This is a genomic window from Klebsiella sp. GB_Kp047, from assembly GCF_040065235.1.
Lineage (GTDB): Bacteria > Pseudomonadota > Gammaproteobacteria > Enterobacterales > Enterobacteriaceae > Klebsiella > Klebsiella quasipneumoniae.
Map to the genome: position 1 here is coordinate 115,344 of NZ_JBEAJG010000033.1, position 57,223 is coordinate 172,566.

Sequence of the window (57,223 nt, forward strand, 5' to 3'; positions counted from 1 at the left end):
AATGATGAGCTGTTTGTGCGCTATGGCCGCGGTATTCAGCCGACGGCGCGGGCCTATCAGCTCTTTGGCTCAGTGCGTCAGGCGCTGCAGCTGGTGCAAAACGAATTGCCAGGCTCCGGTTTTGAACCCTTGAGCAGTGAGCGTGTTTTCAATCTGTGCGTCTGTAGCCCGCTGGATAACATCCTGACGTCGGTAATTTTTAATAAAGTCGCCGAAATCGCGCCCAATATTCATTTAGTCTTTAAATCAGCGCTTAATCAAAATACGGAACATCAGTTACGTTATCAGGAAACGGAATTTGTGATCGGTTATGAAGAGTTTCGTCGTCCTGAATTTGCCTGTGTACCGCTATTCAAAGATGAAATGGTTCTGGTGGCTAGCCGCAACCATCCGCGTATCTCCGGACCGGTGATGGAGGCTGATATTTATCGCGAGGAGCATGCCGCGGTGGCTCTCGATCGGTATGCCTCATTCAGTCTGCCGTGGTATGACACCGCCGATAAACAAGCGCGCATCGCATATCAAGGTAATGCGATGGTCAGCGTATTAAACGTGGTGTCGCAAACGCAGATGGTGGCCATTGCGCCGCGCTGGCTGGCAAATGAGTTTGCCGATAAGTTAGCGCTGCAAATATTACCTCTGCCGCTGAAGGTGAATAGCCGGACCTGCTATCTCTCCTGGCACGAAGCGGCGGGTCGCGATAAAGGCCATCAGTGGATGGAAGAGCTGCTGGTGGATATTTGTCAGCGCTGAGCCGATGGCAATGATCATGAAAGGGGCTTCGGCTCCTTTTTTTATATGATTGAATTACAAGAATGCAGAATTTTATGCTGTTTACCCTTTCAGTTGCTCTCCGCCCGTTAACAAAAAATGGATCAATTCCTGCTATCGCGCCTTTTCTCCGAGTATTTACTATTCTCTTTTCTTATCTCTGAAGCATTCCACCATATTTTCCTCTCTCCGCTTGTTTTTCTTCTTATTCCACTTAGAAAGCCCCTGTCGTGGCGAATTGCCTGCCTGCTGGCGAGCAGTTATGGTAGTGGCATGCAGTCCATTCACCTCAGTGCGGAGGGGTACCCCTTCGCATCGTGCGAGCGCGCGGAAATTGAGTTCCGCTGTCGTAAAACAATAAGCCTGGAGGCAAACCATGGAGATGTTGTCAGGAGCCGAGATGGTCGTCCAATCGCTTGTCGATCAGGGCGTCAAGCAAGTATTCGGCTATCCCGGAGGCGCAGTCCTCGATATCTATGATGCGTTACATACCCTTGGCGGTATCGATCATGTGCTGGTTCGCCACGAGCAGGCGGCGGTGCATATGGCGGATGGTCTGGCGCGAGCGACCGGGGAGGTCGGTGTGGTGCTGGTGACCTCAGGGCCTGGGGCGACGAACGCCATCACCGGTATCGCGACGGCCTATATGGACTCTATCCCGCTGGTGATCCTCTCAGGGCAAGTGGCGACATCGCTTATCGGCTACGATGCCTTCCAGGAGTGCGACATGGTGGGGATTTCCCGCCCGGTGGTGAAGCACAGTTTCCTGGTGAAGCAGACCGAAGATATTCCCGGCGTGCTGAAGAAAGCCTTCTGGTTAGCGGCCAGCGGTCGCCCCGGGCCGGTGGTGGTCGATCTGCCGAAGGATATACTCAATCCGGCGAAGAAACTGCCGTACGTCTGGCCAGACGCGGTCAGCATGCGCTCGTATAACCCGACGACCAGCGGCCATAAAGGCCAGATTAAACGCGCCCTGCAGACCCTGGTGGCGGCGAGCAAGCCGGTCGTCTACGTCGGCGGCGGGGCGATCAATGCGCAATGCGAACCACAGCTGCGCGAACTGGTGGAAAAGCTGAAGCTGCCGGTGGCCTCCTCCCTGATGGGGCTGGGCGCTTTCCCGGCGACGCACTCGCAGGCGTTGGGGATGCTGGGCATGCACGGCACCTATGAAGCCAACATGACCATGCACCATTCAGACGTGATTTTTGCCGTCGGCGTTCGCTTTGACGATCGGACCACCAATAACCTGGCCAAATACTGTCCGAACGCGACTGTGCTGCATATTGATATCGATCCGACCTCAATCTCGAAAACCGTGCCGGCAGATGTGCCGATCGTCGGCGATGCCCGGCTGGTGCTGGAACAGATGCTGGAGCTGCTGGAACAGGAAGAGGCGCAGCAGCCGCTGGACGATATTCGCGACTGGTGGCTACAGATTGAGCAGTGGCGCGCCCGCCATTGTCTGCGCTACGACGACCAGAGCGATAAGATCAAACCGCAGGCGGTGATTGAAACGATCTGGCGACTGACCCAGGGCGATGCCTATGTCACTTCCGATGTGGGTCAGCACCAGATGTTCGCCGCCCTTTATTACCCCTTCGACAAACCGCGGCGCTGGATTAACTCCGGTGGTCTCGGCACCATGGGCTTTGGCCTACCGGCAGCGCTGGGGGTCAAAATGGCTCTGCCGGACGAAATGGTCGTCTGCGTGACCGGTGACGGCAGTATCCAGATGAATATTCAGGAACTTTCTACCGCGCTGCAATATGAACTGCCGGTCCTGGTGCTTAACCTCAACAACCGCTATCTGGGGATGGTGAAGCAGTGGCAGGATATGCTCTATTCCGGGCGCCACTCGCAGTCCTATATGGAGTCGCTGCCGGACTTTGTGCGTCTGGCGGAAGCCTATGGCCACGTTGGCATCCGCATCAGTGAGCCACAGGAACTGGAGACGAAGCTTGCTGAAGCCCTGGAGCAGGTGCGACAGCGCCGGCTGGTGTTTGTCGATGTCACCGTCGACGGCAGTGAGCATGTGTACCCCATGCAGATCCGCGGCGGCGGCATGGATGAAATGTGGTTGAGCAAAACGGAGAGGACCTGATTATGCGCCGGATATTATCGGTATTACTGGAAAACGAATCGGGCGCATTGTCCCGCGTTATCGGCCTCTTTTCCCAGCGCGGCTATAATATAGAAAGCCTGACTGTCGCGCCGACAGACGATCCGACCCTCTCCAGGATGACCATCCAGACCGTGGGCGATGAAAAAGCGATCGAGCAGATTGAAAAGCAACTGCACAAGCTGGTGGATGTCCTGCGGGTCAGCGAGCTGGGGCAGGGGGCTCATGTCGAACGTGAAATCATGCTGGTGAAGGTCCAGGCCAGCGGTTACGGCCGTGAAGAAGTGAAGCGCAACACCGAAATCTTTCGTGGACAGATTATCGACGTGACGCCTTCTATCTATACCGTCCAGCTCGCCGGCACCAGCGATAAGCTCGACGCCTTCCTGGCCTCGCTGCGCGATGTCGCTCGGATCGTGGAAGTGGCTCGCTCCGGCGTGGTCGGCCTGTCTCGCGGTGATAAAATCATGCGCTGAGGATCGGGAATTGATGCAAAAATAGCCCGGCAGCGACTGTCGGGCTTTTTTTTTGCGAAATCAGTAGGAACTGTAAGCGAAAGCGGTTGCTGCGCTAACTATTCTGCGTTTAGATGTTATAAAAAGGGTTCCATACCTGAATAATGGTTATGTTTGGCACTTCTTACCCAAGGGGCAATTGTGAAACTGGATGAAATCGCCCGGCTGGCCGGTGTTTCAAGAACCACCGCGAGCTATGTGATTAATGGCAAAGCGAAGCAGTACCGCGTAAGCGACAAGACGGTCGAAAAGGTGATGGCTGTCGTGCGAGAGCACAACTATCATCCGAATGCGGTCGCTGCTGGCCTGCGTGCAGGACGCACACGCTCTATCGGTCTGGTGATCCCGGATCTGGAAAACACCAGCTATACCCGCATTGCAAATTATCTGGAGCGGCAGGCGCGCCAGCGCGGCTATCAGCTGCTGATTGCCTGCTCGGAGGATCAGCCCGATAACGAAATGCGCTGTATCGAGCATCTGCTACAGCGCCAGGTGGACGCCATCATTGTTTCCACCTCGCTGCCGCCGGAGCACCCTTTCTACCAGCGCTGGGCTAACGATCCGTTTCCGATTGTCGCCCTCGACCGCGCCCTTGATCGCGAGCACTTCACCAGCGTCGTCGGCGCTGATCAGGATGACGCCGAGATGCTCGCCGCCGAGCTGCGGACTTTTCCAGGCGAAACGGTGCTTTATCTTGGCGCGCTGCCGGAACTGTCGGTGAGCTTCCTGCGCGAGCAAGGCTTCCGTAAAGCCTGGCAGGACGATCCGCGTGAGGTGCATTATCTCTATGCCAACAGCTATGAGCGAGAAGCGGCGGCCCAGCTGTTTGAAAAATGGCTTGAAACCCATCCGATGCCGCAGGCGCTGTTTACCACCTCTTTCCCGCTGCTGCAGGGCGTCATGGATGTGACGCTGCGCCGTGAGGGTAAACTGCCTTCCGAGCTGGCGATCGCCACCTTCGGCGATAATGAGCTGCTCGATTTCCTGCAGTGTCCGGTACTGGCCGTGGCCCAGCGCCATCGCGATGTTGCTGAGCGGGTGCTCGAGATCGTCCTCGCTAGCCTCGATGAACCGCGCAAGCCGAAACCAGGCCTCAGCCGTATTCGTCGTAATCTTTATCGCCGCGGCAGCCTGAATCGCCGTTAAGGGCGCAATATCGTCAGCATCCAGGATTATTCCTGGCAGGCCTGCCAGAGAGCGGGCCGCTGGCGATAAATCAGGCAACTGACGTCCAGAATGCAAAACTGAATATATTTCAGACAAATCCTTAAACTTCTTTACGCGTTATTTTGTTTTATTCCCTGGCAATCGTTTTGTGACTCAAAACAGGACACAAAAAATGATGGTGCAGGCTTTAATTGTATTATTTTGTTACATTCACCAGGTTAATTGCTGAATTAACACCCATTTTGTTCGCCACCACCGTTCTCCCCTGCCTTATCCCGCGCCTGGTCCACCCCTCAGGCAGCAACAGGTACTGTTAACGGCCGGCATAATGGCCTAAAATGCCGCTCGCGTCGCAAACTGACACTTTATATTTTCCCGCCGAAGATATTTTGTTGTTTATAACTGTTACGAGTTTGTTGGTTATTTTCTTACACGTATTCATAACGTTAATTTGCCTCGCCTGTTGATGATTTTTTCATCAGGGCTAATGTCGGCTGTAAATAATGGGTTTTTGAGCTCCGTTGGCATTCGTGCTGGCTTGACAAGCTTTTCCTCCGCTCCGTAAACTCCTTCTGGTGGGAATTTGTGGGATAAAGTGGCGAAAAGGGGTGAGGCTGGCATGTTCCGTGGAGCAACGTTAGTCAATCTCGACAGCAAAGGCCGCCTGGCTGTGCCAACGCGCTATCGCGATGGGCTGATCGAGGACGCTGCCGGTCAATTGGTATGCACCATTGACATTCATCACCCGTGCCTGCTGCTTTATCCATTGCCTGAATGGGAAGTCATCGAGCAGAAATTGTCGCGTTTATCGAGCATGAATCCCGTTGAGCGGCGCGTACAGCGTTTGCTTCTGGGTCATGCCAGCGAATGTCAGATGGATAATGCCGGTCGCTTGCTGATTGCGCCGGTGTTACGGCAGCATGCCGGGCTGACAAAAGAAGTGATGCTGGTCGGGCAGTTTAATAAATTTGAACTGTGGGACGAAACGACCTGGTATCAACGGGTCAAGGAAGATATCGACGCTGAGCAGTCCGCGACCGGTGAACTGTCGGAGCGCCTGCAGGATTTGTCTTTATAAAAATGATGGAAAATTTTAAACACACTACGGTACTTCTGGATGAAGCCGTCAACGGCCTCAATATTCGTCCAGACGGTATCTATATTGATGGTACCTTTGGTCGCGGCGGTCACTCGCGCCTGATCCTCTCCCGGCTGGGAGCGGAAGGACGCTTGCTGGCAATCGATCGCGATCCACAGGCGATTGCCGTCGCGCAAACCATCGATGATCCCCGCTTTTCCATCGTACATGGTCCATTTTCACAGCTTGCTGATTATGTCGGCGAGCGCAATCTTACCGGTAAGATCGACGGCATTCTGCTCGATCTCGGCGTCTCTTCCCCACAGCTTGACGATGCGGAACGCGGTTTTTCCTTTATGCGCGACGGACCGCTGGATATGCGCATGGATCCGACGCGCGGTCAGTCTGCGGCCGAATGGTTGCAGACCGCTGAAGAAGCGGATATCGCCTGGGTGATTAAAACCTTCGGCGAAGAGCGTTTCGGCAAACGGATCGCCCGCGCGATCGTCGAACGTAATCGCATTGCACCGATGACTCGCACCAAAGAGCTGGCGGAGGTCATCGCCGCGGCTATGCCGGTAAAAGATAAGCACAAACATCCCGCGACCCGTACCTTCCAGGCGGTGCGCATTTGGGTAAACAGTGAACTGGAGGAGATAGAGCAGGCGCTAAAAAGCTCGCTCAGCGTGCTGGCCCCAGGCGGGCGGCTGTCGATCATTAGTTTTCATTCGCTGGAAGATCGCATTGTAAAGCGCTTTATGCGCGAGCAAAGCCGCGGTCCGCAGGTTCCGGCGGGAATACCGATGACCGAATCGCAGCTCAAAAAACTGGGCGGCCGTGAGTTACGAGCACTAGGCAAGTTGATGCCGGGCGAAGAAGAGGTGGCAGAGAATCCACGCGCCCGTAGTTCAGTGCTGCGTATTGCAGAGAGGACGAACGCATGATCGGCAGAGTGACAGAGGCCTTAAGCAAGGTTAAAGGGTCGATTGGAAGCAACGAGCGCCATGCTTTGCCTGGCGTGATCGGGGACGACCTTCTGCGGTTTGGGAAACTGCCACTCTGCCTGTTCATTTGCATCATTATTACGGCGATTACCGTGGTCACCACCGCGCACCACACGCGCCTGCTGACCGCGCAGCGTGAACAACTGGTTCTGGAACGCGACGCCCTGGACATTGAATGGCGCAACCTGATCCTCGAAGAGAACGCGCTCGGCGATCACAGTCGGGTTGAGCGGATCGCGACCGAGAAGTTGCAGATGCAGCACGTCGATCCATCCCAAGAAAATATCGTTGTACAGAAATAAGGATTATTGCGACGGATGAAAGCAGCGCCAAAAACGCCTAAAGCAAAACGTCAGGAAGAACAGGCCAACTTTATCAGTTGGCGTTTTGCGTTGCTGTGCGGCTGTATTCTACTGGCGCTGGCTTTTCTGCTGGGGCGGGTTGCCTGGCTACAGGTAGTCAGCCCGGACATGCTGGTGCGCCAGGGCGATATGCGTTCTCTGCGCGTACAGGAAGTATCCACCGCGCGCGGGATGATTACCGACCGCTCCGGTCGTCCGCTTGCGGTCAGCGTGCCGGTGAAGGCTATCTGGGCCGATCCAAAAGAACTTCATGATGCCGGCGGGGTAACCCTGGATACGCGCTGGAAGGCGCTGGCGGATGCCCTCAATATGCCGCTGGATCAGCTGGCGACGCGCATCAATACCAATCCGCGGATGCGTTTCATCTATCTGGCGCGTCAGGTTAACCCTGACATGGCCGACTACATCAAAAAACTGAAGCTGCCGGGCATTCATCTGCGTGAAGAATCCCGTCGTTACTACCCTTCCGGGGAAGTGACCGCTCACCTCATCGGCTTTACCAACGTCGACAGCCAGGGGATTGAAGGGGTCGAAAAGAGCTTTGATAAATGGCTTACCGGCCAGCCGGGCGAGCGTATCGTGCGTAAAGACCGCTATGGCCGGGTAATTGAAGACATCTCTTCCACCGACAGCCAGGCGGCGCACAACCTGGCGCTGAGCATCGACGAGCGTCTGCAGGCGCTGGTCTATCGTGAGCTGAACAACGCCGTGGCCTTTAACAAAGCCGAGTCCGGCAGCGCGGTGTTAGTGGACGTGAACACCGGCGAAGTGCTGGCGATGGCCAACAGCCCGTCCTACAACCCAAACAACTTTGCCGGCACGGCGAAAGACACCATGCGTAACCGCGCCATCACCGACGTGTTCGAACCGGGTTCGACGGTGAAGCCGATGGTGGTGATGACGGCGCTGCAGCGCGGTATCGTCAACGAAAATACCGTGCTCAATACCGTGCCTTATCGAATTAACGGCCACGAAATTAAAGACGTGGCGCGCTACAGCGAATTGACCCTGACCGGGGTGCTACAGAAGTCGAGTAACGTCGGTGTTTCTAAGCTGGCGTTAGCGATGCCGTCCTCAGCGTTAGTAGATACTTACTCACGTTTTGGGCTTGGAAAGGCGACCAATTTGGGGTTGGTCGGAGAACGCAGTGGCTTATATCCTCAAAAACAACGGTGGTCTGACATAGAGAGGGCCACCTTTTCTTTCGGCTACGGGCTAATGGTAACCCCGTTACAGTTAGCGCGAGTCTACGCAACGATTGGCAGCTACGGCATCTATCGCCCGCTGTCGATTACCAAAGTTGATCCACCGGTTCCGGGCGAACGTGTCTTCCCGGAATCACTCGTTCGTACCGTCGTTCATATGATGGAAAGCGTGGCGCTGCCTGGCGGCGGCGGCGTGAAGGCGGCGATCAAAGGCTATCGCATCGCGATTAAAACCGGTACGGCGAAAAAAGTGGGGCCGGATGGCCGCTACATCAATAAATATATTGCTTACACCGCAGGCGTTGCGCCCGCCAGCCATCCGCGCTTTGCGCTGGTGGTGGTGATCAACGACCCGCAGGCAGGTAAATACTACGGTGGCGCCGTTTCCGCGCCGGTGTTCGGTGCCATCATGGGCGGCGTATTGCGCACCATGAACATCGAGCCGGATGCGCTGGCAACGGGCGAAAAAAGTGAATTTGTAATTAATCAAGGCGAGGGAACAGGTGGCAGATCGTAATTTGCGCGACCTTCTCGCTCCATGGGTGCCAAACGCACCGGAGCGCATTCTGCGAGAGATGACGCTGGACAGCCGGGTGGCTGCTTCCGGCGATCTCTTTATCGCGGTACAGGGTCATCAGGCGGACGGGCGTCGTTATATCCCGCAGGCGATAGCGCAAGGTGTGGCTGCCATTATTGCTGAAGCCCAGGGCGAAGCTAAAGACGGTGAGATCCGTGAAATGCACGGCGTGCCGGTTATCTACCTGAGCCAGCTTAACGAACGCTTATCGGCGCTGGCCGGGCGTTTTTATCATCAGCCGTCGCAGCAGCTGCGTCTGGTGGGCGTGACCGGTACCAACGGCAAAACCACCACCACCCAGCTTCTGGCGCAATGGGCGAAACTACTCGGCGAAACCAGCGCGGTGATGGGGACCGTCGGCAACGGCCTGCTGGATAAAGTGGTGCCGAGCGAAAACACCACCGGTTCTGCGGTCGATGTTCAGCACGTGCTTTCCGGCCTGGTCGAGCAGGGGGCAACCTTCGGCGCGATGGAAGTCTCTTCCCACGGGCTGGTGCAGCACCGCGTGGCGGCCCTGCAGTTTGCCGCCTCGGTATTTACCAACCTGAGCCGCGACCACCTCGACTACCATGGCGACATGGCGCACTACGAAGCGGCGAAATGGTTGCTGTACTCCACCCACCATTGCGGCCAGGCCATCGTCAACGCTGACGATGAAGTCGGTCGTCGCTGGCTGGCGAAGCTGCCGGACGCGGTGGCGGTGTCGATGGAAGATCATATCAATCCGAACTGCCACGGCCGCTGGCTGAAGGCCACCGCGGTCAACTATCACGACAGCGGCGCCACCATCCAGTTTGACTCCAGCTGGGGCAACGGTGAAATCGAAAGCCGCCTGATGGGCGCCTTTAACGTTAGCAACCTCCTGTTGGCGCTGGCCACGCTGCTGGCGCTGGGCTATCCGCTGGCCGATCTGCTGAAAACTGCGGCGCGTTTACAGCCGGTATGCGGCCGTATGGAAGTGTTCAGCGCGCCCGGTAAACCGGCGGTGGTGGTGGATTATGCCCATACCCCTGACGCACTGGAAAAAGCACTGCAGGCCGCGCGCCTGCACTGCAGCGGCAAGCTGTGGTGCGTCTTCGGCTGCGGCGGCGACCGTGACAAAGGCAAGCGTCCGCTGATGGGGGCGATTGCAGAAGAGTTCGCCGATATCGTGGTCGTCACTGACGACAACCCGCGTACCGAAGAACCGCGGGCGATTATCAACGATATTCTGGCCGGCATGCTCGATGCAGGTCATGCAAAAGTGATGGAAGGCCGTGCGGAAGCGGTGACCAACGCCGTGATGCAGGCGCAGGAGAACGACGTGGTGCTGGTGGCGGGTAAAGGCCATGAAGATTACCAGATCGTCGGTAACCGTCGTCTGGATTATTCCGACCGCGTCACCGTTGCGCGTCTGCTGGGAGCGGTAGCATGATTCGCTTTACGTTAAGCCAGCTCGCCGCGATCGCCCATGGCGAACGGCAGGGTAGCGATATCGCTATCGACGAGGTGACCACCGACACCCGTAAAGTCACAGCGGGCTGCCTGTTTGTGGCGCTAAAAGGCGAGCGTTTCGACGCCCATGATTTTGCCGAACAGGCGAAAGCGGCAGGCGCCGGCGCGCTGCTGGTGAGCCGTCCGCTGGCCTGCGATCTCCCGCAGGTGATCGTGAAAGATACCCGGCAGGCTTTCGGCGAGTTAGCCGCCTGGGTCCGTCAGCAGGTGCCGACCCGCGTCGTCGCCCTAACCGGCTCGTCAGGTAAAACCTCGGTCAAAGAGATGACCGCGGCGATCCTCAGCCAGTGCGGCAACACGCTGTATACCGCCGGCAACCTGAACAACGATATCGGCGTACCGATGACTCTGCTGCGTCTGACCAAAGAACATCAGTACGCGGTGATTGAGCTCGGCGCCAACCACCAGGGCGAAATCGCCTGGACCGTCAGCCTGACGCGTCCTGAAGCGGCTCTGGTCAACAACCTTGCCGCCGCGCACCTTGAAGGTTTCGGCTCGCTGGCGGGCGTGGCGAAGGCGAAGGGCGAAATCTATACCGGTCTGCCGGAAAACGGCATCGCCATTCTCAATGCCGACAACAACGACTGGCTGAACTGGCAGGCAGTGATTGGCGATCGCAAAGTGTGGCGCTTCTCACCGAATGCGGCCAACAGCGATTTCACTGCGACTAACGTGCAGATCACCAGCCACGGCACCGAATTTACGCTGCAGACTCCAACCGGTAACGTTGATGTACTGCTGCCGCTGCCGGGACGCCACAACATCGCTAACGCGCTGGCGGCGACCTCGCTGGCGATGGCGGTAGGCGCCGATCTGGCGGCGGTGAAAGCCGGTCTGGCGCAGCTGCAGGCCGTTCCGGGACGTCTGTTCCCGATCCGCCTGACCGAGAGCCAGCTGCTGCTGGATGACTCCTATAACGCTAACGTCGGTTCGATGACCGCGGCGGTGCAGGTCCTGTCAGAGATGCCCGGCTTCCAGACGATGGTGGTCGGCGATATGGCCGAACTTGGCGCGGAAAGCGCGGCTTGCCACCGTGAAGTCGGCGAAGCGGCGAAAGCGGCAGGGCTGGATCGCGTTCTCAGCGTCGGCGCCTTGAGCGCGGATATCAGCCGCGCCAGCGGCGTGGGCGAACATTTTAACGATAAAGCCGCCGTGGTGGCTCGCCTGCGCGAGCTGCTGGCTGAGCATAAGATAATGACCATTTTAGTGAAGGGTTCACGTAGTGCCGCCATGGAAGAGGTAGTACGCGCATTACAGGAGACTGGGACATGTTAGTATGGCTGGCCGAACATTTGGTCAAATATTATTCCGGCTTTAACGTCTTTTCGTATCTGACGTTTCGCGCCATCGTCAGCCTGCTGACCGCGCTGTTCATCTCTCTGTGGATGGGCCCGCGCATGATCGCCCGTCTGCAAAAACTCTCCTTCGGCCAGGTGGTTCGTAACGACGGTCCGGAGTCTCATTTCAGTAAGCGCGGTACCCCGACCATGGGGGGGATCATGATCCTCACCGCGATCACTGTGTCGGTGCTGCTGTGGGCTTACCCGTCCAACCCGTACGTCTGGTGCGTGCTGACGGTGCTGATCGGCTACGGCATCATCGGCTTCGTTGATGATTACCGTAAAGTGGTGCGCAAAGACACCAAAGGTCTGATCGCCCGCTGGAAGTACTTCTGGATGTCGGTGATTGCCCTTGGGGTAGCCTTTGCCCTGTATCTGGCGGGGAAAGACACCCCGGCGACCGAGCTGGTGGTGCCGTTCTTTAAAGACGTCATGCCGCAGCTGGGGCTGTTCTATATCCTGCTGGCCTACTTCGTGATCGTCGGCACTGGCAACGCGGTTAACCTGACCGACGGTCTCGACGGCCTGGCGATCATGCCCACCGTCTTCGTCGCGGCGGGTTTTGCGCTGGTGGCGTGGGCGACCGGTAACATGAATTTCGCCAACTACCTGCACATTCCTTATCTGCGCCACGCCGGCGAACTGGTGATCGTCTGTACGGCGATCGTCGGCGCGGGGCTAGGCTTTCTGTGGTTTAACACCTACCCGGCGCAGGTCTTTATGGGCGACGTCGGTTCGCTGGCGCTCGGTGGCGCGCTGGGTATTATCGCCGTGCTGCTGCGTCAGGAATTCCTGCTGGTGATTATGGGCGGCGTTTTCGTGGTGGAGACCCTGTCGGTGATCCTGCAGGTTGGCTCCTTTAAGCTGCGCGGTCAGCGTATCTTCCGCATGGCGCCGATCCACCACCACTATGAACTGAAAGGCTGGCCGGAGCCGCGCGTTATCGTGCGCTTCTGGATTATTTCGCTGATGCTGGTGCTGATTGGCCTGGCGACGCTGAAGGTACGTTAATCATGGCAGATTATCAGGGTAAAAAAGTCGTCATTATTGGGCTGGGCATGACCGGCCTGTCATGCGTGGACTTTTTCATGGCGCGCGGCGTAACCCCGCGCGTGATGGACACCCGCGTCGCGCCTCCTGGGCTGGATAAATTGCCTGAATCGGTCGAATGCCATGTCGGCGGCCTCAATGATACCTGGCTGCTGGCGGCGGATCTGATTGTCGCCAGTCCTGGCATCGCGCTGGCCCATCCTTCGTTGAGTGCGGCGGCAGATGCTGGCGTAGAGATCGTTGGCGATATCGAACTGTTCTGCCGCGAAGCGCAGGCGCCGATCATCGCCATTACCGGCTCGAATGGCAAAAGCACCGTCACCACCCTGGTGGGCGAGATGGCGAAAGCGGCCGGGATTAACGTCGGCGTGGGCGGCAATATCGGCCTGCCGGCGCTGATGCTGCTGGATACCGATCGTGAGCTGTATGTACTGGAGCTCTCCAGCTTCCAGCTGGAAACCACCTCCAGCCTGCAGGCGGTGGCGGCAACCATCCTCAACGTGACTGAGGACCATATGGACCGCTACCCGCTGGGGCTGCAGCAGTATCGCGCGGCGAAGCTGCGGATTTACGAGAATGCGAAGACCTGCGTGGTCAACGCGGACGATGCGCTCACCATGCCGGTACGCGGCGCGGACGATCGCTGCATCAGCTTTGGTATCGACGTCGGTGACTATCACCTTAACCGTCAGCAGGGCGAGACCTGGCTGCGCGTAAAAGGTGAGAAAGTCCTCAATGTGAAAGAGATGTCTATCACGGGTCAGCATAACTACAGCAACGCCCTGGCGGCGCTGGCGCTGGCCGATGCCGCGGGTCTGCCGCGTGCGAGCAGCCTGAAGGCGCTGACCACCTTTACTGGCCTGGCGCATCGCTTCCAGCTGGTGTTGGATCACAACGGCGTGCGCTGGATTAACGACTCGAAGGCAACCAACGTCGGCAGTACCGAGGCGGCGCTGAACGGCCTGCAGCTTGATGGCACGCTGTATCTGCTGCTGGGCGGCGACGGCAAGTCCGCTGATTTCACTCCGCTGAAGCGCTACCTTGGCGGCGATCGTATCCGTCTGTACTGCTTTGGTCGCGACGGCGCCGAGCTCGCCGAGCTGCGTCCTGAGGTGGCGGTACAAACTGAAACCATGGAGCAGGCGATGCGTCAGATAGCGCCCCTGGTGAAGGCGGGCGATATGGTTCTCCTGTCGCCAGCCTGCGCCAGCCTGGATCAGTTTAAGAACTTTGAACAACGGGGCGAGATGTTTGCCCGCCTGGCGAAGGAGTTAGGTTGATGCGTTTCTCTCTCCCACGCCTGAGAATGCCGCAGCTGAGCTTGCCTCGGTTGAGACTGCCGCGACTGCCGGGGATGTTTATCTTCGCCTGGCTGTTCGCCGCGCTGAAAGGCTGGGTGATGGGCTCGCGCCCAAAAGATAACGACAGTCTGGTGATGTATGACCGGATGCTGCTGTGGCTGACCTTCGGCCTGGCGGCGATCGGCTTTATTATGGTGACCTCGGCGTCAATGCCGGTGGGACAGCGCCTGGCGAACGATCCTTTCCTCTTCGCCAAGCGTGACGGCCTGTACATTGTGCTGGCCTTTGTCCTCGCGCTGGTGACGCTGCGCCTGCCGATGGATTTCTGGCAGCGCCACAGTACCGCGATGCTGATCGCCTCGATCGTCATGCTGCTGATCGTGCTGGTGGTGGGTAGCTCGGTAAACGGCGCATCGCGCTGGATCGCCCTCGGTCCGCTGCGCATCCAGCCGGCGGAGTTCACCAAGCTGTCGCTGTTCTGCTACATCGCCAACTATCTGGTGCGCAAAGCCGACGAAGTGCGCAACAATCTGCGCGGCTTCTTAAAACCGATGGGCGTGATTTTCGTGCTGGCGATCCTGCTGCTGGCGCAGCCTGACCTCGGTACGGTGGTGGTGCTGTTCGTCACCACGCTGGCGATGCTGTTCCTCGCCGGCGCCAAGCTGTGGCAGTTCATCGCTATTATCGGCATGGGCATCTCGGCGGTGGTCCTGTTGATCCTCGCCGAACCGTACCGTATTCGCCGCGTGACCTCCTTCTGGAACCCGTGGGAAGACCCGTTCGGCAGCGGCTATCAGCTGACCCAGTCGCTGATGGCCTTTGGCCGCGGCGAGATGTGGGGGCAGGGACTCGGCAACTCGGTGCAAAAACTGGAGTATTTGCCGGAAGCGCACACTGACTTTATCTTCGCCATCATCGGCGAAGAACTCGGTTATATCGGTGTGGTACTGGCGCTTTTAATGGTATTCTTCGTCGCTTTCCGCGCCATGTCGATTGGCCGAAAAGCGCTGGAGATCGATCATCGCTTCTCCGGCTTCCTCGCCTGTGCGATTGGTATCTGGTTTAGCTTCCAGGCGTTAGTTAACGTCGGGGCGGCGGCGGGGATGCTGCCGACGAAAGGTTTGACGCTGCCGCTGATCAGTTATGGTGGTTCCAGTCTGCTGATTATGTCGACGGCCATCATGTTGTTGTTGCGAATTGATTATGAAACGCGTCTGGAAAAAGCCCAGGCGTTTACACGGGGTGTTCGATGAGCGGTCAGGAAAAGCGGTTGATGGTGATGGCGGGCGGTACCGGCGGGCATGTGTTCCCGGGACTGGCGGTCGCGCACTATCTAATGGACCAGGGCTGGCAGGTTCGCTGGCTGGGTACCGCCGATCGTATGGAAGCGGATTTAGTGCCGAAAAACGGCATCGAGATTGATTTTATCCGTATCTCCGGCCTGCGTGGCAAAGGGATTAAAGCACAGCTGCTGGCGCCGGTGCGGATCTTCAACGCCTGGCGTCAGGCGCGGGCGATCATGAAGCGTTTCCAGCCGGACGTGGTGCTGGGCATGGGCGGCTATGTGTCCGGGCCTGGCGGCCTGGCGGCGTGGTCGCTGGGGATCCCGGTGGTCCTCCACGAACAAAACGGCATTGCCGGCCTGACCAACAAATGGCTGGCGAAGATTGCGAAGAAAGTGATGCAGGCGTTTCCCGGCGCCTTTCCGCATGCGGACGTCGTCGGGAATCCGGTGCGCACCGATGTGCTGGCGCTGCCGCTGCCGGGGCAGCGTCTGGTAGGCCGTCAGGGGCCGATTCGCGTGCTGGTGGTCGGTGGCTCTCAGGGCGCGCGCGTCCTGAACCAGACCATGCCGCAGGTGGCGGCGAAGCTCGGCGATACGGTGACCATCTGGCATCAGAGCGGTAAAGGCGGCCAGCAAACCGTACAGCAGGCCTATGCCGCCGCGGGGCAGCCGCAGCATAAAGTGACGGAATTTATTGATGATATGGCCGCGGCGTATGCCTGGGCAGATGTTGTGGTATGCCGTTCCGGCGCCCTGACGGTTAGCGAAATCGCGGCTGCGGGCTTACCGGCGCTGTTTGTACCGTTCCAGCACAAAGATCGTCAGCAGTACTGGAATGCGCTGCCGCTGGAGAAAGCCGGCGCGGCGAAAATTCTCGAACAGCCGGCGTTCACGGTTGAGGCGGTAGCCTCTACTCTGGCGAGCTGGGATCGGGAAACCTTGCTGGATATGGCGGAACGAGCGCGTGGCGCTTCGATTCCGGACGCTACCGAGCGGGTAGCAGAAGAGGTCAGCGCCGTAGCTTTGGCGCGCTAATTGCGGTGATTTTCACCGCCCGAATACAGAAGTTGATGGCGTAAAGAATGAATACACAAGATTTGGCAAAACTGCGTTCCATAGTGCCCGAGATGCGTCGCGTCCGGCACATTCACTTTGTCGGCATCGGCGGTGCCGGTATGGGCGGTATTGCCGAAGTGTTGGCTAACGAAGGTTATCAGATCAGCGGCTCCGACCTGGCGCCGAATCCGGTGACCCAGCAGCTGTCGCAGCTTGGCGCCACCATTTATTTCAACCATCGCCCGGAAAACGTGCGCGATGCCAGCGTGGTCGTAGTTTCCAGCGCGATTTCCGCCGATAACCCGGAAATCGTCGCCGCGCACGAGGCGCGTATCCCGGTGATCCGTCGTGCGGAAATGCTGGCGGAGCTGATGCGCTTCCGTCACGGGATCGCCATTGCCGGGACCCATGGCAAAACCACCACCACCGCGATGGTATCCAGTATTTACGCCGAAGCCGGGCTGGACCCGACTTTCGTCAACGGCGGGTTGGTGAAAGCGGCGGGCGTCCATGCGCGCCTCGGCCATAGCCGTTACCTGATTGCGGAAGCGGATGAGAGCGATGCATCGTTCCTGCACCTGCAGCCGATGGTGGCCATTGTTACCAACATCGAAGCCGACCACATGGACACCTACCATGGCGACTTCGAGAATCTGAAGCAGACCTTTATTAACTTCCTGCACAACCTGCCGTTCTACGGACGCGCGGTGATGTGTGTGGATGACCCGGTGATCCGAGAACTGCTGCCGCGCGTCGGCCGGCAGATCACCACCTACGGTTTTAGCGACGACGCCGACGTCCGCGTAGAAGACTACCGTCAGGTTGGAGCGCAGGGGCATTTCCGCCTGGTGCGTCAGGATAAAGAACTGCTGCAGGTGACGCTCAATGCCCCGGGACGCCATAACGCGCTGAACGCGGCGGCGGCGGTCGCCGTGGCGACGGAAGAGGGGATTGACGATCAGGCTATCCTGCGCGCGCTGGAAAGCTTCCAGGGTACCGGCCGTCGTTTCGACTTCCTTGGCGAATATTCGCTGACGGAAGTCAACGGCAAAGCGGGCAGCGCGATGCTGATCGATGACTATGGCCACCACCCGACGGAAGTCGACGCCACTATCAAAGCGGCGCGTGCCGGCTGGCCGGATAAAAATCTGGTCATGGTATTCCAGCCGCACCGTTATACCCGTACTCGCGATCTGTACGATGATTTCGCCAACGTGCTGACCCAGGTCGATGCGCTGCTGATGCTCGATGTCTACCCGGCAGGCGAAGCGCCGATCCCGGGTGCCGACAGCCGCTCGCTGTGCCGTACAATCCGTGGTCGCGGTAAAGTTGACCCGATTCTGGTGTCCGACCCGACGCAGGCCGCGGCGATGCTGGCGTCGGTGCTGACCGGCAACGATTTAGTGCTGGTGCAGGGGGCCGGAAACATTGGAAAAATCGCCCGTCACCTGGCTGAAATCAAACTGATCCCGCAAAAAACGGAGGAGGAGCGCCATGGCTGATAAAATCGCGGTGCTTTTCGGTGGAACCTCCGCTGAACGTGAAGTGTCGCTGAATTCAGGCGCCGCGGTGCTGGCCGGGCTGCGTGAAGCCGGGGTGGATGCCCATCCGGTTGACCCGCGCGATGTCGATATTACCCAGTTGAAAAAGCTGGGCTTTAAGAAAGCGTTTATTGCCCTCCACGGTCGCGGCGGGGAAGATGGCACGCTGCAGGGGGTGCTGGATCTGATCCAGCTGCCTTATACCGGCAGCGGCGTGATGGCTTCGGCGATTTCAATGGATAAACTGCGCAGCAAATGGCTGTGGCAGGGGGCCGGATTACCGGTCGCGCCGTGGGTGGCGCTGACCCGCGCCCAGTTTAGCGCCGGATTGTCTGCTGATGTCGAACAGCAGATTGCGGCGCTGGGTCTGCCGCTCATCATCAAGCCCAGCCGCGAAGGCTCCAGCGTTGGGATGTCGAAAGTCAGCGAAAGCTGTGATTTAGCGAGTGCACTGGCGTTGGCTTTTCAGCATGATGATGAAGTTTTAGTCGAAAAATGGCTCAGTGGGCCGGAATTTACCGTCGCCATCGTCGGTGAAGAAATTTTACCGTCAATACGTATCCAGACGGCTGGAACCTTCTATGATTATGAGGCGAAGTATCTCTCTGATGAGACGCAATATTTCTGCCCAGGATTGGAGGATCCAGCGCGTGAGTCAGCCATTCAAAGCTTGGTGCTTAAAGCCTGGAATGTTCTGGGTTGCAAAGGTTGGGGCCGTATTGACGTCATGCTGGACAGCGATGGCCAGTTTTATCTGCTGGAAGCGAATACTTCTCCGGGCATGACCAGCCATAGCCTTGTACCGATGGCGGCGCGTCAGGCAGGAATGAGCTTCTCCCAGCTTGTTGTACGAATTCTGGACCTGGCGGGGTGATATGTCGCAGGCTGCGCTGAATACGCGGAACCATGAAGAGGACGTTTCTTCTTCGCGTCGGAGTAATGGAACGCGGCTGGCAGGGATCGTTTTCCTGCTGGCGGTGCTGTTTACCGTGCTGGTCAGCGGGTGGATGGTTCTTGGCTGGATGGAGGACGCGCAGCGTTTACCGCTGTCGAAGATGGTGGTGACCGGCGAGCGTCACTATACGCGCAATGATGACATCCGCCAGGCGATCCTGGCGCTGGGTTCGCCGGGCACCTTTATGACTCAGGACGTGAACATCATTCAGAGTCAGATTGAACGTCTGCCGTGGATTAAGCAGGCGAGCGTCCGAAAGCAGTGGCCCGATGAATTGAAGATTCATCTGGTTGAATATGTGCCGATTGCGCGCTGGAATGATCAACATATGGTGGATGCAGAGGGAAATGCCTTCAGCGTGCCGGCGGATCGCACCAGCAAACAGAATTTACCGATGTTATACGGCCCGGAAGGCAGCGAGAACGAAGTGCTGCAAGGGTATCGTGACATGGGGCAGGTGCTGGCAAAGGATAAATTCACGTTGAAAGTGGCGGCGATGACCGCCCGTCGCTCCTGGCAGTTGACGCTTAATAATGACATTAAGCTCAACCTTGGTCGTGGCGACACCATGAAACGGCTTCAGCGCTTTATGGAACTCTACCCGGTTCTTCAGCAGCAGGCGCAGACCGACGGCAAACGGATTAGCTACGTTGATTTGCGTTATGACTCGGGTGCGGCAGTGGGCTGGGTACCTGCTCCCGCAGAGGAAACTAATCAACAACAGAATCAGGCACAGGCAGAACAACAATGATCAAGGCGACGGACAGAAAACTGGTAGTTGGACTGGAGATTGGCACCGCCAAGGTGGCCGCTTTAGTAGGGGAAGTTCTGCCCGACGGCATGATTAATATCATCGGCGTGGGCAGTTGCCCATCGCGTGGTATGGATAAAGGCGGTGTGAACGACCTCGAGTCGGTGGTGAAATGCGTACAGCGCGCCATCGACCAGGCCGAACTGATGGCGGATTGCCAGATTTCATCAGTTTATTTGGCTCTTTCGGGTAAACATATAAGCTGTCAGAATGAAATCGGGATGGTACCGATTTCGGAAGAAGAAGTGACGCTGGACGACGTCGAAAACGTGGTCCATACCGCGAAGTCGGTTCGCGTCCGCGATGAGCATCGCGTCCTGCACGTGATTCCGCAGGAATACGCCATTGACTACCAGGAAGGGATTAAAAACCCGGTTGGGCTGTCCGGCGTGCGCATGCAGGCGAAGGTGCATCTGATTACCTGCCATAACGATATGGCGAAAAACATTGTTAAAGCGGTGGAACGTTGTGGTCTGAAAGTTGACCAACTTATTTTCGCCGGTTTAGCGGCCAGTTATTCCGTATTAACAGAAGACGAACGTGAGCTGGGCGTCTGCGTGGTGGATATTGGTGGTGGTACAATGGATATCGCCGTCTATACCGGCGGCGCGCTGCGTCACACCAAAGTGATCCCGTACGCGGGCAACGTGGTGACCAGCGATATCGCCTATGCCTTCGGGACGCCGCCGAGCGACGCCGAAGCCATCAAGGTTCGTCACGGTTGCGCATTGGGTTCCATCGTCGGTAAAGACGAAAACGTCGAAGTACCGAGCGTAGGCGGACGGCCGCCGCGTAGCCTGCAGCGTCAGACGCTGGCTGAGGTGATTGAACCGCGCTATACCGAACTGCTTAATCTGGTCAATGAAGAGATCCTGCAGCTGCAGGAACAGCTCCGCCAGCAGGGGGTGAAACACCATCTGGCGGCGGGGATTGTGTTAACCGGCGGCGCGGCGCAAATTGAAGGTCTGGCGGCCTGTGCGCAGCGCGTGTTCCATACCCAGGTGCGCATTGGCGCGCCGCTGAACATCACCGGTTTAACGGACTATGCCCAGGAGCCGTATTATTCGACGGCGGTGGGGCTGCTGCACTACGGAAAAGAGTCACATCTGAGTGGTGAAGCGGAAGTCGAAAAACGCGTGACGGCGTCGGTGGGCTCGTGGATTAAGCGACTCAACAGCTGGCTGCGAAAAGAGTTTTAATTTTTTAAGAGAACGCAGACAATTAGCGTTCTCAGGCGACAGGCACAAGACGGAGAGAAACTATGTTTGAACCTATGGAACTGACCAACGACGCGGTGATTAAAGTCATCGGCGTCGGTGGCGGCGGCGGTAATGCCGTTGAACACATGGTGCGCGAGCGCATTGAGGGTGTTGAATTCTTCGCGGTGAACACCGATGCGCAGGCGCTGCGTAAAACGGCTGTTGGCCAGACTATCCAGATCGGTAGCGGTATTACCAAAGGTCTGGGCGCTGGCGCGAACCCGGAAGTCGGCCGTAATGCGGCGGACGAAGACCGTGAAGCGCTGCGTGCGGCCCTTGATGGCGCAGACATGGTGTTCATCGCGGCAGGCATGGGCGGCGGTACCGGTACCGGCGCGGCGCCTGTTGTTGCCGAAGTGGCTAAGGATCTGGGGATCCTCACCGTTGCGGTGGTCACTAAGCCGTTTAATTTTGAAGGTAAGAAGCGCATGGCGTTTGCTGAGCAGGGGATCACCGAGCTGTCCAAGCACGTTGACTCACTGATCACCATCCCAAACGACAAGCTGCTGAAAGTACTTGGCCGCGGTATTTCTCTGCTTGACGCGTTCGGCGCGGCAAACGACGTCCTCAAAGGCGCGGTGCAGGGTATCGCTGAACTGATCACCCGTCCGGGTCTGATGAACGTTGACTTCGCGGACGTCCGTACCGTGATGTCTGAAATGGGCTACGCGATGATGGGCTCCGGCGTGGCGAGCGGTGAAGACCGTGCGGAAGAAGCGGCTGAAATGGCCATCTCTTCTCCGCTGCTGGAAGATATCGACCTGTCCGGTGCGCGCGGCGTGCTGGTTAACATCACCGCGGGCTTCGACCTGCGTCTGGATGAGTTCGAAACCGTGGGTAACACTATCCGCGCATTTGCCTCGGATAACGCCACCGTGGTTATCGGTACCTCTCTGGACCCGGATATGAACGACGAACTGCGCGTCACCGTAGTGGCGACCGGTATCGGCATGGACAAGCGTCCGGAAATTACCCTGGTGACCAACAAACAGGTTCAGCAGCCGGTGATGGATCGCTACCAGCAGCACGGTATGTCCCCGCTGACGCAAGAGCAGAAGCCGGCGGCAAAAGTGGTGAACGACAATACGCCGCAAACCGCGAAAGAGCCGGATTATCTGGATATCCCAGCCTTCCTGCGTAAGCAAGCCGATTAAGAATCGACTGGAAGTTGGGCATCTGCGCTCTTTGTGCTAAACTGGCCTCCCGATAGTGGTGTACACTTCGGTTGGATAGGTAAATTGGCGAGATTATACGATGATCAAACAAAGGACTCTTAAACGTATCGTTCAGGCGACTGGTGTCGGTTTGCATACCGGCAAGAAAGTCACACTGACGTTACGCCCTGCGCCGGCAAATACCGGGGTCATCTATCGTCGCACCGACTTGAATCCACCGGTAGATTTTCCGGCTGATGCCAAATCTGTGCGTGATACCATGCTCTGTACTTGCCTGGTTAATGAGCATGACGTGCGGATTTCTACGGTTGAACACCTGAACGCCGCATTGGCTGGCCTGGGTATCGACAACATTATTGTTGAAGTCGATGCACCGGAAATCCCGATTATGGACGGCAGTGCGGCTCCGTTCGTTTATCTGTTGCTGGACGCCGGCATCGATGAACTGAACTGCGCCAAGAAATTTGTACGTATCAAAGAGACGGTTCGCGTCGAAGATGGCGACAAATGGGCTGAATTCAAACCGTACAATGGTTTTTCGCTGGACTTCACCATCGATTTTAACCATCCGGCGATTGATGCCAGCACCCAGCGCTATACGCTGAACTTCTCGGCCGATGCGTTCATGCGTCAGATTAGCCGTGCGCGTACCTTCGGTTTCATGCGCGATATCGAATATCTGCAGTCCCGTGGCCTGTGCCTGGGCGGCAGCTTCGATTGTGCCATCGTTGTTGACGATTATCGCGTACTGAACGAAGACGGTCTGCGCTTTGAAGACGAATTTGTTCGCCACAAAATGCTGGATGCGATCGGTGACCTGTTTATGTGTGGTCACAACATTATCGGCGCATTCACGGCGTACAAATCGGGTCACGCGTTGAACAACAAACTGCTGCAGGCTGTTCTGGCAAAACAGGAAGCCTGGGAGTATGTGACCTTCGAAGACGACGCAAAATTGCCAATGGCGTTCCGCGCACCGTCGATGGTTCTGGCGTAAGCCTGACCATTCAGTAAATTCGACTGGTAACCTGGTACTCTCTCCGACCAGGGAACCAGTCGTTTTTCTTTTATAGCCTCTTCCCGTTATTTTTCGCTGCGATCGCTGGGTAATAATTAGCGCGCGTTCGCTGCTTTATTAAGCGTTTTCCCCGGGCAACAGCCTTCATTCATGCTGCCTCAGCGCGCTATTAATGTTAGTATTTGAGCGCAAAATTATTTCTCCGGGTTGCTTTACCCCGTGGACATCAGGTTGTCCTGCGAAAAACGTCAATAAAGAGACAGCCTGAACGACGACGGGTATACCAAAGAAAGGTAATGAACGTGAGTGGATTGCTGACGCGCTGGCGACAGTTTGGCAGACGGTATTTTTGGCCGCATCTCCTGTTGGGGATGGTCGCGGCCAGCCTCGGCCTGCCTGCGCTTAGCAACGGCCATGAGACCGCGACGCCAGCAAAGGCGACCGCCAGCAACCACAACCCGAGTAAAGTTAATTTCTCCCAGCTGGCGCTGCTGGAGACGAATCGCCGGCCCAACTTTACCGTCGACTACTGGCATCAGCATGCCATTCGCACCGTTATTCGTCATCTCTCTTTCGCCATGGCGCCGCAGGCGTTGCCGGTGGCGGAAGAAGCGTCTCCGCTGCAGGCGCAGCATCTGGCGCTGCTCGACACGCTCAGCGCGCTGCTGACGCAGGACAGTACGCCGCCGGTAGTGATCCGCCAGGCGGCGTATATCCCTTCCTCATATTCTGCCTTCCGCGTCAGCGCCTGGATAAGCCAGGTAGCGGGGATCCGCGCAGGCCCTCAACGTCTCAGCTGAAAATAACCACGGACCATCCTATTTTTTGTGACTCCGCACCGCGGGGCGTTTGAGATTTTATTATGCTTATTAAAATGTTAACTAAGGTTTTCGGCAGCCGTAACGACCGTACGCTGCGTCGTATGCGCAAAGTCGTCAATATCATCAACGGTATGGAACCGGCGATGGAAAAACTCTCTGATGACGAGCTGAAAGCGAAAACCGCTGAATTCCGCGCGCGCCTGGAAAAAGGCGAAGTGCTGGAAAACCTGATCCCTGAAGCGTTCGCCGTCGTTCGCGAAGCCAGTAAGCGTGTGTTCGGCATGCGCCACTTCGACGTCCAGCTGCTGGGCGGTATGGTGCTTAACGATCGCTGCATCGCCGAGATGCGTACCGGTGAAGGTAAAACCCTGACCGCGACCCTGCCGGCCTACCTCAATGCGCTGACCGGCAAAGGCGTTCACGTGGTGACCGTCAACGACTATCTGGCGCAGCGTGACGCCGAAAATAACCGCCCGCTGTTTGAATTCCTGGGCATGACGGTTGGCATCAACATGTCCGGCCTGCCGGCGCCGGCGAAGCGTGAAGCCTACGCTGCCGATATCACCTATGGCACCAACAACGAATACGGCTTCGACTACCTGCGCGACAACATGGCCTTCAGCCCGGAAGAGCGCGTTCAGCGTAAACTGCACTATGCGCTGGTGGATGAGGTGGACTCCATCCTGATCGATGAGGCGCGTACGCCGCTGATCATTTCCGGCCCGGCGGAAGACAGCTCTGAAATGTACCGTAAGGTCAACAAGATCATTCCGCACCTGATCCGTCAGGAAAAAGAAGATTCGGACACCTTCACCGGCGAAGGCCACTTCTCGGTGGATGAAAAAGCGCGTCAGGTTAACCTGACCGAACGTGGTCTGGTGCTGATTGAAGAGCTGCTGGTACAGGAAGGCATTATGGATGAAGGTGAGTCCCTGTACTCCCCGACCAACATTATGCTGATGCACCACGTCACCGCCGCGCTGCGCGCCCATGCGCTGTTCACCCGCGACGTTGACTACATTGTTAAAGATGGCGAAGTTATTATAGTCGATGAGCACACTGGTCGTACAATGCAGGGCCGCCGCTGGTCCGATGGTCTGCACCAGGCCGTTGAGGCCAAAGAGGGCGTGGAGATCCAGAACGAGAACCAGACTCTGGCCTCTATCACCTTCCAGAACTATTTCCGTCTGTATGAGAAACTGGCGGGGATGACCGGTACCGCCGATACCGAAGCCTTTGAATTCAGCTCTATCTATAAGCTGGATACCGTGGTCGTGCCGACCAACCGTCCGATGATCCGTAAAGACATGGCGGATCTGGTCTATATGACCGAAGCGGAAAAAATTCAGGCGATTATCGAAGATATCAAAACCCGTACCGCAGCCGGTCAGCCGGTGTTAGTGGGAACAATCTCGATCGAGAAATCGGAAGTGGTTTCCCGTGAGCTGACCAAAGCCGGCATTAAGCACAACGTTCTGAACGCCAAGTTCCATGCCAGCGAAGCGGATATCGTCGCTCAGGCAGGCTATCCTTCCGCGGTGACCATCGCTACCAACATGGCGGGCCGTGGTACCGATATTATGCTCGGCGGTAGCTGGCAGGCGGAAGTCGCGGCGCTGGAAAATCCAACGCCTGAGCAGATTGAAAAAATCAAAGCCGACTGGCAGGTGCGCCACGATGCGGTACTGGCCGCAGGCGGCCTGCACATTATCGGTACCGAGCGTCATGAATCACGCCGTATCGATAACCAGCTGCGCGGCCGTGCCGGTCGTCAGGGGGATGCCGGTTCTTCCCGCTTCTACCTGTCGATGGAAGACGCCCTGATGCGTATCTTCGCCTCCGATCGCGTTTCCGGCATGATGCGTAAACTGGGGATGAAACCCGGCGAAGCCATTGAGCACCCGTGGGTCACCAAGGCTATCGCCAACGCGCAGCGTAAAGTCGAGAGCCGTAACTTCGATATTCGTAAGCAGTTGCTGGAATATGATGATGTGGCCAACGACCAGCGCCGGGCGATTTACACCCAGCGTAACGAACTGCTGGACGTGTCTGACGTCAGCGAAACCATCAACAGCATCCGCGAAGACGTGTTTAAGGCGACTATCGATGCCCATATTCCGCCGCAGTCGCTGGAGGAGATGTGGGATATCGAAGGCCTGCAGGAGCGTCTGAAAAACGACTTCGACCTCGACCTGCCAATCAAAGAGTGGCTGGATAAAGAGCCGGAGCTGCATGAAGAGACCCTGCGCGAACGTATTCTGCAGAGCGCGGTAGAGACCTACCAGCGTAAAGAAGAAGTGGTCGGCGCTGAAATGATGCGCCACTTCGAGAAAGGCGTGATGCTCCAGACTCTGGATTCACTGTGGAAAGAACATCTGGCGGCGATGGACTACCTGCGCCAGGGTATCCACCTGCGCGGCTATGCGCAGAAAGATCCGAAGCAGGAGTACAAGCGCGAATCGTTCTCTATGTTTGCCGCGATGCTGGAGTCACTGAAGTATGAAGTGATCAGCACCCTGAGCAAAGTGCAGGTGCGGATGCCGGAAGAAGTCGAGGCGATGGAGCAGCAACGTCGTGAAGAGGCCGAGCGCCTGGCGCAGATGCAGCAGCTCAGCCATCAGAGCGATGATGAAGCCGCTGCACAGGATCTGGCGGCACAAACCGGCGAACGTAAAGTGGGGCGTAACGATCCGTGCCCGTGCGGTTCCGGTAAAAAATACAAACAGTGCCATGGCCGTCTGAGCTAAGGGCTGATAAAAAAACAAAGGCGCAGAGTTCTGCGCCTTTTTTATGGAGCTGATTCAATGAAAAAACTGCAAATCGCCGTAGGGATAATTCGCAATCCAGAAGGCGACATCTTTATTACCCAGCGCGCCGCCGATGCCCATATGGCGAATAAGCTGGAGTTCCCGGGCGGGAAGATTGAATCTGATGAAACGCCGGAGCAGGCGTTGATCCGCGAGCTGCAGGAAGAGGTGGGAATTACGGCCACTACCTTTTCACTATTTGATAAGCTGGAGTATCACTTCCCCGATCGCCACATTACGCTGTGGTTTTTCCTCGTGGAAAGCTGGGAAGGCGAGCCCTGGGGTAAAGAGGGGCAGCCGGGACAGTGGATGACGCGGCAGGCGCTGGATCCGGAAGCGTTTCCCCCGGCGAATGAACCGGTTATCCGCAAACTTATCGCCCAGGGCTGAACCCCAGGTTGGGAGGCTAACCCAACTGGCGTTGGGTTAGCGTGCCGTCAAATCAGGGCTGCTGCTCGCTCCAGTCATCGCTATCGGAGAGATCGCCCGCGCTGGGGATGCGCTTCTCCTCTGCTGCCCATTCTCCCAAATCGATCAGCTGGCAGCGCTTGCTGCAGAACGGACGATAGGGGTTTTGTTCGCCCCAAACCACATTTTTGCCGCAGGTCGGACAATTGACGATAGTCTCTTCTGACATGTTATCTCCTTAACAGCAGGCCAGTTCAAAATCAAAGCGCTCCGGCACGATCCCATACTCACTGTCCAGCGGCAGGAAGCGGATGGCGAAACGGCTCTTATGGCCGGAGATCTGCGGATAAAGCTGGTGGGCCAGATCGAGACGCAGGCGCAGCAGATCGGCATCTTCGCCATTGTCCTGATAAAAGCCATTGAGGCTGGTCTGTTTGCGAAACTGCCCGGAGTTACGGATCAGATCGAGGATCAGGCTCAGGGACTGGACCAAAGGATCGAGGCTGGCAAGCCAGCTGGCCACCTGCTCGTCACGATGCGCCTGTGGCATATGGAGCCAGATATGCAGGGTCGGTAAATCGAAGCTGCAGCAGCCGCCAGGGATACTCAGGCGCTGGCGCACTAGCGCAATCAGGCGATCTTCACGCAGAAACTGACCAATGCGCGGCGCGGCCATCAGGGTGCTGGAAGACTGCTTGAGCTGCTGGCGCAGCGCGTTAATGCGCTCCTGATCGACTCCCGGCACTTCTGCCCAGGACTGGAGCTTACGCTGCTGGCGCTCCAGCTCTTTGACCAGATCGGTACGCACCTCGCCGCGCTCCAGGACATCCAGCAGATCGCCGGCGTTACGGAAAAAATGGAGCGCATCGGCATGGCTGGCAATCATCGGATGGAAAGCCATTTGCTGGATCAGAAATTCGATGCGCAGCCAGGTGCGCATTTTCTCATTAAGAGGATGTTCAAACAGAACGGGGGTATGCATTACGAGTTTTCCTGTGAGGCGGCCTGCAATGCCAGCGTTAAGTACTTTTCGTGCAGGCGGGCAACATCCGATGCCACTGCATCCGGAGTGCCAGTGTTTTCAATAACATCGTCCGCGATGGCCAGGCGCTGCTCGCGCGTGGCCTGGGCGGCAAGAATATGTTCAGCATGTTCGCGGCTGACCTTATCGCGCAGCATGGTGCGTTCGATTTGCGTCTCTTTTGGCACATCGACGACCAGTACGCGATCGGCCTGGCTGGACAGGCGGTTTTCGACCAGCAAAGGTACGACCCAGAGGAGATAAGGGGAGGTGGCGGCCTGCATCTGGCGGCGCGTTTCCTGCTGAATCAGCGGATGCAACAGCGCGTTGAGCCAGGCTTTTTCCTCCACCTGAGCAAAAATTTTTTCCCGCAGCAGACGGCGGTTTAGCGTGCCGTCGGGGGCAATCATCTGTGGCCCGAAGTGGTCAGCAATGGCCTGGAGCGCCGGGGTGCCAGGTTCGACCACCTGGCGGGCGATAACATCGGCATCGATAACCTTAATCCCGAGCTGCGCGAAGGCGTCGGCGACCGTACTTTTACCGCTGCCAATCCCGCCTGTTAACGCGACTGTGTACCCCATATCTTCTGACCCTGAAACGGATTGCTCGTATTTTTGGTATTCAGACAGCGAGGACGGGCAGTATGCCGGAGAGGCGACAGCGATCTTGTCGTGATGGCACCGTGCCAGCCGGGAGCGCCGTCCGCTATTCTGTTTCTTTTAATCAAGCAAATCAAATGGTTAAAAATAATGCGCTGGCGGGTGGAGATATAAGCGCTTTTTTCTCCATTCACCAGGTAAATTTATACGATTGTAGCGTAAAAAAAGTGAAAATCGCAGTCTTGCGCGGGCCTGATTCGTGCGTATGATAACGTCACTGGAGTTGTGCTCTCACATTAATGCCATTAACCCCAGGAATTCGCACATGCGTATTGAAGAAGATCTGAAGCTTGGTTTCAAAGACGTTCTTATCCGCCCGAAACGCTCTACCCTCAAAAGCCGTTCTGATGTTGAGCTGGAACGTGAATTCACCTTTAAACATTCAGGCCTGACCTGGTCCGGTGTGCCGATTATTGCGGCTAACATGGACACCGTCGGCACCTTCAGCATGGCGAAAGCGCTGGCCACTTTTGGCATTCTGACGGCAGTACACAAGCACTACACCGCGGAAGAATGGCAGGCGTTTGTCCAGAGCGTATCCGCAGACGTTCTCAAGCATGTGATGGTTTCCACCGGTACTTCCGATGCGGATTTTGATAAAACGCAACAGATCATCTCTCAGAACCCACAGTTGAACTTTGTGTGCATTGACGTCGCCAATGGCTACTCTGAACACTTCGTCCAGTTTGTGGCGAAGGCGCGCGAAGCCTGGCCGCAAAAAACCATTATTGCCGGGAACGTGGTCACCGGTGAAATGTGTGAAGAGCTAATCCTCTCCGGCGCCGATATCGTCAAAGTTGGCATTGGCCCGGGCTCCGTCTGCACCACCCGCGTCAAAACCGGTGTCGGCTACCCGCAGCTCTCCGCCGTGATCGAGTGTGCTGATGCCGCACATGGCCTTGGCGGCCAGATCATCAGCGACGGCGGTTGCACCATGCCGGGCGATGTGGCGAAAGCCTTCGGCGGCGGCGCTGATTTCGTGATGCTCGGCGGTATGCTGGCGGGCCACGAAGAGAGCGGCGGTACTGTGGTTGAAGAGAACGGTGAAAAATTCATGCTGTTTTACGGTATGAGCTCCGAATCGGCGATGACCCGCCATGTGGGCGGTGTCGCGAAATACCGCGCGGCGGAAGGGAAAACCGTTAAGCTGCCGCTGCGTGGCCCGGTGGACAATACCGCGCGCGACATTCTCGGCGGCCTGCGCTCTGCCTGCACCTACGTTGGCGCCTCGCGACTGAAAGAGCTGACCAAACGCACCACCTTTATCCGCGTTCAGGAACAAGAGAACCGGGTATTCAATAGCCTGTAACCGGCTGCGCTGGCGCCTGCGCGGTGCCAGCGTTGCTTATCCTCCCGCCCCGCCAATGGCATCGCCCAGATGAAAAACGGGCAAATACATCGCCACCACCAGGAGCCCGACCAGCGAGCCGGTTATCACCAGCATCAGGGGTTCCAGATGCGCAGCCAGACTGTCGGCTCGCTGATGGGTCTGCTCACGATGATGATGCGCCAGGTTTTCCAGCATCTGATCCAGTGCCCCCGCGCTTTCCCCCGTGCGGATGAGCTGCAGACACAGCGGTGTAAAACCGCCGCAGCGGCTTAACGCCTGCCAGATCGGATCCCCCTGAACGATCAGCGCGCGGGCCTGCGCCAGGCGCTGGCGCCACAGCGGGCACGACAGGGTCTCTTCAACGCTTTGCAGCCCCTGTAGAAAGCTGATACCGGCACTTTGGGTTAACGCCAGAACGGTGAATATCAGGCTCAGCTGTTGGCCGCCGATCAGGGGGCCGATGAGAGGGAGCGCGTTAAGCAGTTGCTGGCGACGCAGCAGCCAGTCGGCGCGCTGCCGGACCAGCTGGTTGAGCAGCAGCGGGCTCAGCAGAAAGGCCAGCAGTAACGGCCAGCCGCGGTTCAGCATGTCCCCTGCCGCAATAACCATTCGCGTTAATAACGGCAGCGGCGTATTGAACGTCTGGTAGATGGCAGTGAATTCAGGAAGGACAAAATAGAGCATCCCCAGCACCACCAGCAGCGCCAGTGTGAGCACGATCAGCGGGTAGCGCAGCGCCTTCTTGACCTTGCCGGCGAGCCGCTGCTGCTCCTGCTGCTGGTTGGCCAGCTGCTGGCAGCAAATATCGAGCTTGCCCGTCAGTTCGCCAGTGCTAATCATCGCCAGATACAGTGGCGGAAAAGCCTGCGGCCACTGCGCCAGTGCGGCAGAGAAAGTCACGCCCTGGGCCAGTTCGCGGCCCAGCGCCTCAAGCAGCGCCTGCCACTGCCCATGCGGTTGCTGCTGCGCCAGAAGCGATAACCCTTCCGCCAACGGTAGCCCGGCCTGCAGCAGGGTTGCCAACTGGCGGATGGTTTCGCTGCTGTAGCGCGGGTGCCACAGGCTTTGCTTCACCGTACAGCGGCGTATAGCCAGCGGCAGGATGCGCTGCTGCTGGAGGTGATGCAGCACCTCCGGACGACTGGCTTGCCATAGCATCCCCTGACAAGGAGCGCCTTGCGCATCGACGCCTCGCCAGCGCCAGAGACGCTTAGTCGCCATGGGGGATCCCCAGCACCCGCACCACCTCTTCGAGGCTGGTCAAGCCCTGTTCGATAGCCTGACATCCGCTTTCGAAGAGCGTCATCATGCCCGCGGCTCGCGCCAGAGATTCGATCTCAATGGCGTTGAGCCCCTGGACTATCCCCTGACGTAGCCCCGGAGTGACAGGCAAGACCTCGAACAGCGCCAGCCTGCCGTGATACCCGTGATAACAGTGTTCGCAGCCCGCGGCCTGCCAGCGCGGCAGCGAGCGGGGCCACAGACTGTGCGGCAGGTCGGCGGCACTGCCGGCATTGCGCCGGCAGTGGGGGCACAGCTTGCGAACCAGACGCTGGGCGATAACCAGCGAGAGCGCAGAGGAGATCATCCAGCGGGCGATGCCCATTTGCTGCAGGCGGGTAAGGGTTTCGCTGGTGGAATTGGTGTGCAGAGTAGAGAGCACCAGATGACCCGTTTGGGCGGCTTTCAGCGCGATTTCAGCGGTTTCGGCATCGCGGATTTCACCCACCATCACAATATCCGGGTCCTGACGTAACAGGGCGCGCAGTACGCTGTGAAAGGTCAGCCCGGCGCGCGGGTTGATTTGCGTCTGGTTCATCCCGGCGATGGGGATCTCCAGAGGATCCTCGACGCTACAGATGTTCACTTGCTCCCGGTTTCGCGCCTGCAGGGCGCTGTAGAGGGTTACCGTTTTCCCGCTTCCGGTTGGGCCAGTGACCAGCAGCAGCCCCTGCGGCTGATTCAGCGCCTGGCGGAAGGCCGCCAGCTGAGAGGATGAGAGGCCGAGCGCCTCCAGATCCAGCGCCTGGTCAACCTGATGCAGAAGGCGCAGGACAATTTTCTCGCCATAGCGGCAGGGCAGAGTGGCGATGCGAAAGGAGAGCTGCCGTCCGGCGAGGTTCAGCGCGAACTGACCATCCTGCGGCAAACGATGCTCGGCGATATCGAGACTGGCCATCACTTTGAGTCGTGCGATAACCGGCGCGGCCAGCTCGGGCGCCAGCAGCGGCAGGGCGTGTAGCACGCCATCGACACGCAGGCGGATCCGTAAGTGCGTTTCCGTGGGTTCGATATGAATATCGGAGGCCCGCTGACGCAGGGCCTGCTCGAGGATCTGATTGACCCGTTCGGCGATGTTTTCCGGGCCTGCATTTTGCGCCAGCAGCGCCTGCTTTTCCTGGACTTGCAGGCGCTTATCCATCTGCTCCTGGCTCCAGCATTCAATATCGATCCGTTTTTGCGTCGCGAAACGTAGCGCCTCCATTAGCTCCGTCGGCGGGGTATCGACCACCGCAATGGATATCGTCTGCTCATCGCTGTGCAGCAGCAGGGCGTGATGGCGACGACAGAGAGGGATCAGCTGTTCTGTTTTCATGTTGTCGCCCTCACTTCACGCGGAAGACGTCTTCGCAGGCCTGCTGAAGCGCGCTGTTGTCGGTGATAGTGCAGACCCGCTGCCAGCCGGTGACGCCCTCGGCGTTATCCCAGGTCGGGGTTAGGGTGACGCCCAGTCCGTTGAGACTTTCCTGGCCGGTGAGGGTAACGACCCCTTTTGCCACGCTCATGGCGGAGAGGTAGCGCGTGGTGGTTGGCGAGGGGATGCCATTGCTGCCGCCGTCGCATGTCGTCAGGCCGCCATGATCGAGCGCGCAAAGTTCAATTGCCGTCCGGTAGGGGACAAAGGTCTGCAGCAGATCGGTGAGGGCGGCTTTACGCAGGTAGTTCTGGTAGGCCGGGATGCCGATGGCGCTGAGAATGGCGATGATGCCGATGACCACCATCAGTTCAATCAGGGTAAAACCTCGTTGTTTATCCATAAGTCGCTCCTTGTTGTGACAGAAGCACTGTGACGGGATTCAGGGGGACAGGCGAGGAGACGAAAACGATCCGGGAAACCGGGTTCCAGGGTTTTTAGCGGGATTGCATGGTGAGCAAGAGCGGCTGCGAGTCGGGTCGCAAATTCAGGCCTTCACGCCGGAAACGTGAAGGCCCAATCTTCAGCGAAAACGCATCGACAGGTCGAGCGCCTGCACATGTTTGGTCAGGGCCCCGACGGAGATATAGTCGACCCCGGTGTCGGCAAATTCGCGGATGGTGTCAAAGGTGACGTTGCCGGAGACCTCGAGCGCCGCCTGGCCAGCGGTGATTTTCACCGCCTCGCGCATCAGGTCGGTGGTGAAGTTATCGAGCATAATGATATCGGCCCCGGCTTTTAACGCCTGCTCCAGCTCATCCAGCGTTTCCACTTCCACTTCCACCGGCACATCAGGATGCAGCCAGAACGCCTTTTCCACCGCCTGACGGATCGAGCCGGAGGCGATGATGTGGTTTTCTTTAATCAGGAAAGCGTCGAACAGCCCAAGGCGGTGGTTGGCGCCGCCGCCGCAGAGAACCGCGTATTTCAAAGCGGTTCGCAGCCCTGGCAGCGTTTTGCGCGTATCCAGGAGTTGGGTTTTGGTGCCCGCCAGCAGGTCGACATAGCGGCGGACAACGCTGGCGACGCCGGAGAGGGTTTGCACAAAGTTCAGCGCCGTACGTTCGCCAGTGAGCAGAATGCGCGATGGGCCTTCCAGCTCGAACAGGGGTTGATCGGCTTTGACCGCATCGCCATCGGCGACGTGCCAGGTGATATTCACGTCGTCACCGGCGAGCTGAATGAAGACCTCTTCCACCCAGCGTTTACCACAGAAGACGCCATCTTCGCGGGTAATGACCACCGCATGGGAGCGTGCATCCTGCGGCAATAATTGTGCGCTAATATCGTTGCTGGCGTCGACTTCGCCGCCCAAATCTTCCCGCAGGGAGTGTGCGACAGCATCGGTAATATCGAGATTAATACGTTCCAGCAGCACGTCACGGCGGCGGTCGGGGTTGTAACGACGAGGCGACATGATAAAGCTCCAGATAGATAAGATTCAGAAGTGGGAAACATGCTAACCTGAACGACGTTTCAGTACCATACACACTTCATCCTTTGGGCCGGCGTGTGGCCCGGAAGCATGAGTTCGCGAAAGGAGATCCCGCATGCAGTTGAACGAGGGATGGCTGGTCGGCGCGCGGCGGGTTCCCTCGCCGCACCATGACTGCCGTCCGGATGAAGAGGCCCCTTCCTTATTGGTGGTGCATAATATCAGCCTGCCGCCAGGTGAATTTGGTGGTCCATGGATTGACGCGCTGTTCACCGGCACCCTGGATCCTCACGCGCATCCTTTCTTTGCCGAGATCGCTCATCTGCGCGTTTCGGCGCATTGTCTGATTCGCCGTGATGGTGAAATCGTGCAGTATGTGCCTTTCGATAAGCGTGCATGGCATGCGGGTGTCTCCAGCTATCAGGGGCGTGAACGCTGCAATGACTTTTCCATCGGTATAGAGCTGGAAGGCACGGATACCCTGGCGTATACCGATGCGCAGTACCAGCAGCTGGCGGCGGTGACGGATCTGCTTATCACGATTTATCCTGCCATCGCCGCAAACATCATGGGCCATAGCGATATCGCGCCCGTGCGCAAGACGGACCCGGGACCGGCCTTTGACTGGAAAAAATTTCGTGCGCTGCTCAGCGCGCCGTCCGAAAAGGAGACCTCATGACGCTGTTTACTACGTTGCTGGTGCTTATCGCTGAACGCCTGTTTAAACTGGGCGAACACTGGCAGCTTGATCATCGGCTGGAGGTGGCGTTCCGCCGGATAAAACATTTCTCGTTGCCGGGAACGCTGCTGATGACCCTGGTCGCCGTCGCGGTGGTCTACATTATTCAGCGCTTGCTGCAGGGGCAGCTGTTCAACGTACCGCTGCTGGTGTTCTGGATTTTGCTAGGCCTGCTGTGCATCGGCGCCGGTAAGGTTCGGCTGCACTATCATGCCTATCTGAAAGCGGCGTCGCGCAATGACAGCCGCGCCTGCGATGCGATGGCCAGCGAGCTGACGTTGATACACGGCGTCCCCCCGGGCTGTGATGAGCGCGAGTACCTTAGCGAACTGCAAAATGCGCTGCTATGGATTAACTATCGTTACTACCTGGCGCCACTCTTCTGGTTTGTGGTCGGTGGGGCGTGGGGGCCGCTGACGCTTATCGCCTATAGCGTCCTGCGTGCCTGGCAGACGTGGCTGGCGCGCTACCAGACGCCGCATCATCGTTTGCAGTCCGGAATCGATGGTATCCTGCATATTGTGGACTGGCTGCCGGTGCGTCTGGTGGGGGTTGTCTATGCTCTGGTGGGGCATGGAGAGAAAGCGCTCCCGGCGTGGTTTGCATCGTTAGGCGACCGCCATTCGTCGCAGTATCAGGTATTGACCCGCCTGGCGCAGTATTCCCTGGCTCGTGAACCGCACGTGGATAAAGTTGAGACCCCGAAGGCCGCGGTGTCGATGGCCAAGAAAACCTCGCTGGTGGTGGTGGTGATCATGGCGCTGCTGACGATTTACGGCACCCTGGTGTAACGGCCTGCGCTCGTACTCTACCTGCCACGATACCCTCACATCTGGGGCGTTAATTGCCGGATGGCGTTGCGCTTATCCGGCCTGGAGACCCACACTGCACAGGCCCGACAAGCAACAGCGGCGCCGGGTTCTATATCAGACGCCGTACCTGGCATGTTGCCGGGCGGTGGTTTCGCCTGACCCGGCCTGGAGAATCCGCGCCAGCGGGACGCATACCGAACCGCTACAGCGTATCCGCCGGTGGGATGCCGAAGTCGGGCATGCCGTCCTCTCTCCAGCTGACGAGTTTTAGCCGGGTATGACGATTGGGGTCATACAGCGGGTCGCCTTCAATCTCGGTGTAATTCCGCGCGTGGTAGACCAGCACATCTTCCCCCGCCGGCGTTTGGGTAAAACTATTATGGCCCGGGCCATACTGGCGGTTTTCATAGCTGGTCCGGAACACCGGCTGCGGGGCTTTATGCCAGTTTGCCGGCTGCAGCGGATCGGCCTGCCGGTCAATCCAGAGCAACCCCATGCAGTAGTTTTCGTCGGTGGCGCTGGCGGAATAGCTGATGAACAGCTTATCGCCATGCACCAGCACCGCGGGTCCTTCATTGACCTTAAATCCCCGACACTCCCAGTCGAACTCCGGCTTGCTCAGCATGACCGGCTCGCCTTTTAGCGTCCACGGGTTGGCCATTTCAGCGAGATACAGGTTTGAGTTGCCCTCGATATGCGGCGATTTTTGCGCCCACAGGTACCAGCGTTTGCCCTGATGGATAAAGGTGGTGGCATCGAGGGCGAAGGTATCGAAAGGGGTGACCACCTGGCCTTTTTCCTGCCAGCGGCCGGTCAGCGGATCGTTGTCGGCGCACTCGATAACGAACATACGATGCTGGAACATGCCCAGCGCATCCAGATCGTGGGTATGGGTGGCGGCAAAATAGATATACCACTTGCCGTCTATCTCATGTAGCTCCGGCGCCCAAATCAGCTGGCTCATCGGCCCGCTTTGCGGTGCGCGCCAGACCACTACCGGCTCCGCATCGCGTAATCCTTCAAGGGTCGCCGCGCGCCGGATCTCCAGCCGGTCGTATTCCGGCACCGAGGCAATAAAGTAGTAGTGATTAAGGTGGCGCAGAATAAAGGGATCTGCGCGCTGTTCAATAAAGGGGTTGGGCCAGTTGTTCATCAGGCTTTCCTTACGTGTTCACTGGTTTTCAGTTCCTGGTATTCATTCAGCTCGCTGTAGTTGCTGCGGCGCTTCTCTAAATCGCTCTGGATCTGGCGCATCAGGATGCGGTCAACTTTCAGCAGGCGCACCACGCCGGCGGTGATCAGGTAGCCAACGCCGGGGATAACCGAGAACAGCAGCACGATGCCGTTGAGGGCGGAGGCGCTTTGCGCTTTGGCGCCAGCGTCGTAGCCGTACCATGACAACAGGAATCCGACCATCGCCCCGGCGACCGCCAGGCCGACTTTGAGGAAGAACAGATTGCCGGAGAAGCTAATGCCGGTGATGCGCTTGCCGGTTTTCCACTCGCCGTAGTCGTCAACATCGGACATCAGCGACCAGTGCAGCGGGGAGGGAATCTGATGCAGGATGTTGAGCAGGAAGTAGAGCACCATAATCAGCGTGGTGGCGTGCGGATTAAAGAAATAGAAGGCGCAGGAGAAGATCGCCAGCACGATATTGGTCCAGAAGAAGACCTGCAGTTTGCACCAGCGGTCGGTGAGGACTTTTGCCAGCATGCTGCCAATCATCATCCCGACCACGCCGAGGCTGATAAACAGAGTGGCAAAATGGGTGCTTTGCCCCATTACCCAGGTGACGTAGTACATGGTGGCGGCCATGCGGATAAAGCCCGGACAGACGTTGCACAGCGTGAGCAACAGGATGCGTACCCACTGGTCATTTTTCCACACATCTTTGAGATCTTTTTTCAGTTCATCATTGGTCTGTACCGCCGGGTGGATGCGTTCGCGTACGGTAGCGAAGCAGAACAGGAACATACACATGCCGATGAAGGCCAGCACGGTCATCGCCATCTGATAGCCCTTCGCTTTATCGGCGCCGCCGAACCAGTCGGCCATTGGCAGCAGCGTTAATGACAGCAACAGCGTGGCGATACCCACCATCACGAAACGATAAGACTGGCAGGCAACGCGCTCTTTCGGATCGGCGGTCATCACCGTTCCCAGCGAGCAGTAGGGGATGTTAATCGCGGTATAGGTAATCGACAGCAGAAAGTAGGTGACAAACGCATAGATGACTTTGCTGTTATAGGTCCACTCAGGAGTGGTGAACATCAGGACGCTGAACAGGGCGTAGGGGAAAGCAATCCACAGCAGCCATGGACGAAAGCGGCCATATTTACTGCGGGTGCGGTCGGCGAGGGCGCCCATGATCGGGTCGGTCACCGCATCGATGACGCGCACCGACAGCAGCAGTACGCCCACCAGCGCCGGCGCCAGACCGAAAATATCGGTATAAAAATAGTTAACAAACAGCATGATGGCGCCAAAGATGATATTGCATCCGGCATCCCCCATCCCATAACCAATCTTTTCTTTTATTGAAAGTCTATTGTCTGCCATGTGCGGTCTCTCCGTTGCAGTATGGAGAGAATTATTGGCTGCTATCGAGAGAATTACGTTGCAGGAACGCGTTGACGATATGGATAAAAAAGCTATGGAGGGGAAAGTGTGAAGCAGATAACAATGCTCTGCGCCCGTCATTCAGGGAGGGGGCGCAGAGCAAAGAGAATTATTGATGAGATGTATTATTGTGCTTTTATGGTGGCGGCGGCTTTCTGTTTAAACAGATAGCCCACGCCCAGCACGGCGATCCATACCGGGATCAGCCAAACGGAAATCGCCATCCCCGGGGTCATCAGCATAATTACCAGCACCGCGGCCATAAACAGCAGGCACACCCAGTTACCCAGCGGGTAGAAGAGGGCGGGGAAGCGAGTGGTGACCCCCTGCTGCTGTTTGGCGCGACGGAATTTGATATGCGCGAGGCTGATCATCGCCCAGTTGATCACCAGGGCGGAGACTACCAGCGCCATCAGCAGGCCAAATGCGGATTCCGGCGCCAGGTAGTTGATCAGCACACACAGGGCGGTGACCACGGCGGAGACGAGAATGGTATTCACCGGCACGCCGCGTTTGTCGACGCTGAGCAGCGCTTTCGGTGCGTTCCCCTGCTGGGCAAGACCGAACAGCATACGGCTGTTGCAGTAGACGCAGCTGTTATACACCGACAGGGCCGCCGTCAGCACCACTACGTTGAGGGCGTTTGCCACCAGCGTATCGCCAAGCTCATGGAAAATCAGGACGAACGGACTGGTGTCCGCAGTCACACGCGTCCACGGCAGCAGCGAGAGCAGGACCGCCAGCGAGCCAACATAGAAGATCAGGATACGGTAGATAACCTGGTTAGTGGCTTTCGGGATGCTTTGCTCCGGGTTATCCGCTTCCGCCGCGGTGATACCCACCAGCTCCAGACCGCCGAAGGAGAACATGATGATCGCCATCATCATTACCAGTCCGGTAAAGCCGTGCGGCAGGAACCCGCCTTGATCCCAGAGGTTACGTACTGTCGCCTGCGGGCCGCCGTTACCGCTGAACAGCAGCCAGCCGCCGAACAAAATCATCGCCACAACGGCGACCACTTTGATAATGGCAAACCAGAACTCCATTTCCCCGAACACTTTCACGTTGGTCAGGTTAATGGCGTTGATGGCGATGAAGAAGACCGCCGCTGAGGCCCAGGTTGGGATTTCCGGCCACCAGAACTGGATATATTTGCCGACGGCAGTGAGTTCCGCCATGGCCACCAGGACATACAGCACCCAGTAGTTCCAGCCGGAGGCGAAGCCGGCAAAGCCGCCCCAGTATTTATAAGCAAAGTGGCTAAACGAACCGGCTACCGGCTCTTCCACCACCATTTCGCCCAGCTGACGCATGATCAGAAAGGCGATAAAACCGGCAATCGCGTAACCAAGAATGATACCCGGGCCGGCGGACTGAATGACGGACGCGCTCCCCAGAAACAGGCCGGTGCCGATAGCCCCGCCCAGCGCGATGAGCTGGATGTGGCGGTTTTTCAGGCCGCGCTTCAGCCGATCGCCGTGCTGTTGACCTTCCATATGAAACCTCGTGTGTGATTATTTTTTGTGTACGTCATCCGTCAGGTTGCTGCTTCACTGCTGTCCCTGCCAGAAAGCATAGCCAGCGAAAATTTGGGCGAAGTGGCCCACTTTTTACCTGAGTGATGGCGCGCACATATTGTTGTGTTTGTGTATTTAGCGACTTCCGTTTCTGTATTGTTTTGTTTACGGAAGGCGGTGCGGTAATTCAGAAAAAGGCCTTTCGTCTCAGGGAGAATAGTGGTAAGCGCGTTTGAATGCACCTGCTTTATGAAGGGATGATGACCATGTGTCTAAAAAGACATCAATAGACACATTCTGTATTATTCCGATGCATTGCTTCTTTGTGATTATTTATTCAATTGTATTGTCTTTGTATTCATTTATTGGGTCGTTGAATCGGTTCAGATAGCGTAATTTTTCGTTTCCATTAAGTTAATGCTACCTCTTTATGAGTAAACGTAACATTTGTGCAAGGTTACATTTCTGAAATGTTATTTCTGTAAGGTTGTTAAAATGTCCGTCGTTTACTGATTTCAATCAAAACCTGTATGGACAGAAGGTGAATACTTTGTTACTTTAGCGCTACGAACTTTAAATTGGTAAGACCAATTTACTCCGGGCTAATGGCAGAGACAGGGAATATGGCCTACAGCAAAATCCGCCAACCAAAATTATCCGATGTGATAGAGCAGCAGCTGGAGTTTCTGATCCTTGAGGGGACCTTGCGCCCCGGTGAAAAACTCCCGCCTGAACGCGAACTGGCTAAACAGTTCGACGTTTCCCGCCCCTCGCTGCGTGAGGCGATTCAACGCCTCGAAGCCAAGGGCCTGTTGCTTCGTCGTCAGGGAGGTGGAACGTTTGTTCAGAGCCGCCTGTGGCAGAGCTTCAGCGATCCGCTGGTCGAGCTGCTGTCCGATCACCCTGAATCCCAATTCGATCTGCTTGAGACCCGTCACGCGCTGGAAGGCATTGCGGCTTATTACGCGGCGCTGCGCAGCAATGATGAAGATCGCGACCGTATCCGCGAGCTGCATCAGGCTATTGAGCGGGCTCAGCAGTCGGGCGATCTGGACGCTGAGTCCGGCGCCGTCGTCCAGTACCAAATCGCCGTCACCGAGGCGGCACACAATGTGGTTTTGCTTCATCTGCTAAGGTGTATGGAGCCGATGCTGGCGCAAAACGTGCGTCAGAACTTTGAATTGCTGTATGCCCGCCGGGAAATGCTCCCGTTGGTCAGCAACCATCGCACTCGCATTTTCGAGGCGATAATGGCCGGGGAGCCGGAGCAGGCGCGTGAGGCGTCGCACCGTCACCTGGCGTTCATTGAGGAAATTTTGCTGGACCGTAGCCGTGAGCAGAGTCGTAGAGAACGCTCGCTGCGTCGTTTACAGCAACGAAAGGACGAGAACTCCGGTTCTTAAGCGCCATTTTTAGAGCGCGGCAACTAAACGCAGAACCTGTCTTATTGAATTTTTGGTTGTTCAACGGTGAAGAACGAAGAGTTCAATGGGACAGGTTCCAGATTAATCAACGATTAGATAGATAAGGAATACCCCCCATGTCAGAACGTTTACCAAATGACGTGGATCCGATCGAAACTCGCGACTGGCTACAGGCGATCGAATCGGTCATCCGTGAAGAAGGTGTTGAGCGCGCTCAGTATCTTATTGACCAACTCCTTTCTGAAGCCCGCAAAGGCGGGGTGAAAGTGGCTGCTGGCGCATCGACCGGCGGTTACGTCAACACTATTGCCGTTGAAGATGAGCCGGAATATCCGGGTAATCTGGATCTGGAACGTCGTATCCGTTCTGCGATCCGCTGGAACGCCATCATGACCGTTCTGCGCGCATCGAAAAAAGATCTCGAACTGGGCGGCCACATGGCTTCTTTCCAGTCTTCCGCAACCTTCTACGAAGTGTGCTTTAACCACTTCTTCCGCGCACGCAATGAGCAGGATGGCGGCGACCTGGTGTACTTCCAGGGTCACATCTCTCCGGGCGTTTATGCGCGTGCGTTCCTGGAAGGTCGTCTGACTGAAGAGCAGATGAACAACTTCCGTCAGGAAGTTCACGGTAAAGGTCTGTCCTCTTATCCGCACCCGAAACTGATGCCGGAATTCTGGCAGTTCCCGACCGTTTCTATGGGCCTGGGCCCAATCGGGGCGATTTATCAGGCTAAATTCCTGAAATACCTGGAACACCGTGGTCTGAAAGACACCTCCAAACAAACCGTTTACGCGTTCCTGGGCGACGGTGAGATGGACGAGCCGGAATCTAAAGGCGCGATCACCATCGCCACCCGTGAGAAGCTCGACAACCTGGTGTTCGTTATCAACTGTAACCTGCAGCGTCTTGACGGCCCGGTCACCGGTAACGGCAAAATCATTAACGAACTGGAAGGCATCTTCGCGGGCGCTGGCTGGAACGTTATCAAGGTTATCTGGGGCGGTCGTTGGGATGAGCTGCTGCGTAAAGACACCAGCGGTAAGCTGATTCAGCTGATGGAAGAAACCGTTGACGGCGATTACCAGACCTTCAAATCCAAAGACGGCGCTTATGTGCGCGAGCACTTCTTCGGTAAATATCCGGAGACCGCTGCGCTGGTTGCCGACTGGACTGACGAGCAGATTTGGGCCCTGAACCGCGGTGGCCACGATCCGAAGAAAGTTTATGCTGCTCTGAAAAAAGCGCAGGAAACCAAAGGCAAAGCGACCGTTATCCTCGCCCATACCATCAAAGGTTACGGCATGGGTGACACTGCTGAAGGTAAGAACATCGCTCACCAGGTTAAGAAAATGAACATGGACGGCGTTCGCTACGTCCGCGATCGTTTCAACGTGCCGGTTGCCGATGCCGATCTGGAAAAACTGCCGTACGTCACCTTCCCGGAAGGTTCCGAAGAGCACACCTATCTGCACGCTCAGCGTCAGAAACTGCACGGCTATCTGCCGAGCCGTCAGCCGAACTTCACTGAGAAGCTGGAGCTGCCGACGCTGGAAGATTTCCGCCCGCTGCTGGAAGAGCAGAATAAAGAGATCTCTACCACTATCGCGTTCGTTCGTGCCCTGAACGTGATGCTGAAGAACAAATCCATCAAAGACCGCCTCGTGCCGATCATCGCCGACGAAGCGCGTACTTTCGGTATGGAAGGTCTGTTCCGTCAGATCGGTATCTACAGCCCGAACGGCCAGCAGTACACCCCGCAGGACCGTGAGCAGGTTGCATACTACAAAGAAGACGAGAAAGGTCAGATCCTGCAGGAAGGGATCAACGAGCTGGGCGCAGGCGCATCCTGGCTGGCTGCGGCGACCTCTTACAGCACCAACAACCTGCCGATGATCCCGTTCTACATCTACTACTCGATGTTCGGGTTCCAGCGTATCGGCGACCTGTGCTGGCAGGCAGGCGACCAGCAGGCTCGCGGCTTCCTGATCGGGGGTACTTCCGGTCGTACGACGCTGAACGGCGAAGGTCTGCAGCACGAAGATGGCCACAGCCATATTCAGTCTCTGACTATCCCGAACTGTATCTCTTACGATCCGTCCTACGCCTACGAAGTGGCGGTCATCATGCATGACGGCCTGGAGCGTATGTACGGTGAGAAACAAGAGAACGTTTACTACTACATCACTACCCTGAACGAAAACTACCACATGCCGGCCATGCCGGAAGGCGCCGAGGAAGGTATCCGCAAAGGTATCTACAAACTCGAAACCATCGAAGGTAGCAAAGGTAAAGTTCAGCTGCTGGGCTCCGGTTCTATCCTGCGTCACGTCCGTGAAGCAGCGCAGATCCTGGCGAAAGACTACGGCGTGGGCTCTGACGTGTACAGCGTCACCTCCTTCACCGAACTGGCGCGTGATGGCCAGGATTGCGAACGCTGGAACATGCTGCACCCGCTGGAAACCCCGCGCGTGCCGTACATCGCTCAGGTGATGAACGACGCTCCGGCAGTGGCATCCACTGACTATATGAAACTGTTCGCCGAGCAGGTTCGTACCTACGTACCGGCTGACGATTACCGCGTACTGGGTACCGATGGCTTCGGTCGTTCCGACAGCCGTGAAAACCTGCGTCACCACTTCGAAGTCGATGCTTCCTATGTGGTCGTTGCAGCGCTGGGCGAACTGGCTAAACGTGGTGAAATCGATAAGAAAGTGGTTGCGGACGCAATTACCAAATTCAACATCGATGCAGAAAAAGTTAACCCGCGTCTGGCGTAAGAGGTAAAAGAATAATGGCTATCGAAATCAAAGTACCGGACATCGGGGCTGATGAAGTTGAAATCACCGAGATTCTGGTCAAAGTGGGCGACAAAGTTGAAGCTGAACAGTCGCTGATCACCGTAGAAGGCGATAAAGCCTCTATGGAAGTCCCGTCTCCGCAGGCTGGCGTCGTGAAAGAGATTAAAGTCTCCGTCGGCGATAAAACCGAGACTGGCAAACTGATTATGATTTTCGATTCCGCCGAGGGTGCAGCAGCCGCTGCACCTGCGCAGGAAGAGAAGAAAGAAGCCGCTCCGGCCGCCGCTGCTCCAGCAGCTGCCGCGGCAGAGAAAGAAGTGAACGTGCCGGACATCGGCGGTGACGAAGTTGAAGTCACTGAAATTCTGGTGAAAGTGGGCGATACCGTTGCGGCTGAGCAGTCTCTGATCACCGTCGAAGGCGATAAAGCCTCGATGGAAGTGCCGGCGCCGTTCGCGGGTACCGTGAAAGAGATCAAGATCAACACCGGCGATAAAGTGTCCACCGGCTCCCTGATCATGATCTTCGAAGTGGCGGGCGCTGCGCCTGCTGCCGCACCTGCTCAGGCTGCTGCTCCGGCGGCGGCTGCTCCAGCTGCGGCTGGCGGTGCGAAAGACGTTAACGTACCGGACATCGGCGGCGACGAAGTTGAAGTGACCGAAGTGATGGTAAAAGTCGGCGATAAAGTGGCTGCTGAGCAGTCCCTGATCACCGTCGAAGGCGACAAAGCGTCTATGGAAGTGCCGGCGCCGTTCGCGGGCACCGTCAAAGAGATCAAAATCAGCACCGGCGATAAAGTCAAAACCGGCTCCCTGATCATGGTCTTCGAAGTGGAAGGCGCTGCGCCTGCCGCCGCACCGGCTCAGGCGGCTGCGCCGGCACCGGCTGCAGCTCCGGCTCAGGCCGCTAAGCCTGCCGCGGCACCGGCTGCGAAAGCGGAAGGTAAAACCGAATTCGCTGAAAACGACGCTTACGTCCACGCCACTCCGCTGATTCGCCGTCTGGCGCGCGAGTTCGGCGTTAACCTGGCGAAAGTGAAAGGCACCGGCCGTAAAGGTCGTATCCTGCGCGAAGACGTTCAGGCTTACGTGAAAGACGCTGTTAAGCGTGCTGAATCCGCACCGGCGGCTGCCGCTGGCGGCGGTATCCCGGGCATGCTGCCATGGCCGAAGGTTGACTTCAGCAAGTTCGGCGAAATCGAAGAAGTGGAGCTGGGCCGTATCCAGAAAATTTCTGGTGCCAACCTGAGCCGTAACTGGGTCATGATCCCGCACGTTACGCACTTCGATAAAACCGATATCACCGATCTGGAAGCGTTCCGTAAGCAGCAGAACGCCGAAGCTGAGAAGCGTAAACTGGACGTGAAATTCACCCCGGTTGTCTTCATCATGAAAGCCGTGGCCGCTGCGCTTGAGCAGATGCCGCGCTTCAACAGCTCGCTCTCCGAAGATGGTCAGCGTCTGACGCTGAAGAAATACATCAACATCGGTGTGGCGGTAGATACCCCGAACGGTCTGGTGGTTCCGGTCTTTAAAGACGTGAACAAGAAGAGCATCACCGAGCTGTCTCGTGAACTGACCACCATCTCGAAGAAAGCGCGCGATGGCAAACTGACGGCGGGCGAAATGCAGGGCGGTTGCTTCACCATCTCCAGCATCGGCGGCCTGGGTACCACCCACTTCGCGCCGATTGTTAATGCGCCGGAAGTGGCCATCCTCGGCGTGTCTAAGTCCGCGATGGAGCCGGTATGGAATGGTAAAGAGTTCGTGCCGCGTCTGATGCTGCCGATCTCTCTGTCCTTCGACCACCGCGTCATCGACGGTGCTGATGGTGCCCGCTTCATTACCATCATCAACAACACCCTGAGCGACATTCGCCGCCTGGTGATGTAATTGAAAAAGCCGGCCTGACGGCCGGCTTTTTTCTGATAACCTCAGGCTGTTTGGGATTATCAGCAACAAAGGACAAAATCGTTTGCCGTTTGTTGTTTAAAAATTGTTAACAATTTTGTAAAATACACGCGGATAGAACGTCCCGGTGGACTTGGGCGTAAAAATAATAGCGTCAGACCCGCCGGATATAAATTACAGAGGTCATGATGAGTACTGAAATCAAAACTCAGGTCGTGGTACTTGGGGCAGGTCCTGCAGGCTACTCTGCAGCCTTCCGTTGCGCTGATTTAGGTCTGGAAACCGTCATCGTAGAACGTTACAGCACCCTCGGTGGGGTGTGCCTGAACGTGGGTTGTATCCCTTCTAAAGCGCTGCTGCACGTGGCAAAAGTTATCGAAGAAGCGAAAGCGCTGGCCGAACACGGCATCGTTTTCGGCGAACCGAAAACTGACATTGACAAGATCCGCACCTGGAAAGAAAAAGTCATCACTCAGCTGACCGGTGGTCTGGCTGGCATGGCCAAAGGGCGTAAAGTGAAGGTGGTTAACGGTCTGGGTAAATTCACCGGCGCTAACACCCTGGAAGTGGAAGGCGAAAACGGCAAAACCGTGATCAACTTCGACAACGCCATCATCGCGGCGGGCTCCCGTCCGATTCAACTGCCATTTATTCCGCATGAAGATCCGCGCGTATGGGACTCCACCGACGCCCTGGAGCTGAAATCTGTGCCGAAACGCATGCTGGTCATGGGCGGCGGTATCATCGGTCTGGAAATGGGTACCGTATACCATGCGCTGGGTTCAGAGATCGACGTGGTTGAAATGTTCGACCAGGTCATCCCGGCTGCCGATAAAGATGTGGTGAAAGTCTTCACCAAACGCATCAGCAAGAAATTCAACCTGATGCTGGAAACCAAAGTGACTGCCGTTGAAGCAAAAGAAGACGGTATTTATGTTTCCATGGAAGGCAAAAAAGCGCCGGCGGAAGCACAGCGTTACGACGCCGTGCTGGTGGCTATCGGCCGCGTACCGAACGGTAAAAACCTCGACGCAGGCAAAGCGGGCGTGGAAGTTGACGATCGTGGCTTCATCCGCGTTGACAAACAAATGCGCACCAACGTGCCGCACATCTTTGCTATCGGCGATATCGTCGGTCAGCCGATGCTGGCGCACAAAGGCGTCCACGAAGGTCACGTTGCCGCAGAAGTTATCTCCGGCCTGAAGCACTACTTCGATCCGAAAGTGATCCCATCGATCGCCTACACCGAGCCAGAAGTGGCATGGGTGGGTCTGACCGAGAAAGAAGCGAAAGAGAAAGGCATCAGCTACGAAACCGCCACCTTCCCGTGGGCTGCTTCCGGCCGTGCTATCGCTTCCGACTGCGCAGACGGCATGACCAAACTGATCTTCGACAAAGAGACCCACCGTGTTATCGGTGGCGCGATTGTCGGCACCAACGGCGGCGAGCTGCTGGGTGAGATCGGCCTGGCTATCGAGATGGGCTGTGACGCTGAAGACATCGCGCTGACTATCCACGCTCACCCGACTCTGCACGAGTCTGTTGGCCTGGCGGCAGAAGTTTTCGAAGGCAGCATCACCGACCTGCCGAACGCCAAAGCGAAGAAAAAGTAACTTTTTCTTTCAGGCAAAAAGCATAAGCGGCTCCCGGAGCCGCTTTTTTTATGCCTGATGTTTAGAACTATGTCGCTATTCATAAACCGCTACACCTCATACATACTTTGTAAATAGTCACTATGTAAACTTATAGGTAGTTAACGATATCAATGAGGTGTGTGATGAAACGCTTTTTAACCACAGCGCTGGTCGCAGCAGCGTGCTTATCCGGTGTCGCCTGCGCGGCTGACGCCACGATTCCGTGGGCGGATAACAGCGGTGGTACGGAAACGACCCATATTGCGGCGATGGGCCAGGATCTGAATGCTCAGCATCAGCAAGTGACCAAGACCAGTGAAGGAGTATGGGCGGCGAATTCCGGCAGCATCAGCGCTGACGAATCGGCATTGTCCAGTACGAAACCAGCCATTGCCGGCGATCCGTCGCTGATGCCCCACCAGGGCTAAGTGAATGAAAACGCCCGGTTGCGTGTACGTAACCGGGCGTTTTTTATGGGTTGACCACCTGCCAGCCGGCGTCAGCGTCGGGGGCAAAGCGCGTTATCGCCTGGGCCTTTGCCGCGCTCTCTTCACCGAGATTGGCCTGATAAACGGTATCGTGCTGATCGATCATAAAGCTCATCACGCCGGTTTCCCCCCACGCCACCGGCCACGCCAGCAAGGCGACGCTCTGCTCATCTCTACCGGTGATAATGCGGAAGCGGTAGCCATGGTAGCCGCTGCCGGGAACCGTCGGGCTAAAGGCTGGCCCAAGCGGACTTGGCGCTTCGCCCGGCGAGGTGGGCCAGTACAGACCATCTTTTTTGCCTTCGCTACTGATGATTTTCTGCGCCCAGCGGTGGTTCAGTTGATAGTAATCCTGCTGGGCGTCAACGTAGGCATGCATGGCGGCTATCGCCGACAGTTCATTACGGCCGATAGCGCGGGTGAGGATCTCTTCTTCACCAGCGGCCATATCAAAGCGCCAGCCCTGGGATGCTTTGACGATGGGGACTGGCAGCCGCCATGCTTCGCTACCGACGTCGAGCCAGGCTTTTTCACCCTGCTGCACAATCACATGTTTCACCTGCCAGTCGCGCTGGAAGCGGTCGACGGCAGTGGGGTCGATCCCGTCGGGGGGTAAAAAATGCTGCCAGTTATCGCCAAGTACTTCACTCAGCGCCGCATCATTTTGCTGGCCGATCGCCTCGGCCAGCGCGCTTGCGGCCTGCTCGGGGGTGGCATACTGCTGCTGGGCGAAGGCGGCAAGCGGCGACAGCATTAACGTGAACAGGGCAATTGGTAATGGGTTTCTCATTCTGCTCATCCTCAGCGGCGGCGTAGTTCATGGTGTTCAGAAAGACGCTCTCTGGCGCCGTCGCGCTGCTCGCGATTTACGCTGGAAAACTGACGACTCTGCCGTCCCCGTTCCTGCTGCGCTTGCCAGGAGGGGGCGCGGCTTTCGTTGCCGCTAAGGGCGCTGGCGCGCAGATGACTGACCGTCTGCTGACGCTGGGCTGGCGTGGCAGACTGGAGCTGCTGCCGGCGCTGTTGCTGCTGCGGTGTAGTATTCTGCTCGCGGCTCTTAATGGTTTCCCTACGCTGCTGTTGCTGCGGCGTCGGGTTTTTCAACTGCGCTTTCGCCGCGTCTCGACGCTGCTGGGTCGATGTCGGCTCGCTGTCGTAACCGCGGTAGTTGCTGCGCTGGGTGGCTTGTTTCAACTGCGCCGAGGCCGCCTGACGCTGGGCATCGCGCGAGGCGGTGTTTGCCGCCAGGTTGCCCGCCGTGGCGGTCGGCGCGCTGCGCTGCTGAAGCTGGGTCATCGCCGCCTGGCGCTGCGCCTCACGATCGACCGGCGCATGCTGGGTCGCGCTCAGTCCGCCGGATACGTTGGTCTGATGAAAGCGCTGGGCGACGGTATTATTGGGGTATGGCACGTGACCGCGATAGGCGGGGTTGTGCTGCCAGTTTACGCGGTCGCCCGGCAGGTTTTGTCCGGTAATGCGGTTAAAGTTATTCACATTGATATTGATGTTATCGCCGTTATGCGAGTAATCGCCGCGGTGGTAGTCGTCATCGTGATGGTGGTGGTCATCATCATCATCATCCCAGTCGATGCTGCTGAACAGCGCCCAGGTGGTCGCCACGCCCAGGCTGTAACCGAAGCCTTTGACGAAGCTATCGGTAAACTGCTCCCCGGGAGGCGGCGGCAGATAGACCGGAGGATAGGCGCTGTTCGGCCAGGTACCATAGACGGTGGAGGGGTTGTAGTTGGGAACATAGACCACCTGTGGATCGGTCGGTTCTATTTTTATGACCTGCGTCGGTGCGGGCGCCGTCGCGCTGGTCGTTGACGTTGTTACCGTGCTGCTTTTCGAGGTGGAGGCCGGCGCAGGCGCCGCTGCGGCGACAATCACTTTTTGCTGCGGCGTAGATTTCAGCGTCCCTGTCTGCTGGGCGATGGCACGCAGACGCTGCACCGAGTCCATCACATCATGCGGCTGGGCCAAAAACGCATTACCGAGATTTTCCACCCAGGGCGGATTCTCGCCCATCATCGCCAGCAGGGCCGGGAAAGCGACAAGCGATTTAACGCTGGGATCCCACGGCTGGCTGGCAACAGCCTGAACGGCGGCATCCCCTTTCATGGAGGGGTTATCCTGGGACCACTGCACGGCCTGCATGACGTTGTCCGGGTAGGTGGAGGCCATCAGCACCTGCGACAGCAGACTGTCCGGATAGAGCGCGATGGGGGCAACCCACTGATCAATCTGCGCCTGGGTGTAGGTGGTGGCTACCGGCTGCGCGGCGACTGGCTGTGTGGCTGGAGTGGGTGCCGGCGCAGCCTGCGCCGTCGGCTCAGTGACCGTCTCTGGAGTACGGCTTTGCACATAGAGTGTTCCCGCCGCCGCGAGTAAACCAGCGCTACAGAGCAGGGCGATAATATGGGGTTTGAATGGCAGTGACATAGAAGCTCCTGACCCAAAAAGTAACCCATCTCGCTAAAGTATCGGCGAAAACGGCGCGTTTGCTGAGTATAAGTAAGCGGTATGGCTTTTTATTGATGATTGTTGGGATCGGCCCATGGCGTTGTACGTGGAAAGGAATTTTTGTCGCGGGATTTGAACAGAAAGCCTGCAATATCCTGCCCTTAACGATTCAGCTAAATTTTAATGTTGCTTTTTTGTAAACAGATTAACACCTTTCAAAAATCCTGCTATGCTGCCGACGCGGTATCGGGCATTTACCCTACAAACTGCTGTCTCACAGGAGCGTGAAGAAAATCGCCCAGCCACTAAATCCTTCAAGATGCGTCAAGGCGGCAAACTGCCAATACCGAAGCAGATTGATTGAAGACGTGTAGGCCGCATTATGACAATGAGAAGCGAGGAGAACCGTCGTGCTAGAAGAATACCGTAAGCACGTAGCTGAGCGTGCCGCCATGGGGATTGTTGCCAAACCCTTAGATGCAACCCAAATGGCCGCGCTGGTAGAACTGCTGAAAAACCCGCCTGCGGGCGAAGAAGAATTCCTGTTAGACCTGCTGATTAATCGTGTACCGCCGGGCGTTGACGAAGCCGCCTATGTTAAAGCTGGATTCCTTGCCGCGATCGCCAAAGGCGAAGCGTCCTCCCCCCTGGTTACCCCTGAAAAAGCCGTTGAACTGCTGGGCACCATGCAGGGCGGTTACAATATCCACCCGCTGATCGATGCCCTGGACGACGCGAAACTGGCGCCGATCGCCGCGAAAGCGCTCTCCCATACCCTGCTGATGTTCGATAACTTCTACGACGTGGAAGAGAAAGCGAAAGCAGGTAACGAGCACGCAAAACAGGTCATGCAATCCTGGGCCGACGCTGAGTGGTTCCTGAACCGCCCGCAGCTGGCAGAAAAAATCACCGTTACCGTTTTCAAGGTGACTGGCGAAACGAACACCGATGACCTGTCTCCGGCGCCGGATGCCTGGTCGCGTCCGGATATCCCGCTGCACGCCCTGGCGATGCTGAAAAACGCCCGCGAAGGCATTGAACCGGATCAGCCGGGCGTGGTTGGCCCGATCAAACAGATCGAAGCCCTGCAGCAGAAAGGCTACCCGCTGGCCTACGTTGGCGACGTGGTCGGGACCGGCTCTTCACGTAAATCGGCCACCAACTCGGTGCTGTGGTTTATGGGCGACGATATCCCGAACGTGCCGAACAAGCGTGGCGGCGGCCTGTGCCTTGGCGGCAAAATCGCGCCAATCTTCTTCAACACCATGGAAGATGCAGGCGCGCTGCCTATCGAAGTGGATGTGTCAAACCTGAACATGGGCGACGTGATTGACGTTTACCCGTTCAAAGGCGAAGTGCGTAACCACGAAACCAACGAACTGCTGGCCAGCTTCGAGCTGAAAACCGATGTGCTGATCGACGAAGTGCGCGCCGGCGGCCGTATCCCGCTGATCATTGGTCGCGGTTTGACTACCAAAGCGCGCGAAGCGCTGGGTCTGCCGCACAGCGATGTCTTCCGTCAGGCGAAAGACGTGGCGGAAAGCACCCGCGGCTTCTCTCTGGCGCAGAAAATGGTTGGCCGCGCCTGCGGCGTTGCCGGTATCCGTCCGGGCGCCTACTGCGAGCCGAAAATGACCTCCGTCGGTTCTCAGGACACCACCGGTCCAATGACCCGTGATGAACTGAAAGACCTGGCGTGCCTGGGCTTCTCCGCTGACCTGGTGATGCAGTCCTTCTGCCACACCGCGGCCTATCCGAAGCCGGTTGACGTCACCACGCACCATACTCTGCCGGACTTCATTATGAACCGCGGCGGCGTCTCGCTGCGTCCGGGCGATGGCGTTATCCACTCCTGGCTAAACCGCATGCTGCTGCCGGATACCGTGGGTACCGGCGGCGACTCCCATACCCGTTTCCCCATCGGGATCTCCTTCCCGGCGGGCTCTGGTCTGGTGGCCTTCGCCGCCGCGACCGGCGTGATGCCGCTGGATATGCCGGAATCGGTGCTGGTGCGTTTCAAAGGTAAAATGCAGCCGGGGATCACGCTGCGCGACCTGGTTCACGCTATCCCGCTGTACGCCATCAAGCAGGGCCTGCTGACCGTTGAGAAGAAAGGTAAGAAAAACATCTTCTCTGGCCGCATCCTTGAGATTGAAGGTCTGCCGGATCTGAAAGTGGAGCAGGCGTTCGAGCTGACCGATGCCTCTGCTGAACGTTCTGCTGCAGGTTGCACCATCAAGCTGAACAAAGAGCCGATCGTTGAGTATCTGAACTCCAACATCGTCCTGCTGAAGTGGATGATTGCCGAAGGCTACGGCGATCGCCGCACTCTGGAGCGTCGTATTCAGGGTATGGAAAAATGGCTGGCGGATCCGCAGCTGCTGGAAGCCGATGCTGACGCGGAATACGCGGCAGTGATCGACATCGATTTGGCGGATATCAAAGAGCCGATCCTGTGCGCGCCGAACGATCCGGACGATGCCCGCCTGCTGTCTGATGTGCAGGGCGAGAAGATCGACGAAGTGTTCATCGGCTCCTGCATGACCAACATCGGCCACTTCCGTGCCGCCGGTAAGTTGCTGGACAGCCACAAAGGCCAGCTGCCGACTCGCCTGTGGGTGGCGCCGCCAACCCGTATGGACGCCGCGCAGCTGACCGAAGAAGGTTACTACAGCGTATTTGGTAAGAGCGGGGCGCGTATCGAAATCCCTGGCTGTTCCCTGTGTATGGGTAACCAGGCGCGCGTGGCCGACGGCGCGACGGTGGTTTCCACCTCTACCCGTAACTTCCCGAACCGTTTAGGTACCGGCGCTAACGTCTATCTGGCCTCTGCCGAACTGGCGGCGGTAGCTTCTCTGCTCGGTAAACTGCCGACGCCGGAAGAGTACCAGACCTTCGTGGCGCAGGTGGATAAGACAGCGGAAGATACCTATCGCTATCTGAACTTCAACCAGCTGGATCAGTACACTGAAAAAGCTGACGGCGTGATCTTCCAGACCGCGGTGTAAAACCATTCGGTCAGCCTGGCTGACCGTTTGGCTACAAACTCCTCAATGCCCGGTGAACATTGCATCACCGGGCATTTTTATTTCCAAACCTCCTGCCTGTTACGCTTTTTTTCTTTCGGTCTGCTGCGATAATTACTCCATGGGTACAGTGCAGCGGTGACGCATTGCCCTTGCAGAGGAAAAGACTATGGACTACGAATTTCTGCGCGATATTACCGGAGTGGTAAAGGTGCGAATGTCGATGGATCACGAGGCGATTGGCCACTGGTTCAACGAGGAGGTGAAAGACAATCTTGCTCTGCTTGACGAAGTGGAGCAGGCTGCGCGCACCGTGAAAGGCAGTGAACGTTCCTGGCAGCGTGCCGGACATGAATATACGCTGTGGCTGGATGGTGAAGAGGTGATGATCCGCGCCAATCAGCTGGAATTTTCCGGCGACGAAATCGAGGAGGGGATGAGCTACTACGATGAAGAAAGCCTCTCTCTGTGCGGCATTGAGGATTTCCTGCAGGTAGTTGCCGCCTATCGTGAGTTTATGCAGCAGCGTTGATGACTTATTTTGCGCCGGGCTGCGGAAAAGCGTAGCCTTGCTAAGCGTCGCGTGCGCCGGGCACATCCCCGGGTCGCGACGAGTACCTTGCCCCGGCTACCAGCCGGCGCAGAACCCAGGCCCGGCAAGCACAAGCGCCGCCGGGCATTTGAGGCATTACACGGCAGGAATATTGCGGCCGTAGTAAATCTCGCGCATCTCTTTCCACAGCAGGTCGGTAATGACCTTGCGCTCTTCAGCGGTCAACTCTTCCGGTCGGGTATGGAACATGTAGTGCTTAAGGTCGAACTCCTTGAGCAACATTTTGGTATGGAAGATATTTTCCTGATAAACGTTGACGTCGACCATGTCATACAGCGACTTCATATCGTCAGACATAAAGTTCTGAATTGAGTTGATTTCATGATCGATAAAATGCTTCATCCCATTGATGTCGCGGGTAAAGCCGCGCACGCGGTAGTCAATGGTTACAATGTCCGATTCCAGCTGGTGGATCAGATAGTTCAGCGCTTTGAGCGGTGAAATAACCCCGCAGGTAGAGACTTCGATATCGGCGCGGAAGGTGCACAGACCGCCTTCCGGGTGGCTCTCCGGATAGGTATGCACGCAGATATGGCTTTTATCGAGATGGGCGACCACGGTTTCAGGTAGCGGGCCGGGGTGTTCGGTCTGGTCGATAAGCCGCGGGTCGACGGGCTCTTCGCTAACCAGAATGGTCACGCTGGCGCCCTGGGGTTCATAATCCTGGCGGGCGATATTCAGGATATTAGCGCCAATAATAGAGCAGGTTTCGGTCAGGATCTCTGTCAGGCGATTGGCGTTATAGAGTTCGTCGATATAGGCGATGTAGCCGTCGCGCTCTTCTGCCGTTTTGGCGTAACAGATATCGTAGATACAAAAACTCAGGCTTTTGGTCAGGTTGTTAAAGCCGTGCAGCTTCAATTTTTTCAATTTAGTTCACCCCCTTATTTCGCTTCACGGTGCGGACAGAGCATCATGCAGATATTGTGGTAAGGCGAAGGCCGCCGTATGGATTGCCGGATTGTAGTAACGGCAGGTCAGGTTGGCTTTGTGAAAGCGCGCCTGAATGATTTCGCTGGAAAGATGGCGCAGCGCCTCGTTGTCGCTCGCCCAGGCAAAGGTCATGATCCCGCCGTAATAGGTCGGAATCGCCGCCTGGTAGAAGCTGACGTCGCGAAAATAGTGGCTCAGTTTGCGATGGCTACCGACCGCTTCATCCTGCTGCAGGAAGCAGACGCCGTTCTGCGCAACGAAAATCCCTCCCGGATTCAGGCAGCGTTTGCAGCCTTCATAAAAAGCCGAGGTGAAGAGGCTTTCCCCCGGGCCAATAGGGTCGGTACAGTCCGAAATGATCACATCAAACGTTTGCGTCGTCTGGTTAACAAAATTGACGCCATCATCAATTACCAGCGTAAAGCGCGGATCGTCATAGGCGCCGGCGCTATGGTTGGGCAGGTACTGGCGGCAGAATGAGACCACCCCGGCGTCGATTTCCACCATGGTGATGCTTTCGATGCTGCGATGACGAGAGACTTCGCGCAGCATCGCGCCATCGCCGCCGCCGATGATCAGGACATGCTTGGCGTTGCCGTGAGCCAGCAGCGGCACGTGGGTCATCATTTCGTGATAGATAAACTCATCGCGTTCGGTGGTTTGCACGACGCCATCCAGCGCCATCACCCGGCCAAAGGCGCGGTTGTCAAAGATGATCAGATCCTGATGATCGGTTTTTTCGTGGTACAGCACGTTATCAACGCTAAAGTACTGACCAAAATGGTCATGCAGCGTTTCATGCCACAGTGGATTATCGGCCACGGTGAGGCTCCTCCTTCGTTAACATCTGTTACACCCGTAAAACGAGTGCAACATCATAGACAACTATAGATGAGGATGCACGGCGGTTATTGCAGCAATGCGGCAGGAATAACAGCACCGCCCGGAGAGGGCGGTGGGGAGACAGGGCTATTTTGCCGGCGCGGGTTGGCTATCCACTATCCGCACGGAATAGACCATGGTGGCGCCTGGGGGGATCTTCGGTGGCAACCCTTTACTGCCATAGGCTTTGTCGGGCGGGACGACCAGCGTCACGGAGCCGTGGTTCTGCAGGCGCTTCAGCGGCCCGCGAAATACCGGGGGATAGGCATCCAGTTTCTGGGTAAGCGCCTGATCTTTCGTCTCCATATCATTGATCACCGTTCCGTCCGTCAGCATCTCTTTGATCACCACGGTCACCAGATCGTTGCCGCTAATTTTTCCTTTACCCGGGTAATCGATACGGCTGTAGACGCCCTCTTTGAAGACCACACCTTTTTTGCGCGCAAACGCCTGCTGGTATTTCTGACCGGCGCTGATGTTTTTCTGCTCGATTTTATTCAGGTTCTGGAAAACCTGCTGTGAAATGTCAAACAGCGCTTTGTTACGCTCCTGTTCGCCGAGGCGAAGCTGGCCGCTGAAAGCATCTTCGATGCCCTGCAGCACCAGGCCAGCGTCGACGTTAACCCCCTGAGTGCGACGAGTCGTGAGGACATTAAGCGCCTCTGTACCCATCGAGGCGCCGATGGCGTAAGCCTGCTGTTCACCTGGCGCGCTGAGTTTGGCGGCGGTTTTGCCGGTGGTATTTCTCGGCGGGACCGTCAGCTGCGTCCGCAGCAGCTGGATTTCATCCTCTTTCATCCGCAGCTGGGCGTTATCTTTGTCCGCCTGCAGGCGATAGGCCGCCACTATGGCCGCCATCTCGGGGGGCTCATCTTTTGCCGCCACGGCGGCATCGGCGCGGCTCGATGGCGCTTTCTCCGCTGCGGCGAGCCGGTTAGCCAGCGACTGCTTATCGGCGTTAAGGGCTTTGATCTGGTCGAGGGCGGTCTGCTTCTCTTTTTCCGCCGCCGCCAGCCGGTTGACCAACGGCTGTTTGTCGGCGTTAAGTGCTTTGATCTGGTCGAGGGCGGTCTGCTTCTCTTTTTCCGCCGCCGCCAGCCGGT

General features: G+C 57.2%; 48 protein-coding genes (1 of these 48 running past the window's edge). 33 read left to right on the forward strand and 15 right to left on the reverse strand.

The features are described 5' to 3' along the window. From leuO to mutT, 23 genes are all read left to right on the forward strand, one after another. Positions 1 to 753, forward strand: the 3' portion of a protein-coding gene (leuO, locus tag ABLV76_RS14920; RefSeq protein WP_072140386.1) for a transcriptional regulator LeuO. 216 nt of this gene lie to the left of the window's left edge; 753 of the gene's 969 nt are visible here — the last part of the coding sequence; its start codon lies off the left edge, out of view; it ends in the stop codon at positions 751 to 753. Positions 754 to 1,147: 394 nt separating this feature from the next. Beyond that, positions 1,148 to 2,872 (forward strand): acetolactate synthase 3 large subunit, encoded by a 1,725-nt coding sequence (gene ilvI, locus ABLV76_RS14925; RefSeq protein WP_017901190.1) that lies wholly within the window; start codon positions 1,148 to 1,150, stop codon positions 2,870 to 2,872. Positions 2,873 to 2,874: 2 nt separating this feature from the next. Further along, positions 2,875 to 3,366, forward strand: coding sequence for an acetolactate synthase small subunit (ilvN, locus tag ABLV76_RS14930; protein ID WP_002888536.1), 492 nt, complete (start codon positions 2,875 to 2,877; stop codon positions 3,364 to 3,366). Positions 3,367 to 3,546: 180 nt separating this feature from the next. Next, the gene (gene cra / locus ABLV76_RS14935) at positions 3,547 to 4,551 is read left to right on the forward strand and encodes a catabolite repressor/activator (protein ID WP_004145952.1); all 1,005 of its coding nucleotides are present in this window, start codon (positions 3,547 to 3,549) and stop codon (positions 4,549 to 4,551) included. Between the two features lie 640 nt (positions 4,552 to 5,191). Next, complete coding sequence (mraZ, locus tag ABLV76_RS14940; protein WP_004204327.1) at positions 5,192 to 5,650, forward strand: division/cell wall cluster transcriptional repressor MraZ; 459 nt, start codon at positions 5,192 to 5,194, stop codon at positions 5,648 to 5,650. A 2-nt stretch (positions 5,651 to 5,652) separates the two neighbouring features. Then, the gene (gene rsmH / locus ABLV76_RS14945; protein ID WP_017901189.1) at positions 5,653 to 6,594 is read left to right on the forward strand and encodes a 16S rRNA (cytosine(1402)-N(4))-methyltransferase RsmH; all 942 of its coding nucleotides are present in this window, start codon (positions 5,653 to 5,655) and stop codon (positions 6,592 to 6,594) included. Further along, positions 6,591 to 6,956, forward strand: coding sequence for a cell division protein FtsL (gene ftsL, locus ABLV76_RS14950; RefSeq protein ID WP_002888550.1), 366 nt, complete (start codon positions 6,591 to 6,593; stop codon positions 6,954 to 6,956). The genes rsmH and ftsL overlap by 4 nt, the downstream gene beginning before the upstream one ends. A gap of 15 nt (positions 6,957 to 6,971) precedes the next feature. Continuing rightward, entirely contained in the window at positions 6,972 to 8,738 is a 1,767-nt protein-coding gene (locus ABLV76_RS14955) for a peptidoglycan glycosyltransferase FtsI (protein ID WP_004204330.1), read from the forward strand. Beyond that, positions 8,725 to 10,212 (forward strand): UDP-N-acetylmuramoyl-L-alanyl-D-glutamate--2,6-diaminopimelate ligase, encoded by a 1,488-nt coding sequence (gene murE, locus ABLV76_RS14960; protein ID WP_017901188.1) that lies wholly within the window; start codon positions 8,725 to 8,727, stop codon positions 10,210 to 10,212. Before ABLV76_RS14955 ends, murE begins: the two co-directional genes overlap by 14 nt. Then, positions 10,209 to 11,567 carry a UDP-N-acetylmuramoyl-tripeptide--D-alanyl-D-alanine ligase gene (gene murF, locus ABLV76_RS14965; protein ID WP_160125050.1) on the forward strand — a complete coding sequence of 453 codons (1,359 nt, stop codon included), beginning with the start codon at positions 10,209 to 10,211 and terminating at the stop codon, positions 11,565 to 11,567. Before murE ends, murF begins: the two co-directional genes overlap by 4 nt. After that, entirely contained in the window at positions 11,561 to 12,643 is a 1,083-nt protein-coding gene (gene mraY, locus ABLV76_RS14970) for a phospho-N-acetylmuramoyl-pentapeptide-transferase (RefSeq protein WP_004204335.1), read from the forward strand. The genes murF and mraY overlap by 7 nt, the downstream gene beginning before the upstream one ends. A gap of 2 nt (positions 12,644 to 12,645) precedes the next feature. Further along, positions 12,646 to 13,962, forward strand: coding sequence for a UDP-N-acetylmuramoyl-L-alanine--D-glutamate ligase (gene murD / locus ABLV76_RS14975; protein ID WP_004204336.1), 1,317 nt, complete (start codon positions 12,646 to 12,648; stop codon positions 13,960 to 13,962). Continuing rightward, the gene (gene ftsW, locus ABLV76_RS14980) at positions 13,962 to 15,236 is read left to right on the forward strand and encodes a cell division protein FtsW (protein ID WP_004204337.1); all 1,275 of its coding nucleotides are present in this window, start codon (positions 13,962 to 13,964) and stop codon (positions 15,234 to 15,236) included. Before murD ends, ftsW begins: the two co-directional genes overlap by 1 nt. Next, positions 15,233 to 16,303 (forward strand): undecaprenyldiphospho-muramoylpentapeptide beta-N-acetylglucosaminyltransferase, encoded by a 1,071-nt coding sequence (gene murG / locus ABLV76_RS14985; protein ID WP_017901186.1) that lies wholly within the window; start codon positions 15,233 to 15,235, stop codon positions 16,301 to 16,303. The genes ftsW and murG overlap by 4 nt, the downstream gene beginning before the upstream one ends. 47 nt (positions 16,304 to 16,350) lie before the next feature. Then, complete coding sequence (gene murC / locus ABLV76_RS14990) at positions 16,351 to 17,826, forward strand: UDP-N-acetylmuramate--L-alanine ligase (RefSeq protein ID WP_065697316.1); 1,476 nt, start codon at positions 16,351 to 16,353, stop codon at positions 17,824 to 17,826. Beyond that, on the forward strand, positions 17,819 to 18,739 hold the full coding sequence (locus ABLV76_RS14995; RefSeq protein WP_049092072.1) for a D-alanine--D-alanine ligase: 921 nt from the start codon (positions 17,819 to 17,821) through the stop codon (positions 18,737 to 18,739). Before murC ends, ABLV76_RS14995 begins: the two co-directional genes overlap by 8 nt. A 1-nt stretch (position 18,740) precedes the next feature. Beyond that, a complete protein-coding gene (gene ftsQ / locus ABLV76_RS15000; RefSeq protein ID WP_004204342.1) occupies positions 18,741 to 19,571 on the forward strand; it encodes a cell division protein FtsQ in 831 nt (276 codons plus the stop codon). Further along, a complete protein-coding gene (gene ftsA / locus ABLV76_RS15005) occupies positions 19,568 to 20,830 on the forward strand; it encodes a cell division protein FtsA (RefSeq protein WP_004204343.1) in 1,263 nt (420 codons plus the stop codon). The genes ftsQ and ftsA overlap by 4 nt, the downstream gene beginning before the upstream one ends. Positions 20,831 to 20,892: 62 nt before the next feature. After that, positions 20,893 to 22,044 carry a cell division protein FtsZ gene (ftsZ, locus tag ABLV76_RS15010; RefSeq protein WP_002888628.1) on the forward strand — a complete coding sequence of 384 codons (1,152 nt, stop codon included), beginning with the start codon at positions 20,893 to 20,895 and terminating at the stop codon, positions 22,042 to 22,044. Between the two features lie 100 nt (positions 22,045 to 22,144). Next, positions 22,145 to 23,062 (forward strand): UDP-3-O-acyl-N-acetylglucosamine deacetylase, encoded by a 918-nt coding sequence (lpxC, locus tag ABLV76_RS15015; protein WP_002888632.1) that lies wholly within the window; start codon positions 22,145 to 22,147, stop codon positions 23,060 to 23,062. A gap of 323 nt (positions 23,063 to 23,385) precedes the next feature. Further along, positions 23,386 to 23,883, forward strand: a complete 498-nt coding sequence (gene secM / locus ABLV76_RS15020) for a secA translation cis-regulator SecM (protein WP_196531321.1) — start codon at positions 23,386 to 23,388, stop codon at positions 23,881 to 23,883. A 62-nt stretch (positions 23,884 to 23,945) separates the two neighbouring features. Next, a complete protein-coding gene (gene secA / locus ABLV76_RS15025; RefSeq protein WP_004204346.1) occupies positions 23,946 to 26,651 on the forward strand; it encodes a preprotein translocase subunit SecA in 2,706 nt (901 codons plus the stop codon). Between the two features lie 57 nt (positions 26,652 to 26,708). Then, a complete protein-coding gene (gene mutT / locus ABLV76_RS15030) occupies positions 26,709 to 27,101 on the forward strand; it encodes an 8-oxo-dGTP diphosphatase MutT (RefSeq protein ID WP_064183581.1) in 393 nt (130 codons plus the stop codon). Positions 27,102 to 27,153: 52 nt separating this feature from the next. On the opposite strand, the gene yacG is transcribed toward mutT, so the two are convergent. From yacG to coaE, 3 genes are read right to left on the reverse strand one after another with little or no spacing between them, the layout of a single operon-like run. Next, a complete protein-coding gene (gene yacG, locus ABLV76_RS15035; protein WP_348878370.1) occupies positions 27,154 to 27,348 on the reverse strand; it encodes a DNA gyrase inhibitor YacG in 195 nt (64 codons plus the stop codon). Between the two features lie 9 nt (positions 27,349 to 27,357). Beyond that, positions 27,358 to 28,101: a cell division protein ZapD gene (zapD, locus tag ABLV76_RS15040; RefSeq protein WP_017901182.1), complete on the reverse strand. Its 744-nt coding sequence runs from the start codon at positions 28,099 to 28,101 to the stop codon at positions 27,358 to 27,360. Next, entirely contained in the window at positions 28,101 to 28,721 is a 621-nt protein-coding gene (gene coaE / locus ABLV76_RS15045) for a dephospho-CoA kinase (RefSeq protein WP_023319728.1), read from the reverse strand. Before coaE ends, zapD begins: the two co-directional genes overlap by 1 nt. 343 nt (positions 28,722 to 29,064) lie before the next feature. Here coaE and ABLV76_RS15050 point away from each other — a divergent pair, with 343 nt between their 5' ends. Then, positions 29,065 to 30,108, forward strand: a complete 1,044-nt coding sequence (locus tag ABLV76_RS15050; protein WP_017901180.1) for a GMP reductase — start codon at positions 29,065 to 29,067, stop codon at positions 30,106 to 30,108. A gap of 36 nt (positions 30,109 to 30,144) precedes the next feature. Here ABLV76_RS15050 and hofC read toward each other — a convergent pair whose 3' ends face one another. From hofC to nadC, 4 genes are all read right to left on the reverse strand, one after another. Next, positions 30,145 to 31,350, reverse strand: coding sequence for a protein transport protein HofC (hofC, locus tag ABLV76_RS15055; protein WP_043522211.1), 1,206 nt, complete (start codon positions 31,348 to 31,350; stop codon positions 30,145 to 30,147). Continuing rightward, entirely contained in the window at positions 31,340 to 32,725 is a 1,386-nt protein-coding gene (gspE, locus tag ABLV76_RS15060; protein WP_017901178.1) for a type II secretion system protein GspE, read from the reverse strand. Before gspE ends, hofC begins: the two co-directional genes overlap by 11 nt. A 10-nt stretch (positions 32,726 to 32,735) precedes the next feature. Beyond that, positions 32,736 to 33,167, reverse strand: a complete 432-nt coding sequence (ppdD, locus tag ABLV76_RS15065) for a prepilin peptidase-dependent pilin (protein ID WP_004204358.1) — start codon at positions 33,165 to 33,167, stop codon at positions 32,736 to 32,738. Between the two features lie 180 nt (positions 33,168 to 33,347). Next, the gene (nadC, locus tag ABLV76_RS15070) at positions 33,348 to 34,241 is read right to left on the reverse strand and encodes a carboxylating nicotinate-nucleotide diphosphorylase (protein WP_017901176.1); all 894 of its coding nucleotides are present in this window, start codon (positions 34,239 to 34,241) and stop codon (positions 33,348 to 33,350) included. Between the two features lie 133 nt (positions 34,242 to 34,374). Here nadC and ampD point away from each other — a divergent pair, with 133 nt between their 5' ends. After that, a complete protein-coding gene (gene ampD / locus ABLV76_RS15075) occupies positions 34,375 to 34,938 on the forward strand; it encodes a 1,6-anhydro-N-acetylmuramyl-L-alanine amidase AmpD (protein WP_135683763.1) in 564 nt (187 codons plus the stop codon). Next, the gene (gene ampE, locus ABLV76_RS15080; protein WP_049004289.1) at positions 34,935 to 35,789 is read left to right on the forward strand and encodes a beta-lactamase regulator AmpE; all 855 of its coding nucleotides are present in this window, start codon (positions 34,935 to 34,937) and stop codon (positions 35,787 to 35,789) included. Before ampD ends, ampE begins: the two co-directional genes overlap by 4 nt. Positions 35,790 to 36,012: 223 nt before the next feature. Here the strand turns inward: ampE and ABLV76_RS15085 are convergent, their stop codons facing one another. The 3 genes from ABLV76_RS15085 to aroP form a co-directional block, all read right to left on the reverse strand. Then, a complete protein-coding gene (locus ABLV76_RS15085) occupies positions 36,013 to 36,963 on the reverse strand; it encodes a family 43 glycosylhydrolase (RefSeq protein ID WP_057213433.1) in 951 nt (316 codons plus the stop codon). Then, positions 36,963 to 38,369, reverse strand: a complete 1,407-nt coding sequence (locus ABLV76_RS15090; RefSeq protein WP_080847976.1) for an MFS transporter — start codon at positions 38,367 to 38,369, stop codon at positions 36,963 to 36,965. The genes ABLV76_RS15085 and ABLV76_RS15090 overlap by 1 nt, the downstream gene beginning before the upstream one ends. A gap of 185 nt (positions 38,370 to 38,554) precedes the next feature. After that, on the reverse strand, positions 38,555 to 39,925 hold the full coding sequence (gene aroP, locus ABLV76_RS15095; protein ID WP_017901172.1) for an aromatic amino acid transporter AroP: 1,371 nt from the start codon (positions 39,923 to 39,925) through the stop codon (positions 38,555 to 38,557). 644 nt (positions 39,926 to 40,569) lie between these two features. Between aroP and pdhR the strand changes: the two genes are divergently transcribed. The 5 genes from pdhR (at position 40,570) to ABLV76_RS15120 (ending at position 48,143) form a co-directional block, all read left to right on the forward strand. Continuing rightward, on the forward strand, positions 40,570 to 41,349 hold the full coding sequence (gene pdhR, locus ABLV76_RS15100) for a pyruvate dehydrogenase complex transcriptional repressor PdhR (RefSeq protein WP_002888699.1): 780 nt from the start codon (positions 40,570 to 40,572) through the stop codon (positions 41,347 to 41,349). Positions 41,350 to 41,486: 137 nt separating this feature from the next. Next, positions 41,487 to 44,150, forward strand: a complete 2,664-nt coding sequence (gene aceE, locus ABLV76_RS15105) for a pyruvate dehydrogenase (acetyl-transferring), homodimeric type (protein ID WP_004204365.1) — start codon at positions 41,487 to 41,489, stop codon at positions 44,148 to 44,150. 14 nt (positions 44,151 to 44,164) lie between these two features. Next, positions 44,165 to 46,063 carry a pyruvate dehydrogenase complex dihydrolipoyllysine-residue acetyltransferase gene (gene aceF / locus ABLV76_RS15110; RefSeq protein ID WP_023319734.1) on the forward strand — a complete coding sequence of 633 codons (1,899 nt, stop codon included), beginning with the start codon at positions 44,165 to 44,167 and terminating at the stop codon, positions 46,061 to 46,063. A gap of 206 nt (positions 46,064 to 46,269) precedes the next feature. Beyond that, the gene (gene lpdA / locus ABLV76_RS15115) at positions 46,270 to 47,694 is read left to right on the forward strand and encodes a dihydrolipoyl dehydrogenase (RefSeq protein ID WP_002888731.1); all 1,425 of its coding nucleotides are present in this window, start codon (positions 46,270 to 46,272) and stop codon (positions 47,692 to 47,694) included. 164 nt (positions 47,695 to 47,858) lie between these two features. Next, on the forward strand, positions 47,859 to 48,143 hold the full coding sequence (locus ABLV76_RS15120) for a hypothetical protein (RefSeq protein ID WP_348878371.1): 285 nt from the start codon (positions 47,859 to 47,861) through the stop codon (positions 48,141 to 48,143). 43 nt (positions 48,144 to 48,186) lie between these two features. Here ABLV76_RS15120 and ABLV76_RS15125 read toward each other — a convergent pair whose 3' ends face one another. Further along, complete coding sequence (locus tag ABLV76_RS15125) at positions 48,187 to 48,993, reverse strand: DUF2950 family protein (protein WP_017901170.1); 807 nt, start codon at positions 48,991 to 48,993, stop codon at positions 48,187 to 48,189. An 11-nt stretch (positions 48,994 to 49,004) separates the two neighbouring features. Continuing rightward, on the reverse strand, positions 49,005 to 50,645 hold the full coding sequence (locus tag ABLV76_RS15130) for a DUF3300 domain-containing protein (RefSeq protein ID WP_064183574.1): 1,641 nt from the start codon (positions 50,643 to 50,645) through the stop codon (positions 49,005 to 49,007). Between the two features lie 431 nt (positions 50,646 to 51,076). Between ABLV76_RS15130 and acnB the strand changes: the two genes are divergently transcribed. Next, a complete protein-coding gene (acnB, locus tag ABLV76_RS15135) occupies positions 51,077 to 53,674 on the forward strand; it encodes a bifunctional aconitate hydratase 2/2-methylisocitrate dehydratase (RefSeq protein ID WP_017901168.1) in 2,598 nt (865 codons plus the stop codon). A gap of 187 nt (positions 53,675 to 53,861) precedes the next feature. Further along, a complete protein-coding gene (yacL, locus tag ABLV76_RS15140) occupies positions 53,862 to 54,224 on the forward strand; it encodes a protein YacL (protein WP_023319739.1) in 363 nt (120 codons plus the stop codon). Positions 54,225 to 54,380: 156 nt separating this feature from the next. Here the strand turns inward: yacL and speD are convergent, their stop codons facing one another. The 3 genes from speD to ABLV76_RS15155 form a co-directional block, all read right to left on the reverse strand. After that, on the reverse strand, positions 54,381 to 55,175 hold the full coding sequence (speD, locus tag ABLV76_RS15145) for an adenosylmethionine decarboxylase (protein WP_023319740.1): 795 nt from the start codon (positions 55,173 to 55,175) through the stop codon (positions 54,381 to 54,383). 24 nt (positions 55,176 to 55,199) lie between these two features. After that, positions 55,200 to 56,060 (reverse strand): polyamine aminopropyltransferase, encoded by an 861-nt coding sequence (gene speE, locus ABLV76_RS15150; protein WP_004204376.1) that lies wholly within the window; start codon positions 56,058 to 56,060, stop codon positions 55,200 to 55,202. A 147-nt stretch (positions 56,061 to 56,207) separates the two neighbouring features. Continuing rightward, positions 56,208 to 57,223, reverse strand: a 1,016-nt coding sequence (locus tag ABLV76_RS15155; protein ID WP_348878372.1) for an FKBP-type peptidyl-prolyl cis-trans isomerase N-terminal domain-containing protein, incomplete at its 5' end; no start/stop codon positions are given.

Excerpts from the sequence above, each read along its gene's own strand:
- ilvI (WP_017901190.1), top strand. The coding sequence starts at position 1,148 with ATGGAGATGTTGTCAGGAGCCGAGATGGTCGTCCAATCGCTTGTCGAT.
- ilvN (WP_002888536.1), top strand. The coding sequence starts at position 2,875 with ATGCGCCGGATATTATCGGTATTACTGGAAAACGAATCGGGCGCATTG.
- mraZ (WP_004204327.1), top strand. The coding sequence starts at position 5,192 with ATGTTCCGTGGAGCAACGTTAGTCAATCTCGACAGCAAAGGCCGCCTG.
- rsmH (WP_017901189.1), top strand. The coding sequence starts at position 5,653 with ATGATGGAAAATTTTAAACACACTACGGTACTTCTGGATGAAGCCGTC.
- ftsL (WP_002888550.1), top strand. The coding sequence starts at position 6,591 with ATGATCGGCAGAGTGACAGAGGCCTTAAGCAAGGTTAAAGGGTCGATT.
- ABLV76_RS14955 (WP_004204330.1), top strand. The coding sequence starts at position 6,972 with ATGAAAGCAGCGCCAAAAACGCCTAAAGCAAAACGTCAGGAAGAACAG.
- murF (WP_160125050.1), top strand. The coding sequence starts at position 10,209 with ATGATTCGCTTTACGTTAAGCCAGCTCGCCGCGATCGCCCATGGCGAA.
- mraY (WP_004204335.1), top strand. The coding sequence starts at position 11,561 with ATGTTAGTATGGCTGGCCGAACATTTGGTCAAATATTATTCCGGCTTT.
- murD (WP_004204336.1), top strand. The coding sequence starts at position 12,646 with ATGGCAGATTATCAGGGTAAAAAAGTCGTCATTATTGGGCTGGGCATG.
- ftsW (WP_004204337.1), top strand. The coding sequence starts at position 13,962 with ATGCGTTTCTCTCTCCCACGCCTGAGAATGCCGCAGCTGAGCTTGCCT.
- murG (WP_017901186.1), top strand. The coding sequence starts at position 15,233 with ATGAGCGGTCAGGAAAAGCGGTTGATGGTGATGGCGGGCGGTACCGGC.
- murC (WP_065697316.1), top strand. The coding sequence starts at position 16,351 with ATGAATACACAAGATTTGGCAAAACTGCGTTCCATAGTGCCCGAGATG.
- ABLV76_RS14995 (WP_049092072.1), top strand. The coding sequence starts at position 17,819 with ATGGCTGATAAAATCGCGGTGCTTTTCGGTGGAACCTCCGCTGAACGT.
- ftsQ (WP_004204342.1), top strand. The coding sequence starts at position 18,741 with ATGTCGCAGGCTGCGCTGAATACGCGGAACCATGAAGAGGACGTTTCT.
- ftsA (WP_004204343.1), top strand. The coding sequence starts at position 19,568 with ATGATCAAGGCGACGGACAGAAAACTGGTAGTTGGACTGGAGATTGGC.
- ftsZ (WP_002888628.1), top strand. The coding sequence starts at position 20,893 with ATGTTTGAACCTATGGAACTGACCAACGACGCGGTGATTAAAGTCATC.
- lpxC (WP_002888632.1), top strand. The coding sequence starts at position 22,145 with ATGATCAAACAAAGGACTCTTAAACGTATCGTTCAGGCGACTGGTGTC.
- secA (WP_004204346.1), top strand. The coding sequence starts at position 23,946 with ATGCTTATTAAAATGTTAACTAAGGTTTTCGGCAGCCGTAACGACCGT.
- mutT (WP_064183581.1), top strand. The coding sequence starts at position 26,709 with ATGAAAAAACTGCAAATCGCCGTAGGGATAATTCGCAATCCAGAAGGC.
- yacG (WP_348878370.1), bottom strand. The coding sequence starts at position 27,348 with ATGTCAGAAGAGACTATCGTCAATTGTCCGACCTGCGGCAAAAATGTG.
- zapD (WP_017901182.1), bottom strand. The coding sequence starts at position 28,101 with ATGCATACCCCCGTTCTGTTTGAACATCCTCTTAATGAGAAAATGCGC.
- coaE (WP_023319728.1), bottom strand. The coding sequence starts at position 28,721 with ATGGGGTACACAGTCGCGTTAACAGGCGGGATTGGCAGCGGTAAAAGT.
- ABLV76_RS15050 (WP_017901180.1), top strand. The coding sequence starts at position 29,065 with ATGCGTATTGAAGAAGATCTGAAGCTTGGTTTCAAAGACGTTCTTATC.
- hofC (WP_043522211.1), bottom strand. The coding sequence starts at position 31,350 with ATGGCGACTAAGCGTCTCTGGCGCTGGCGAGGCGTCGATGCGCAAGGC.
- gspE (WP_017901178.1), bottom strand. The coding sequence starts at position 32,725 with ATGAAAACAGAACAGCTGATCCCTCTCTGTCGTCGCCATCACGCCCTG.
- ppdD (WP_004204358.1), bottom strand. The coding sequence starts at position 33,167 with ATGGATAAACAACGAGGTTTTACCCTGATTGAACTGATGGTGGTCATC.
- nadC (WP_017901176.1), bottom strand. The coding sequence starts at position 34,241 with ATGTCGCCTCGTCGTTACAACCCCGACCGCCGCCGTGACGTGCTGCTG.
- ampD (WP_135683763.1), top strand. The coding sequence starts at position 34,375 with ATGCAGTTGAACGAGGGATGGCTGGTCGGCGCGCGGCGGGTTCCCTCG.
- ampE (WP_049004289.1), top strand. The coding sequence starts at position 34,935 with ATGACGCTGTTTACTACGTTGCTGGTGCTTATCGCTGAACGCCTGTTT.
- ABLV76_RS15085 (WP_057213433.1), bottom strand. The coding sequence starts at position 36,963 with ATGAACAACTGGCCCAACCCCTTTATTGAACAGCGCGCAGATCCCTTT.
- ABLV76_RS15090 (WP_080847976.1), bottom strand. The coding sequence starts at position 38,369 with ATGGCAGACAATAGACTTTCAATAAAAGAAAAGATTGGTTATGGGATG.
- aroP (WP_017901172.1), bottom strand. The coding sequence starts at position 39,925 with ATGGAAGGTCAACAGCACGGCGATCGGCTGAAGCGCGGCCTGAAAAAC.
- pdhR (WP_002888699.1), top strand. The coding sequence starts at position 40,570 with ATGGCCTACAGCAAAATCCGCCAACCAAAATTATCCGATGTGATAGAG.
- aceE (WP_004204365.1), top strand. The coding sequence starts at position 41,487 with ATGTCAGAACGTTTACCAAATGACGTGGATCCGATCGAAACTCGCGAC.
- aceF (WP_023319734.1), top strand. The coding sequence starts at position 44,165 with ATGGCTATCGAAATCAAAGTACCGGACATCGGGGCTGATGAAGTTGAA.
- lpdA (WP_002888731.1), top strand. The coding sequence starts at position 46,270 with ATGAGTACTGAAATCAAAACTCAGGTCGTGGTACTTGGGGCAGGTCCT.
- ABLV76_RS15120 (WP_348878371.1), top strand. The coding sequence starts at position 47,859 with ATGAAACGCTTTTTAACCACAGCGCTGGTCGCAGCAGCGTGCTTATCC.
- ABLV76_RS15125 (WP_017901170.1), bottom strand. The coding sequence starts at position 48,993 with ATGAGAAACCCATTACCAATTGCCCTGTTCACGTTAATGCTGTCGCCG.
- ABLV76_RS15130 (WP_064183574.1), bottom strand. The coding sequence starts at position 50,645 with ATGTCACTGCCATTCAAACCCCATATTATCGCCCTGCTCTGTAGCGCT.
- yacL (WP_023319739.1), top strand. The coding sequence starts at position 53,862 with ATGGACTACGAATTTCTGCGCGATATTACCGGAGTGGTAAAGGTGCGA.